52 protein-coding genes and 1 pseudogene (2 of these 53 only partly in view) are annotated in these 56,174 nt (G+C 67.5%); 33 read left to right on the forward strand and 20 right to left on the reverse strand.

The genetic code is table 11. From position 1 onward, the window contains the following. The 9 genes from AC3WQY_RS09120 to AC3WQY_RS09160 form a co-directional block, all read left to right on the forward strand. Positions 1-145, forward strand: the end of a protein-coding gene (locus AC3WQY_RS09120) for an alpha/beta hydrolase (protein ID WP_492707637.1). The gene continues 704 nt to the left of window position 1, outside the view; the window shows 145 of its 849 coding nt (coding positions 705-849); its start codon lies beyond the left edge, outside the window; its stop codon occupies positions 143-145. 45 nt (positions 146-190) lie between these two features. After that, positions 191-1,834: a CTP synthase gene (pyrG, locus tag AC3WQY_RS09125; RefSeq protein WP_492707640.1), complete on the forward strand. Its 1,644-nt coding sequence runs from the start codon at positions 191-193 to the stop codon at positions 1,832-1,834. 8 nt (positions 1,835-1,842) lie between these two features. Continuing rightward, positions 1,843-2,700, forward strand: coding sequence for a 3-deoxy-8-phosphooctulonate synthase (gene kdsA / locus AC3WQY_RS09130; RefSeq protein WP_285235659.1), 858 nt, complete (start codon positions 1,843-1,845; stop codon positions 2,698-2,700). 4 nt (positions 2,701-2,704) lie between these two features. Further along, complete coding sequence (locus AC3WQY_RS09135) at positions 2,705-2,995, forward strand: DUF1330 domain-containing protein (RefSeq protein WP_492707642.1); 291 nt, start codon at positions 2,705-2,707, stop codon at positions 2,993-2,995. A 73-nt stretch (positions 2,996-3,068) separates the two neighbouring features. Continuing rightward, entirely contained in the window at positions 3,069-4,352 is a 1,284-nt protein-coding gene (gene eno / locus AC3WQY_RS09140; protein WP_285232351.1) for a phosphopyruvate hydratase, read from the forward strand. A 43-nt stretch (positions 4,353-4,395) separates the two neighbouring features. Continuing rightward, positions 4,396-4,674, forward strand: coding sequence for a septum formation initiator family protein (locus AC3WQY_RS09145; protein WP_492707645.1), 279 nt, complete (start codon positions 4,396-4,398; stop codon positions 4,672-4,674). Between the two features lie 15 nt (positions 4,675-4,689). After that, a complete protein-coding gene (pnuC, locus tag AC3WQY_RS09150) occupies positions 4,690-5,325 on the forward strand; it encodes a nicotinamide riboside transporter PnuC (RefSeq protein ID WP_492707647.1) in 636 nt (211 codons plus the stop codon). A 15-nt stretch (positions 5,326-5,340) separates the two neighbouring features. Beyond that, the gene (locus AC3WQY_RS09155) at positions 5,341-6,018 is read left to right on the forward strand and encodes an AAA family ATPase (protein WP_492707649.1); all 678 of its coding nucleotides are present in this window, start codon (positions 5,341-5,343) and stop codon (positions 6,016-6,018) included. After that, complete coding sequence (locus AC3WQY_RS09160; protein ID WP_492707651.1) at positions 6,015-7,688, forward strand: bifunctional metallophosphatase/5'-nucleotidase; 1,674 nt, start codon at positions 6,015-6,017, stop codon at positions 7,686-7,688. The genes AC3WQY_RS09155 and AC3WQY_RS09160 overlap by 4 nt, the downstream gene beginning before the upstream one ends. Before the next feature lie 6 nt (positions 7,689-7,694). Here AC3WQY_RS09160 and hslO read toward each other — a convergent pair whose 3' ends face one another. Continuing rightward, entirely contained in the window at positions 7,695-8,660 is a 966-nt protein-coding gene (gene hslO / locus AC3WQY_RS09165) for an Hsp33 family molecular chaperone HslO (RefSeq protein WP_492707653.1), read from the reverse strand. Further along, positions 8,660-9,184 carry a gamma carbonic anhydrase family protein gene (locus AC3WQY_RS09170; RefSeq protein WP_285232357.1) on the reverse strand — a complete coding sequence of 175 codons (525 nt, stop codon included), beginning with the start codon at positions 9,182-9,184 and terminating at the stop codon, positions 8,660-8,662. The genes hslO and AC3WQY_RS09170 overlap by 1 nt, the downstream gene beginning before the upstream one ends. 45 nt (positions 9,185-9,229) lie before the next feature. Here AC3WQY_RS09170 and AC3WQY_RS09175 point away from each other — a divergent pair, with 45 nt between their 5' ends. The 5 genes from AC3WQY_RS09175 (at position 9,230) to AC3WQY_RS09195 (ending at position 12,934) form a co-directional block, all read left to right on the forward strand. Continuing rightward, entirely contained in the window at positions 9,230-10,018 is a 789-nt protein-coding gene (locus AC3WQY_RS09175) for a ferritin-like domain-containing protein (RefSeq protein WP_492707655.1), read from the forward strand. A gap of 26 nt (positions 10,019-10,044) precedes the next feature. After that, positions 10,045-10,416, forward strand: a complete 372-nt coding sequence (locus AC3WQY_RS09180; protein WP_492707657.1) for a hypothetical protein — start codon at positions 10,045-10,047, stop codon at positions 10,414-10,416. A gap of 81 nt (positions 10,417-10,497) precedes the next feature. Continuing rightward, positions 10,498-11,250 carry a TerC family protein gene (locus AC3WQY_RS09185; protein ID WP_285232361.1) on the forward strand — a complete coding sequence of 251 codons (753 nt, stop codon included), beginning with the start codon at positions 10,498-10,500 and terminating at the stop codon, positions 11,248-11,250. A gap of 41 nt (positions 11,251-11,291) precedes the next feature. Next, positions 11,292-11,981: a Bax inhibitor-1/YccA family protein gene (locus tag AC3WQY_RS09190; protein ID WP_285232362.1), complete on the forward strand. Its 690-nt coding sequence runs from the start codon at positions 11,292-11,294 to the stop codon at positions 11,979-11,981. A 68-nt stretch (positions 11,982-12,049) separates the two neighbouring features. Next, the gene (locus AC3WQY_RS09195; RefSeq protein ID WP_492707660.1) at positions 12,050-12,934 is read left to right on the forward strand and encodes a DMT family transporter; all 885 of its coding nucleotides are present in this window, start codon (positions 12,050-12,052) and stop codon (positions 12,932-12,934) included. Between the two features lie 15 nt (positions 12,935-12,949). Here AC3WQY_RS09195 and AC3WQY_RS09200 read toward each other — a convergent pair whose 3' ends face one another. Next, on the reverse strand, positions 12,950-13,420 hold the full coding sequence (locus tag AC3WQY_RS09200) for an Lrp/AsnC family transcriptional regulator (RefSeq protein ID WP_492707662.1): 471 nt from the start codon (positions 13,418-13,420) through the stop codon (positions 12,950-12,952). Between the two features lie 146 nt (positions 13,421-13,566). On the opposite strand from AC3WQY_RS09200, the gene aptA reads away from it, so the two are divergent. The 18 genes from aptA to AC3WQY_RS09290 all read left to right on the forward strand — a co-directional run bounded on the left by aptA (position 13,567) and on the right by AC3WQY_RS09290 (position 34,816). Then, positions 13,567-14,874 carry an omega-aminotransferase AptA gene (gene aptA / locus AC3WQY_RS09205; RefSeq protein WP_492707664.1) on the forward strand — a complete coding sequence of 436 codons (1,308 nt, stop codon included), beginning with the start codon at positions 13,567-13,569 and terminating at the stop codon, positions 14,872-14,874. Between the two features lie 50 nt (positions 14,875-14,924). Next, positions 14,925-16,247, forward strand: coding sequence for an NAD(P)/FAD-dependent oxidoreductase (locus AC3WQY_RS09210; RefSeq protein WP_492707666.1), 1,323 nt, complete (start codon positions 14,925-14,927; stop codon positions 16,245-16,247). Further along, positions 16,244-17,056 (forward strand): gamma-glutamyl-gamma-aminobutyrate hydrolase family protein, encoded by an 813-nt coding sequence (locus AC3WQY_RS09215; RefSeq protein ID WP_492707668.1) that lies wholly within the window; start codon positions 16,244-16,246, stop codon positions 17,054-17,056. The genes AC3WQY_RS09210 and AC3WQY_RS09215 overlap by 4 nt, the downstream gene beginning before the upstream one ends. Positions 17,057-17,140: 84 nt before the next feature. Beyond that, positions 17,141-18,508 carry a glutamine synthetase family protein gene (locus AC3WQY_RS09220; protein WP_492707671.1) on the forward strand — a complete coding sequence of 456 codons (1,368 nt, stop codon included), beginning with the start codon at positions 17,141-17,143 and terminating at the stop codon, positions 18,506-18,508. Positions 18,509-18,534: 26 nt separating this feature from the next. Next, complete coding sequence (locus AC3WQY_RS09225) at positions 18,535-19,938, forward strand: aspartate aminotransferase family protein (RefSeq protein WP_492707673.1); 1,404 nt, start codon at positions 18,535-18,537, stop codon at positions 19,936-19,938. A gap of 115 nt (positions 19,939-20,053) precedes the next feature. After that, positions 20,054-21,178 carry a polyamine ABC transporter substrate-binding protein gene (locus tag AC3WQY_RS09230; protein ID WP_492707675.1) on the forward strand — a complete coding sequence of 375 codons (1,125 nt, stop codon included), beginning with the start codon at positions 20,054-20,056 and terminating at the stop codon, positions 21,176-21,178. 8 nt (positions 21,179-21,186) lie between these two features. After that, entirely contained in the window at positions 21,187-22,293 is a 1,107-nt protein-coding gene (locus AC3WQY_RS09235; protein ID WP_492707678.1) for an ABC transporter ATP-binding protein, read from the forward strand. Further along, positions 22,290-23,234, forward strand: coding sequence for an ABC transporter permease subunit (locus AC3WQY_RS09240; RefSeq protein WP_285232373.1), 945 nt, complete (start codon positions 22,290-22,292; stop codon positions 23,232-23,234). The genes AC3WQY_RS09235 and AC3WQY_RS09240 overlap by 4 nt, the downstream gene beginning before the upstream one ends. Then, positions 23,231-24,109, forward strand: coding sequence for an ABC transporter permease (locus AC3WQY_RS09245; RefSeq protein WP_492707681.1), 879 nt, complete (start codon positions 23,231-23,233; stop codon positions 24,107-24,109). The genes AC3WQY_RS09240 and AC3WQY_RS09245 overlap by 4 nt, the downstream gene beginning before the upstream one ends. A 46-nt stretch (positions 24,110-24,155) precedes the next feature. Then, positions 24,156-25,550: a DUF3138 family protein gene (locus AC3WQY_RS09250; protein WP_492707684.1), complete on the forward strand. Its 1,395-nt coding sequence runs from the start codon at positions 24,156-24,158 to the stop codon at positions 25,548-25,550. A 9-nt stretch (positions 25,551-25,559) separates the two neighbouring features. After that, positions 25,560-27,053, forward strand: coding sequence for an aldehyde dehydrogenase (locus AC3WQY_RS09255; protein ID WP_492707686.1), 1,494 nt, complete (start codon positions 25,560-25,562; stop codon positions 27,051-27,053). A 24-nt stretch (positions 27,054-27,077) separates the two neighbouring features. After that, entirely contained in the window at positions 27,078-28,421 is a 1,344-nt protein-coding gene (locus AC3WQY_RS09260; RefSeq protein WP_492707688.1) for a type III glutamate--ammonia ligase, read from the forward strand. 11 nt (positions 28,422-28,432) lie between these two features. Next, positions 28,433-29,332 (forward strand): DMT family transporter, encoded by a 900-nt coding sequence (locus AC3WQY_RS09265; RefSeq protein ID WP_492707690.1) that lies wholly within the window; start codon positions 28,433-28,435, stop codon positions 29,330-29,332. Positions 29,333-29,386: 54 nt separating this feature from the next. Beyond that, positions 29,387-30,355, forward strand: a complete 969-nt coding sequence (locus AC3WQY_RS09270; protein WP_492707692.1) for a M14 family metallopeptidase — start codon at positions 29,387-29,389, stop codon at positions 30,353-30,355. Between the two features lie 10 nt (positions 30,356-30,365). Beyond that, entirely contained in the window at positions 30,366-31,019 is a 654-nt protein-coding gene (locus AC3WQY_RS09275) for a DsbA family oxidoreductase (protein ID WP_492707694.1), read from the forward strand. A gap of 66 nt (positions 31,020-31,085) precedes the next feature. Then, complete coding sequence (locus AC3WQY_RS09280) at positions 31,086-32,429, forward strand: PEP-CTERM sorting domain-containing protein (RefSeq protein WP_492707697.1); 1,344 nt, start codon at positions 31,086-31,088, stop codon at positions 32,427-32,429. Positions 32,430-32,501: 72 nt separating this feature from the next. Continuing rightward, positions 32,502-33,482, forward strand: a complete 981-nt coding sequence (locus tag AC3WQY_RS09285) for a recombination-associated protein RdgC (RefSeq protein ID WP_492707699.1) — start codon at positions 32,502-32,504, stop codon at positions 33,480-33,482. Positions 33,483-33,553: 71 nt separating this feature from the next. Continuing rightward, positions 33,554-34,816 (forward strand): HD-GYP domain-containing protein, encoded by a 1,263-nt coding sequence (locus AC3WQY_RS09290; RefSeq protein WP_285232383.1) that lies wholly within the window; start codon positions 33,554-33,556, stop codon positions 34,814-34,816. Here AC3WQY_RS09290 and AC3WQY_RS09295 read toward each other — a convergent pair. The 16 genes and pseudogenes from AC3WQY_RS09295 to rimP form a co-directional block, all read right to left on the reverse strand. Beyond that, positions 34,792-36,081 carry a DEAD/DEAH box helicase gene (locus tag AC3WQY_RS09295; RefSeq protein ID WP_492707702.1) on the reverse strand — a complete coding sequence of 430 codons (1,290 nt, stop codon included), beginning with the start codon at positions 36,079-36,081 and terminating at the stop codon, positions 34,792-34,794. The two genes, AC3WQY_RS09290 and AC3WQY_RS09295, sit on opposite strands and share 25 nt — an antisense overlap. A gap of 50 nt (positions 36,082-36,131) precedes the next feature. Continuing rightward, positions 36,132-36,698 carry a methylated-DNA--[protein]-cysteine S-methyltransferase gene (locus tag AC3WQY_RS09300; RefSeq protein ID WP_492707704.1) on the reverse strand — a complete coding sequence of 189 codons (567 nt, stop codon included), beginning with the start codon at positions 36,696-36,698 and terminating at the stop codon, positions 36,132-36,134. Then, positions 36,695-37,666: an MBL fold metallo-hydrolase gene (locus AC3WQY_RS09305; protein ID WP_492707706.1), complete on the reverse strand. Its 972-nt coding sequence runs from the start codon at positions 37,664-37,666 to the stop codon at positions 36,695-36,697. The genes AC3WQY_RS09300 and AC3WQY_RS09305 overlap by 4 nt, the downstream gene beginning before the upstream one ends. A 60-nt stretch (positions 37,667-37,726) precedes the next feature. Next, positions 37,727-38,713: a tRNA dihydrouridine(20/20a) synthase DusA gene (gene dusA / locus AC3WQY_RS09310; protein WP_285235660.1), complete on the reverse strand. Its 987-nt coding sequence runs from the start codon at positions 38,711-38,713 to the stop codon at positions 37,727-37,729. Positions 38,714-38,784: 71 nt separating this feature from the next. After that, positions 38,785-39,327: a hypothetical protein gene (locus AC3WQY_RS09315; RefSeq protein WP_285232387.1), complete on the reverse strand. Its 543-nt coding sequence runs from the start codon at positions 39,325-39,327 to the stop codon at positions 38,785-38,787. Positions 39,328-39,333: 6 nt separating this feature from the next. Beyond that, the gene (locus tag AC3WQY_RS09320) at positions 39,334-40,617 is read right to left on the reverse strand and encodes an MFS transporter (protein WP_492707709.1); all 1,284 of its coding nucleotides are present in this window, start codon (positions 40,615-40,617) and stop codon (positions 39,334-39,336) included. A gap of 55 nt (positions 40,618-40,672) precedes the next feature. Further along, complete coding sequence (locus AC3WQY_RS09325; RefSeq protein ID WP_285232389.1) at positions 40,673-41,041, reverse strand: hypothetical protein; 369 nt, start codon at positions 41,039-41,041, stop codon at positions 40,673-40,675. Positions 41,042-41,141: 100 nt separating this feature from the next. Then, positions 41,142-42,803 (reverse strand): formate--tetrahydrofolate ligase, encoded by a 1,662-nt coding sequence (locus AC3WQY_RS09330; RefSeq protein WP_285232390.1) that lies wholly within the window; start codon positions 42,801-42,803, stop codon positions 41,142-41,144. 52 nt (positions 42,804-42,855) lie between these two features. Continuing rightward, positions 42,856-43,977 carry an enoyl-CoA hydratase/isomerase family protein gene (locus AC3WQY_RS09335; protein ID WP_492707712.1) on the reverse strand — a complete coding sequence of 374 codons (1,122 nt, stop codon included), beginning with the start codon at positions 43,975-43,977 and terminating at the stop codon, positions 42,856-42,858. A gap of 43 nt (positions 43,978-44,020) precedes the next feature. Further along, the gene (locus AC3WQY_RS09340) at positions 44,021-44,923 is read right to left on the reverse strand and encodes a DMT family transporter (protein WP_492707714.1); all 903 of its coding nucleotides are present in this window, start codon (positions 44,921-44,923) and stop codon (positions 44,021-44,023) included. Beyond that, positions 44,923-46,746: a translational GTPase TypA gene (typA, locus tag AC3WQY_RS09345; protein ID WP_285232393.1), complete on the reverse strand. Its 1,824-nt coding sequence runs from the start codon at positions 46,744-46,746 to the stop codon at positions 44,923-44,925. The genes AC3WQY_RS09340 and typA overlap by 1 nt, the downstream gene beginning before the upstream one ends. A gap of 25 nt (positions 46,747-46,771) precedes the next feature. Next, positions 46,772-47,719, reverse strand: coding sequence for a tRNA pseudouridine(55) synthase TruB (truB, locus tag AC3WQY_RS09350; protein ID WP_492707716.1), 948 nt, complete (start codon positions 47,717-47,719; stop codon positions 46,772-46,774). 13 nt (positions 47,720-47,732) lie between these two features. Beyond that, positions 47,733-48,116: a 30S ribosome-binding factor RbfA gene (gene rbfA / locus AC3WQY_RS09355; protein WP_492707718.1), complete on the reverse strand. Its 384-nt coding sequence runs from the start codon at positions 48,114-48,116 to the stop codon at positions 47,733-47,735. Between the two features lie 69 nt (positions 48,117-48,185). Beyond that, a complete protein-coding gene (infB, locus tag AC3WQY_RS09360; RefSeq protein ID WP_285232396.1) occupies positions 48,186-51,227 on the reverse strand; it encodes a translation initiation factor IF-2 in 3,042 nt (1,013 codons plus the stop codon). Between the two features lie 57 nt (positions 51,228-51,284). Further along, positions 51,285-52,763: a transcription termination factor NusA gene (gene nusA / locus AC3WQY_RS09365; protein WP_285232397.1), complete on the reverse strand. Its 1,479-nt coding sequence runs from the start codon at positions 52,761-52,763 to the stop codon at positions 51,285-51,287. 131 nt (positions 52,764-52,894) lie between these two features. Further along, a pseudogene (gene rimP, locus AC3WQY_RS09370) lies at positions 52,895-53,377 on the reverse strand (ribosome maturation factor RimP); the annotation flags it as partial. Between the two features lie 215 nt (positions 53,378-53,592). On the opposite strand from rimP, the gene fabI reads away from it, so the two are divergent. Next, positions 53,593-54,378, forward strand: coding sequence for an enoyl-ACP reductase FabI (gene fabI, locus AC3WQY_RS09375; RefSeq protein ID WP_285232398.1), 786 nt, complete (start codon positions 53,593-53,595; stop codon positions 54,376-54,378). Between the two features lie 74 nt (positions 54,379-54,452). Here the strand turns inward: fabI and AC3WQY_RS09380 are convergent, their stop codons facing one another. Continuing rightward, positions 54,453-56,174 carry the 3' portion of an arginine/lysine/ornithine decarboxylase gene (locus AC3WQY_RS09380; RefSeq protein WP_285232399.1) on the reverse strand. Its footprint extends 534 nt past the window's final position, so 1,722 of the gene's 2,256 nt are visible here — the last part of the coding sequence; the start codon falls outside the window, past its right edge; its stop codon occupies positions 54,453-54,455.

Here is a 56,174-nt window from a genome sequence, read left to right on the forward strand (position 1 = left end):
GGCGCTGGCCCATGGCAACTTCCACTGGCTGGAGGGCTCGCATCTCTATCCCTTCGAGCGCCCCGACGACACGGCGGCCCTGGTACTGCAATTGCTGGACAGCCTGCGCTCGCAGGCCCGGGTGGCTGGCGCGGCATCGCTATAATCGCGCTTTACCACCACAGCGTTCTTGCACGGGACGCTGCAAGACATGACCAAGTACGTCTTCGTCACAGGCGGTGTGGTGTCCTCACTCGGCAAGGGCATCGCATCGGCCTCTCTGGCTGCCATCCTCGAATCGCGCGGCCTCAAAGTCACCCTCATCAAGCTGGATCCCTACATCAACGTGGATCCGGGCACGATGTCTCCCTTCCAGCATGGCGAGGTCTTTGTCACCGATGACGGTGCCGAGACCGACCTGGACCTGGGTCACTACGAGCGCTTCATCACCACCCGCATGAAGCGCAGCAACAACTTCACCACCGGCCAGATCTACAAGTCGGTGCTGGAGAAGGAGCGCCGTGGCGATTACCTGGGCAAGACCGTGCAGGTGATTCCCCATGTCACCAACGAGATCCAGGATTTCATCCGCCGTGGTGCCGGTGCCGGCACGCCCGACGCGGTGGACGTGGCCATCGTCGAGATCGGTGGCACGGTGGGCGATATCGAATCGCTGCCCTTCCTGGAGGCGGTGCGCCAGATGAGCTTGCGCGCCGGCCCCACCAACACCGCCTTCGTGCACCTGACCTATGTGCCCTGGATCGCCGCCGCCGGCGAGCTGAAGACCAAGCCGACCCAGCACACGGTGCAGAAGCTGCGCGAGATCGGCATCCAGCCCGACGCCCTGCTGTGCCGCGCCGACCGCCGCATCCCGGACGACGAGCGCGAGAAGATCTCGCTCTTCACCAATGTGCCCGAGTACGGCGTGATCTCGATGTGGGACGTGAACACCATCTACAAGGTGCCGCGCGTGCTGCATGAGCAGGGCCTGGACCAGCTGATCTGCACCAAGCTGCAGCTCAACACCAAGAGCACCGACCTGAAGCGCTGGGACACCCTGGTGCACGAGGTCGAGAACCCCGCCAAGCATGTCACCATCGCGATGTGCGGCAAGTACACCGACCTGTCGGACTCGTACAAGTCGCTCAACGAGGCGCTGCGCCACGCCGGCATCCACAACCATGCGGGCGTAAAGATCGAATACGTGGACTCGGAGCTGCTGACGGCCGAGAACATCGATCAGCTGGCCCAGTACGACGCCATCCTGGTGCCCGGCGGCTTCGGCAAGCGCGGCGTGGAAGGCAAGATCCTGGCGGCGCAATATGCACGCGAGCACAAGCTGCCCTACCTGGGCATCTGCCTGGGCATGCAGGTCGCCACCATCGAATACGCGCGCCATATGGCCGGCCTCGCCGGCGCCAACTCCACCGAGTTCGAACCGACGACGCCGCACCCGGTGATCGCGCTGATCGACGAGTGGCAGGACGCCGACGGCAGCATCCAGAAGCGCGACGAGAAGAGCGATCTGGGCGGCACCATGCGCTTGGGCGCGCAGAGCTCGGACGTCAAGGCCGGCACGCTGGCGCATGACATCTATGGGCCCGTGGTGACCGAGCGCCACCGCCATCGCTACGAGGCCAACGAGCATTACCTCGACAAGCTGCAGGCCGCTGGCCTGGTGATCTCGGCCATCACGCAGCGCGAGAAGCTCACCGAGATGGTGGAGCTGCCGCGCGAGGTGCACCCCTGGTATGTGGGCGTGCAGTTCCACCCCGAGTTCAAGTCCACGCCCTGGGACGGCCACCCGCTGTTCATCGCCTTCATCAAGGCAGCGCTGGATCACAAGAAGGCGTAAGCATCATGATGAAGCTGTGCGGGTTTGACGTCGGAATCGACAAGCCTTTCTTCCTGATCGCCGGCACCTGCTCGATCGAGAGCCAGGAGCTCTCGATCGAGGTGGCCGGCCAACTCAAGGAAGCCTGTACGGCGCTTGGCATTCCGCTGATCTACAAGGGCTCCTTCGACAAGGCCAACCGCTCGTCGGGCAGCAGCAAGCGCGGCGTGGGGATGGATGCGGGCCTCAAGATCCTGGACGAGGTGCGCCGCCAGCTGCAGCTGCCCATCCTGACCGATGTGCATGACGAAGCCCAGGTGGCGCCGGTGGCCGCCGTGGTCGACGTGCTGCAGACCCCGGCCTTCCTGTGCCGCCAGACCGACTTCATCCGCGCGGTGGCCATGAGCGGCAAGCCGGTGAACATCAAGAAGGGGCAGTTCCTGGCGCCCTGGGACATGAAGAACGTCATCGACAAGGCCCGCGAGGCAGCACGCGAAGCGGGCCTGTCGGAGGACCGCTTCCTGGCCTGCGAACGCGGCGTGAGCTTCGGCTACAACAACCTCGTGGCCGACATGACCAGCCTGGCCGAGATGCGCAAGTCCGGCGCGCCCGTGGTGTTCGACGTGACGCACTCGGTGCAGAAGCCGGGCGGCCAGGGCACCACCAGCGGCGGTGCCCGCGAGATGGTGCCCGTGCTGGCCCGGGCGGGCGTCGGCGCGGGCGTGGCGGGCCTCTTCATGGAAACCCATCCGCGCCCGGCCGAAGCCTGGTCGGACGGACCCAACGCCGTGCCCCTGAACCGCATGCGGGCCCTGCTGGAGCAGCTGGTGGCGCTGGACCGCGTGGTCAAGAGCCAGCCGCTGCTCGAGAACGACTTCTTCTGCTGAACCCATGCCCTCCGCCTACATCCTCGCCAACGTCACCGTCACCAATCCCACGCAGTACGAGGAGTACCGCAGGTTCTCCAGCATCGCGATGCAGGCGCATGGCGCCGAGGTCTGCGTGCGCGGTGGCAAGGTCGAGGTGCTGGAGGGCGACTGGACGCCCGAGCGCGTGGTGCTCCTGAAGTTCCCGAGCCTGGAAGCCGCCAAGGCCTTCAACGACTCGCCGGAATATGGCCAGGCCCGCCAGGCGCGTGCCGGCGCGGCGGTGATGCGCATGGTGTTGATCGAAGGCGTCTGATCTTGTTCAGCGCTGGTAACGAAAACCCGGCACAGTCCCGCCTGAGAATTTTTGACCTTCTGGAGACTTTTGAATGAGTGCAATTGTTGACATCGTCGGCCGTGAGATCCTGGACAGCCGCGGCAACCCCACTGTCGAATGCGATGTGCTGCTGGAATCCGGCGTGATGGGCCGTGCGGCCGTGCCGAGCGGCGCGTCCACCGGTTCGCGCGAGGCCATCGAGCTGCGCGACGGCGACAAGGCCCGCTACCTGGGCAAGGGCGTGCTGAAGGCGGTCGAGCACATCAACACCGAGATCTCCGAGGCCGTGCTGGGCCTGGACGCCTCCGAGCAGGCCTTCCTGGACAAGACCCTGATCGACCTGGACGGCACCGAGAACAAGAGCCGCCTGGGCGCCAACGCGATGCTGGCGGTCTCGATGGCGGTGGCGCGTGCCGCAGCCGAGGAGTCGGGCCTGCCCCTGTACCGCTATTTCGGCGGCATGGGCGGCAACCAGCTGCCGGTGCCGATGATGAACGTCATCAACGGTGGCGCGCACGCCAACAACACGCTGGACCTGCAAGAGCTGATGATCATCCCGGTGGGCGCCCCGACCTTCCGCGAAGCCATCCGCTGGGGCGCCGAGGTGTTCCACGCGCTCAAGAAGATCCTGCACGACAAGGGCATCAGCACCGCGGTGGGCGACGAGGGCGGCTTTGCCCCCAGCGTCGAGAGCCATGAGGCCGCCATCCAGCTGATCCTGCAGGCGATCGACAAGGCCGGCTACACCGCCGGCGAGCAGATCGCCCTGGGCCTGGACTGCGCCGCCAGCGAGTTCTACAAGGACGGCAAGTATGTGCTGGAAGGTGAAGGCCTGAGCCTGACCGCCCAGGAATGGACCAGCATGCTGGCCACCTGGGTCGACAAGTACCCCATCATCTCGATCGAAGACGGCATGGCCGAGGGCGACTGGGACGGCTGGAAGCACATCACCGAGGTGCTGGGCCAGAAGGTGCAGCTGGTGGGCGACGACCTGTTCGTCACCAACACCAAGATCCTGAAGGAAGGCATCGACAAGGGCATCGCCAACTCGATCCTCATCAAGATCAACCAGATCGGCACGCTCACCGAGACCTTCGCCGCCATCGAGATGGCCAAGCGCGCCGGCTACACCGCCGTGATCTCGCACCGCTCGGGCGAAACCGAGGACTCGACCATTGCCGACATCGCCGTGGGCCTGAACGCCGGCCAGATCAAGACCGGCTCGCTGTCGCGCTCGGACCGCATGGCCAAGTACAACCAGCTGCTGCGCATCGAGGAAGACCTGGGCGACGTGGCGGTGTATCCCGGCCGCGCTGCTTTTTATAACCTGCGCTAAGTCCTGAGGCGCGGCTCCGAAGAGCCGCGCTAAACTGCGGCGCGTGAAGACCATCGCCCTCATCCTGGCCGCTTTTTTACTGGCCATCCAAGCCCAACTCTGGTTCGGCAAGGGCGGTCTTGCGCGCGGCGTGCAGCTGCGCGCCCAGCTCAAGACCCAGGAAGAAGCCAACGACCAGGCACGTGCGCGCAACGCGCAGATGCTGGCCGAGTTGCGCGACCTGCGCGAAGGCCTGGAAATGGTCGAGGAGAAGGCGCGCCTGGAGCTGGGCATGGTGCGCCCCGACGAGATCTACGTGCAGTTTCAGCAGCAGCGCCACTGAGGCGGGGCCACTCCGATGGACGCCCTGCTGCTCTGGCTGCAACCCCTGTTCCTGTCCGCCTTCGAGGCCTTCGGCAGCCCCATCACCTGGCTGGAGGTGCTGGCCTTCGTGCTGGCGATCTGGATGGTCTTGTGCAATATGCGTGTGCATGTGCTGGCCTGGCCGCTGGCGCTGATCAGCTCGCTGCTCTATTTCCTGTTGTTCTGGAGCGGCAAGCTCTATGGCGAGGCCACGCTGCAGCTGGTGTTCGCCGCGCTGGCCCTATGGGGCTGGTGGCAATGGCTGTATGGCCGCACCGACGAGGGTCAGGTCTTGCGGGTGCGGCGCCTGAGCCCGCGCGGGCGCTGGGTGGCGATTGCCGCCACCGCGCTGGCCTGGCCGCTCTTGGGCCTGTGGCTGCAGCGCCATACCGATTCCACCCTGCCCTTCTGGGACGCCTTCCCCACCGTGGCCAGCCTGCTGGGCCAATGGCTGCTGGGGCGCAAATACCATGAGAACTGGAGCGTCTGGGTGCTGGTGAACGCCGTCAGCGTCACGCTGTTCGCCTACAAGGGCTATTGGCTCACCGTGCTGCTGTATGCCGTCTTCATCCCCATGTCGGTGGCCGGCTGGCGCGCCTGGCAGCGCCAGATCGAACCGGCGGCGGCCTAAGGCATGGCAGGCGCCATGCTGATCGCCATCGTCGGCGCCGAGAGCACCGGCAAGAGCGCCCTCGCCGCCGAACTGCAGCAGGCCCTGCTCGCCCGCACGGGGCTGCGCTGCGCGCGCGTGGACGAGCATTTGCGCACCTGGTGCGAGCAGGCCGGCCGCACGCCGCAAGCCCATGAGCAGGCCGCCATCGCCGCGGCCCAGCGTGAGCAGATCGAAGCCGCCGCACGGACGCATGATCTGGTGATCTGCGACACCACGCCGCTGATGACCGCGATCTACAGCGAGCTGCTGTTCGGCGACGCGGGCCTGCACGCGGACGCGCTGGCCTTTCAGGCGCGTTGCGCGCTCACTCTGCTGACCGGCCTAGACCTGCCCTGGGTGGCCGACGGCCTGCAGCGAGACGGTGCGCATGTGCGTGCCCCCGTCGACGCCGCGCTGCGCCGTGCGCTGCGCCAGGCATCACTGGGCTGGAGCGTCGTGCATGGCCAGGGCCCCCAGCGCCTGGACAGCGCGCTCAACGCCATCACGCCGCTGCTGATGCAGCACGCACCGCAGCAGGCCGCGGGCCTTTTCAGCCGCCTGCTGGACCGCGAAGCCGGATTGCCCGCGGCGACGCGCTGGACCTGCGAACATTGCGACCAACCCGAGTGCGAGCATGCCAGCCTCGCCCTGACCAGCAAGCCCCTGCCATGACACCTATCGCACGTCTCCCCTTTGCTATTGCCTGCGCCGCGCTGCTGCTGAGCGCCTGCGTCAGCACGCCGCCAAGCGCGCCTCTCAGTGTCAAGCTGCTGGCCATCAACGACTTCCATGGCAATCTGAAGCCCCCGGCCGGCGGCATCCGCGTGGCCGATCCGGCCCAGCCCGGCGCCAGCATGGAGCTGGCCGCGGGCGGCGCCGAATACCTGGCCAGCGCCGTGCAGCAGCTGCGTGCCAAGAACCCCAACCACATCTTCGTGGCGGCCGGCGATCTGGTGGGCGCCAGCCCGCTGCTCTCGGCCCTGTTCCACGACGAGCCCACCATCGAGTCGCTGGGCCTGATGGGCCTGGAAGTGACGGCGGTGGGCAACCATGAATTCGACAATGGCGCGGCCGAGCTGCTGCGCAAGCAGCATGGCGGCTGCCACCCGGTGGACGGCTGCAAGGGGCCTGAGCCCTTCCGCGGCGCACGCTACCAATACCTGGCCGCCAGCACCTGGGACCTGGGCAGCGGCAAGACCCTGTTCCCGGCCACCTACATCAAGCGCTTCGAGGGCGTGCCGGTGGGCTTCATCGGCCTCACGCTGAAGGGCACGCCGGGCATCGTCAGCCCCAAGGCCGCCGAGGGCCTGCGCTTCGACGACGAGGTGCAGACCATCAACCGCCTGGTGCCCGAGTTGCAGCAGCAGGGCGTCGAGGCGATCGTGGTGCTGATCCACGAGGGCGGCTTCCCGAGCGGCGACTACAACGAATGCCCGGGCATCTCGGGGCCCATCGTCGACATCGTGCAGCGCCTGGACAAGGCGGTGGACCTGGTGGTCAGCGGCCACACGCACAAGGCCTACAACTGCCGCATCGGCGGGCGCCTGGTCACCAGCGGCGACAAGTACGGCACCATCGTCAGCGAGATCGATCTGCAGATCGACCGCCGCACGCGCGACATCGTCAGCGCCCAGGCCAGCAATGTGCTGGTGCGCAACGACCGCTTCGCCAAGGCGCCCGAGCAGAGCGCGCTGATCGCCGCCTACGAGGAACGTTCGGGCCCGCTGGCCAAGCGCGTGGTGGGCCGCATCCCGGTCTCGTTCACGCGCGACGAGGGCGCCCATCCCGCCGGCGAGACCCTGATGGGCGAGCTGATCGCCGATGCGCAGCTGGAGGCCACCGCCGCGCCCGAGAACGGCGGCGCGGTGCTGGCGCTGACCAATATCGGCGGTGTGCGTGCCGGCCTGGTGATGAAGGGCCAGGGCGAGGTCAGCTACGAGGACGTGTTCAGCGTGCAACCCTTCTACAACACCCTGGTCACCCTCGATCTGAGCGGTGCCGCGCTGTACGAGGCGCTGGAGCAGCAATGGCTGAACCAGCCCAAGTTCAGGCCGCTGCAGGTGTCCAGCGGTTTTCGCTACCGCTGGGACGCCAGCCGGCCGCCGGGCCAGCGTGTGCTGGCCGGCAGCCTCAGCCTGCACGGCAAACCGATCGAGCCCCAGGCCCGCTACCGCGTGACCATCAACAGCTTCATGGCCGCCGGCGGCGACGGCTTCCCGGCCTTCACCCAGGGGCTGGCGGCGCGCACCGGCATGATGGACGTGGACGCCCTGGTGCAATACCTGGAGCGCCACAGCCCCGTGCAGCCCAGCGCGCTGGACCGCGTGCAGCGGCTCAACTAAGCCTGCTTATTGCAGGCTGGCGTCGCCCGCGCCGGCCTGCTGCGTCTGGCCGGTGGCGAACAGGCCGCCCACGTCCACCGCATCGAAGCTGTACTGCAGGCCGCAGAAGTCGCAGCCGATCTCGACATGGCCGCGCTCCGCGAGGATGCTGTCCACCTCGTCGCGGCCCAGGCCCATCAGCATCTTGCCGACGCGCTGGCGCGAGCAGGAGCAGGCGAAGCTGGGCGTCAGCGGCTCGAAGCGGCGCAGGTCCTCTTCCCAGAACAGGCGGCGCAGAATCGTGTCGGCGTCCAGGGTCAGCAACTCCTCGGCGCTGAGCGTCCCGGCCAGCATGCTGATGCGGTTGAAGGCATCGGCAAAGCCGACATCGCTGGCCGCGCGCGCCTGACGCTCCAGATTGCCCTCGCCCTCGATCGGCATGTGCTGGATCAGCAGGCCGGTGGCCACCTCGTCGTTGGCCGCCAGCACCAGCTTGGTGTCGAGCTGCTCGGACTGCAGCATGTAATGCTCCAGCACCTCGGCCACCTTTTGCAGCGGCTCGCGCTGGTCGCCATGCAGGGGCACCACGCCCTGGTAGGGCTGCTGGCCGGGCATGCGGTCCTTGGGGTCGAGGGTGATGGCGCAGCGCCCCTGGCCGTGCACATTCAGCATGGCCTCGAGCTGGGCGCCCGCCGGCACCTCGCCCACCACCTTGGCGGTGGCGCGGAAGCTCAGGTCGGGCTGCACCTCGGCCACCGCCAGCTTCACCGGCCCGTCGCCCAGCACCTGCAGCACCAGCGCGCCGTTGAACTTGATATTGGACTGCATCAGCACGCCCGCCGCCGCCATCTCGCCCAGCAGCACCCGCACCTCGGGCGGGAACTGGCCCACCGCTTCACGGCGCTTCAGCACCTCGCGCCAGGCGCCGGTCAGGCGCACCAGCATGCCGCGCACCGGCAGGCCCTCGAACAGGAATTTGTGCAACTCGCTCATCAGGAAATCTTCTTCAGGTCGGCGGCGTAACGCTGGCCGTTGTGGATGTAATGCGCCGCGCTGGCCGCCAGGCCCTGGATGGCCTCGGGTGTGAGTTCACGCACCAGCTTGGCCGGGCTGCCCATGATCAGGCTGCCGTCCGGGAACACCTTGCCCTCGGTCACCAGCGAGCCGGCGCCCACCAGCGAGTTCTTGCCGATGCGCGCGCCGTTCAGCACCACGGCGCCGATGCCGATCAGGCTGTTGTCGCCCACCGTGCAGCCATGCAGCATGACCTGGTGCCCCACGGTGACGTTCTCGCCCAGCACCAGCGGGAAGCCGGTGTCGGCATGCAGCACCGAGCCGTCCTGGATATTGCTGCCGCGGCCGATGCTGAGGCTGTCGCTGTCGCCGCGCAGCACGGCGTTGAACCAGATGCTCACGTCCTCGCCCAGCGTCACCCGGCCTATCACCTGGGCGCTGTCGGCCACCCAGGCGCTGTCTGCAACTTCGGGCCTGAGCTCGCCCAACTGGTAAATCGCCATCGCCGTACTCCTGGGCCGTCTGGGCAAAAGGGGATAATTTTACGGATGGAAACCCGTCACCGCGCGCTCGAGGTCTTGCGCATCGTCGATCCAGCGGCCAAGGCCGCCGCCGCCCGCGCGCTTTATGCGGCCGCGCAGGACGGTCTCATATTGGCCTGCGAGGCGCAGATTCAAGCCCCGCCCGACCTGCCGGGCCGCCCCGACAGGCCCCGCCTGGTGGCCGCCATCAAGGTGGCGAACCGCTCGCCCTTCACCCTGGCCGGCCGCGCCGGCCTGATCCATGCCATCTGCCATATCGAGTTCAATGCCATCAATCTGGCGCTGGATGCGGTGTGGCGCTTTGCCGGCATGCCCGCGCCCTACTACCTGGACTGGCTGCGCGTGGCCAGCGAGGAGGCCCTGCATTTCGGCCTGCTGCACGAGCATCTGCAGAGCCTGGGCCATGGCTACGGCGACTTCGATGCGCACGACGGGCTCTGGTCCATGGCCGAGCGCACCCGCGCGGACGTGCTGGCGCGCATGGCCCTGGTACCGCGCACGCTGGAGGCGCGCGGCCTGGATGCCACCCCGCCGCTGCAGGACAAGCTGCGGCGCGCCGGCGACCTGCGCGCGGTGGAGATCCTCGATGTGATCCTGCGCGACGAGATCGGCCATGTGGAGATCGGCAACCGCTGGTACCGCCTGCTGTGCCGCGAGCGCGGGCTGGACCCGATCGCCCTCTACCCCGAGTTGGTGGCGCGCTACGAGGCGCCGCGCCTGCGCCCGCCCTTCAACCTGCCGGCACGCTCGGCAGCCGGTTTCAGCGCGGAAGAACTGGCCTATCTGCAAGGCTGAGGGCGACACGGTAAACTGTGCGCCACATGTTCCGCTGCATCGTCATCTTCGCGACCGTCATCCATGCCCTGCTGCTGCTCTGCGCCGCCCTGCCGGCCGCAGCGCAAGTGCCGGGCGACGCCGCGCAGCCGGAACTGATGGTGGCTTGCGCGGATCTTGCCAACGAGGCCGATGCAGCCGATACGGGCGATACGGGCGATACGGGCATCGAGCCCGAAACGAGCGACGATGCGCTGGAAGCGCCCGAGCTGTTTGCCCAATGGCAGCCGTCCAGGCTCGCATCGATGCCCGCGGCATGCCCCGCCGGGCTCAGCATGGCGCTGGCGCCGGCGCCCTACTTGAAGGGGCCGCAGCGCCCCCCCAAGGCCCAGGCCCTAGCGCTGACCTTTAGCGCCTGAAGCCTCTGGCGTGGCCTGGTTCCACGCCCATCCCGGGATGGTCGGCCTGCGCGCCACCCCCTTTGCCTCCAAGTAGCCATCATGGACTTTCTGCTCGACCCCAATATCTGGCTCGCCTTCGCGATGCTGACCGCCCTGGAAATCGTCCTGGGCATCGACAACATCATCTTCATCTCCATCCTGGTGGGCCGGCTGCCGGCCGCCCAGCGCGACCAGGCGCGGCGCCTGGGCCTGGGCTTCGCGATGGTCTCGCGCCTCTTGCTGCTGCTGAGCCTGAGCTGGGTGATGGGCCTCACCGCCGATCTCTTCAGCCTGATGGGCCAGGGCATCAGCGGGCGCGACCTGGTGCTGCTGCTGGGCGGCCTGTTCCTGCTCTACAAGGCCTCGCACGAGATCTTTGTGGAGGTGGAGGCGCGCGAGCAGGATGGCCCGCCGGCCACCGACAGCGCCGCGGTGAAGGCCGCCGGCCAGCGCCTGTTCTGGATGATCATCGGCCAGATCGCCGTGATCGACATCGTGTTCTCGCTCGACTCGGTGATCACCGCGGTGGGCATGGTGGACCAGATCGGCGTGATGATCGCCGCGGTGGTGGCCTCGGTGGGCGTGATGCTGGTGGCCGCCAAGCCGATCGGCGAGTTCGTCGACCGCCATCCCTCGGTGAAGGTGCTGGCGCTGGCCTTTCTGGTGATGGTGGGCATGGCGCTCACCGCCGAAGCCTTCGACCAGCATGTGCCCAAGGGCTATCTCTATGCCGCGATGTGCTTCTCGCTCGCGGTCGAGTCGCTCAACATCCGCGCCCGCGGCAAGCGCCAAGCGCTGCGGGCCCAGTCCTGAACATCCGAACCCGTTTTCCTTCACTCCAAGGAGTCCTTGTCATGAACCAAAACGTCTACGCCTATTCCACCGGCGGCCTGGTCTCCAGTGCCGAGCGCAACCGCGTGCTGCGCAACACCTACTGGCTGCTGGCCCTCTCGATGATCCCCACGGTGCTGGGCGCCTGGATCGGCGTCAGCACCGGGCTGGCACGCGCCATGTCGCCGGGCATCAGCATGATCGTCTTCATGGTCGGCGCCTTCGGCCTGATGTTCGCGATCGAGAAGACCAAGAACTCGGCCGCCGGCGTGCCCGTGCTGTTGGGCTTCACCTTCTTCATGGGGCTGATGCTGTCGCGCCTGATCGGTGCGGTGCTGGGCCTGGCCAATGGCGCCGGGCTCATCATGACGGCCTTTGCCGGCACCGGCCTGATCTTCTTCGGCATGGCCGCGCTGTCCAGCGTGATCAAGCGCGACCTCGGCAATATGGGCAAGTTCCTCTTCATCGGCATGATCATGTTGCTGGTGGCCGGCGTCGCCAACATCTTCCTGCAGTCCAGCGCGCTGATGATCACGCTCTCGGTGCTGGCGATCGGCATCTTCTCGGCCTTCATCCTGCATGACCTCAAGCGCGTGCAGGACGGCCTGGAAACCAACTACATCACCGCCACCCTGGGCGTCTACCTGAGCCTGTACAACGTGTTCCAGTCGCTGCTCTCGTTGCTGGGCATCTTTGGCGGCCGCGACGAGTAAAATCTCACCTGCTCCCGCCGGGCGGAACCCATGGTTCCGCCCTTTGTCTTTCTTAGGCCCCCAACACCGTGTCCCGTGTCCAAGCGAATCTGCTGCTGATCGTCATCGCCCTGATCTGGGGCTCGGCCTTTGTGGCGCAAAGCCATGGCATGGCGGACGTGGGGCCGATGATGTTCACGGGCGTGCGCTTTCTCGTCGGCGCGCTGGTGGTGACGCCGCTGATGTGGCGCGAATGGCGTGGCCTGCAGGCCGCCGGCAAGCCCCTGGTGCGCCGCGACGCCGGCAAGATCGCTGGCCTGGGCTGCCTGCTGCTGATGGGCGCGGCGATGCAGCAGATCGGCATCGTCAGCACCACGGTCACGAATGCCGGTTTTCTCACCGCCCTCTACGTGCCGCTGGTGCCGGTGCTGGGCTATCTGCTGCTGCGCCATCTGCCGCATTGGTCGGTCTGGCCGGGCGCGCTGTCCTGCCTGGTCGGCGCCTTCCTGCTCTCGGGCGCACACCGGCTCGAGATCAGCCTGGGCGACAGCTGGGTGATCGCCTCTTCGCTGCCCTGGGCCCTGCATGTGCTGATGGTCGGCCGCGTGGCCGACCGCATGTCCGCGCCCTTTCTGGTGGCCGGCGGCCAGTTCCTGGTCTGCGGCCTGCTGGCGCTGGGCTACGCGCTGGTGGCCGAGCCCAGCAGCTGGGCGGGCCTGCGGGCAGCCGCCTGGCCCATTCTCTACACCGGCGTGCTCTCGGTGGGCGTGGCCTTCACCGCCCAGGTGGTGGCACAGCGCTATGCCCATGCGGCGGACGCCGCCATCATCCTCTCCTCGGAAACCGTGTTCGCCGCCATGTTCGGCTACTGGCTGATGGGCGACCGGCTCAACAGCAGCGGCCTGGCCGGTTGCGCGCTGATCTTCCTGAGCATGATGGCGGTGCAACTGCTGCCCATGCTGCGGCGCCGCTGAGGGGCCGGGCCCCGCTCAGAGCTCGAAGGCGGTGGTCTTCTTGATGGTGCGCAGCACCAGCATCGAATTGGAACGCGCCACCTCGGGCAGCTGCATCAGCACATGGGTGTGGAAGCGCTCCAGGTCCTCGGCGTCCTTGTAGGCGAAGCGGATCACATAGTCGTTGGTGCCCGCCACATAGAAGCAGTCCAGGATGTCGGGGCAGGTCATCACCGCCTGCTCGAAGGCGGCCAGCGCCGCCGTCGTCATGCGCTCCAGATTGATGATGGTGTAGCTGGTGCCCTGCTTGCCCACCGCCTTGGGGTTCACCAGCGCCACATACTGGGCAATCACCCCCTGGTCCTCCAGATGCTTGACCCGCCTCAGGCAGGCCGAGGGCGAGAGATGCACGCGCTGGGCCAGCTCCACATTGGAGATCCGGCCGTCCCGCTGCAACTCGTTCAGGATGCCGCGGTCGATCGCATCCAGTTGCACTTCTGAGCTCATGTTTCGAATAATCTGCGAACAGGCAGCCATGTTATCGCAGCATATTGCGAAACCAGGGGTTTAACCTGCGCCAGAGCGCTCACACATTGCGCGTGCCCTTGCCTAGACTTCGAGGCAGTACAAGAAACGCAAGGACGGTGAACGACATGGCCAAGAATCTCGACGCTTACTGGATGCCTTTCACGGCAAACCGCCAGTTCAAGAAGTCGCCCCGACTCCTGACGCGCGCCGATGGCATGTACTTCACCGACGACAAGGGCCGCCAGATCCTGGACGGCATTGCCGGCCTGTGGTGCGTGAACGCCGGCCACAACCGCCCGCGCATCGTGCAGGCGATCCAGCAGCAGGCGGCCGAGCTGGACTTCGCACCGCCCTTCCAGATGGCCCACCCCAAGGCCTTCGAGTTGGCCGAACGCCTGGTCGAGCTGACGCCGCCGGGCCTCAACAAGGTCTTCTATACCAACTCGGGTTCCGAGTCGGTGGAGACGGCGCTGAAGATGGCGATCGCCTACCACCGCGTGCGCGGCGAAGGCGCGCGCACCCGGCTGATCGGCCGCGAGCGCGGCTACCATGGCGTGAACTTCGGCGGTATCTCGGTGGGCGGCATGGTCGCCAACCGCAAGATGTTCGGCACCATGCTGGGCGGCGTGGACCATATCCGCCACACCCATGATCCGGTGCGCAATGCCTTCTCCGTGGGCCAGCCCGCGCATGGCGCCGAGTTCGCCGACGATCTGGAGAAGCTCATCGCCCTGCACGATGCCTCGACCATCGCCGCGGTGATCGTCGAGCCGGTGGCCGGGTCCACCGGCGTGCTGGTACCGCCGCAGGGCTATCTGCAACGCCTGCGCGAGATCTGCGACAAGCACGGCATCCTCTTGATCTTCGACGAGGTCATCACCGGCTTCGGCCGCACCGGCAACCCCTTCGGTGCGCAGACCTTCGGCGTCACGCCCGACCTGATGACGGTGGCCAAGGGCCTCACCAACGGCTGCGTGCCGATGGGCGCGGTGTTCGCCAAGCAAGGCATCTACGACACCTTCATGAACGGGCCCGAGCACCTGATCGAGTTCTTCCACGGCTATACCTACTCGGCCCACCCGCTCGCCTGTGCCGCCGCGCTGGGCACACTGGATACCTATGCGGAGGAAGGCCTGCTGACGCGCGCCACCGAATTGCAAGGTTATTTTGCTGAGGCTGTGCATTCGCTGAAGGGCGAGCCCAACGTCATCGACGTGCGCAATATCGGCCTGGTGGGCGGCATCGAGCTAAGCCCCCTGCCCGGCGAACCCGCCAAGCGCGCCTTCAACGTCTTCCTCGATTGCTACGAGCAGGGCGTGCTGGTGCGCACCACCGGCGACACCGTGGCCCTGAGCCCGCCGCTGATCATCGAGCGCAGCCATATCGACCGCCTGATCGAAACCGTGCGCGCCGCGCTGCGCCGCGCGGCCTGACGAGAGCCCCCGGCGTCAACCCGAACGAGGACCTGCCTAGCGCCTACCTTATGAGCCTCCTGAGCACCGACCGCGAACTCACGCGCGACTCCTACTACCTGGCCACCGCGCCACGTACCCAGGGCTATGCGCCACTGCGAGAGAGCATCGAAGCCGATGTGGCCATCGTGGGCGGTGGGCTGGCGGGTCTGTCGGCCGCCATCGAGCTGGCCGAGCGCGGCATGGAGGTGGTGCTGCTGGAGGCCAACGAGGTGGGCTCGGGCGCCTCGGGACGCAACGGTGGGCAGGCCATCCACGGCCTCGCCTGCGATCAGGAAACCATCGAGGCGCAGCTGGGCCTGGCCGAATCCAGGCGCATCTGGGCGATGGGCATCGAGGCCCTGGACCTGATACGGGCGCGCTGCGAGCGCCACCGCATCGACGCCGAATGGCAGAGCGGCTACCTGGGCCTGGCCACCAGCGCGCGCAAGGCCGCGGACTTGCGCGCCTGGGCCGAACGCATGGCCGAGCTCTACGACTACCCGCTGCAGTGGATCGACCCCGGTGTCATGCGGCAATGGATAGCCAGCCCGCGCTTTCATGCCGGCGTGTACGACGCGCGCTCGGGCCATCTGCACCCGCTCAAATACTGCCTGGGCCTGGCCGCGGCGGCCGTGCGTGCGGGCGTGCGCATCTACGAGCAGACGCCCGTCACCCGCATGAAAGAAGGCGAAGGCGCGGGCGAGCAAATCACGCTGGCCGGGCCCCAAGGCCAGGTGCGCGCGCGCCAGGTGCTGCTGGCCGGCAACGTCTACCTCAACGAGATATCGCCGGCACTGGCGCCCAGGCTTGGTGCGCGCATCATGCCGGTGGGCACCTATATCGTGTGCTCCGAGCCGATCGCGCCGGAGCGCCTGCAGGCCCTGATCCCGAGCAGGTCGGCGGTGTGCGACACCAATTTCGTGCTGGACTACTTCCGCCCCACCGCCGATCATCGCCTGCTCTATGGCGGGCGGGTGAGCTACAGCACCGTCACGCCGCCGGGCCTGAAGCACAGCATGCGCGCGCGCCTGCTGGAAAGCTTTCCGCAGCTGCAGGACGTGGGCATGCAATATGCGTGGGGTGGTTTCGTGGACATCTCCATGAACCGTGCCCCTGATTTCGGGCGCTTAGGCGAGCGCCGCAACATCTACTATCTGCAAGGCTTCTCGGGCCATGGCCTGGCGCTGACCGGCCTGGCCGGCCGCATCGTCGCCGAGGCCATGCATGGCGACGCCAGCCGCTTCGACACCTTTGCCAAACTGCGCCACCATCCCTTCCCGGGTGGCAAACTGATGCGTACGCCCGCCCTGGTACTGGGCATGGCGTACTACCGATTGAAGGACATGCTGTGAGTACCGGCCCTTCCAAATCCCTGCCCCGGCGCAAGCCCGTGGTGCTGGTGCCCGCCTGCAACCGCCAGGTCGGCGACCACCCCTTCCACATCGCCGGCAAGAAGTACATCGACGCGGTGCGCCTGGCCGGCTGCCTGCCCCTGGTGGTGCCGGCCTCCAGCCCCGCGGAAATCGACGAGCTGCTGGCGCTGGCCGACGGCGTGCTGCTGACCGGCTCGCCCTCGAACGTGCACCCCAGCCATTTCGACGAGGCCGTGCACAACCCCGAGCTGCCGCTGGACCCGGATCGCGATGCCTGGACCCTGCCGCTGATCCCCAAGGCCTTGCGGCTGGGCATGCCGCTGTTCGCGATCTGCCGCGGTTTCCAGGAGGCCAATGTGGCGCTGGGCGGCTCGCTGCACCAGGCGGTGCAGGAGCAACCCGGCCTGCGCGACCACCGCGCCCCGCCCGGCCAGCCGCCCGAGATCGCCTATGCCGAGCAGCATGAGGTCCAGGTCTTGCCCGGCGGGCGCCTGGAGGCCTTGCTGGGCCATCGCAGCATCAGCGTCAACTCCCTGCATGGCCAGGGCGTCAACGAACTGGCCCCGGGCCTGCGCATCGAAGCGGTGGCGCCCGACGGCCTGGTGGAAGCCTTCAGCGTGGCGGCCGCGCATGGCTTCTCGATGTGCTTGCAATGGCACCCCGAATGGCAGGCCGAGCGCAACCCGGTCTCGATGAAGCTCTTCGAGGCCTTTGGCCAGGCCTGCCGCGATTACCGCGACCAGGTGCGCGAGCCGCGCCACGACTACATCCGCGACCCCGAGACCTAGCGCCGCTGACCCCAGCCCGATTCAAGCAATCCGCAGCGCCCCGGCATCCCGCCACGGCGCCAAGACCAGAAGATGAGGTGAAACATGGTGGTCAGAACAGAACGTAGCTTTGCCGAGCTGGAACAGTGGTTCCGCGAGCATCGCGTCACCGAGATCGAGTGCCTGGTGCCCGACCTCACCGGTGTGGCGCGTGGCAAGATCCTGCCGCGCGAGAAATTTACCGAAGACCGCGGCATGCGCCTGCCCGAGGCCGTGGTGGCAATGGGCGTGACGGGCGAGTTCCCCGAGGAGGGGCCTTACTACGACGTCATCAGCCCGAATGACATGGACATGCACTTGCGCGCCGACCCAACCACGGCCCGCCTGGTGCCCTGGGCGGTGGACCCCACCGCGCAAATCATCCACGACTGCTTCGACCGCGACGGCCAGCTCGTGCCCTTTGCGCCACGCTCGGTGCTGCGCCGCGTCTGCGACCTGTTCGCGGCCGAGGGCTGGGACCCGGTGGTGGCGCCCGAGCTGGAGTTCTACCTGGTGGCGCGCAACACCGATCCCGACATGCCGCTCAAGCCCCCGGTGGGCCGCAGCGGCCGCGCCGAGACCTCGCGCCAGGCCTATTCGATCGACGCGGTGAACGAGTTCGATCCGCTCTTCGAGGATGTCTACGACTACTGCGAGAAGATGGAGCTCAATGTCGACACCCTGATCCACGAGGTGGGCGCCGGCCAGATGGAGATCAACTTCTTCCACGCCCACCCGATGGGCCTGGCGGACGAGGTGTTCTTCTTCAAGCGCACCGTGCGCGAGGCGGCGCTGCGCCACGACATGTTCGCCACCTTCATGGCCAAGCCCATCGCCGGCGAGCCCGGCAGCGCCATGCATGTGCACCAGAGCGTGATCAACAAGGCCACCGGTCGCAATCTCTTCAGCAACGAGGATGGCAGCCCGAGCCAGGAGTTCTTCTGGTACATCGGCGGCTTGCAGAAATACATCCCCGCCGCGATGGCGCTGTTCGCGCCCTATGTGAACAGCTACCGCCGCCTGGCACGCTTCACCGCCGCGCCCATCAACATCCAGTGGGGCACCGACAACCGCACCGTGGGCATACGCTCGCCGCTGGCGCCACCGCAGGCGCGCCGCATCGAGAACCGCGTCATCGGTGCTGATGCCAACCCCTATGTGGCACTGGCCGCCACCCTGGCCTGCGGCTACCTGGGCATCAAGAACCGCATCGAGCCCACGCCCGAGTGCAAGGGGGATGCCTATCTGGGCGACTTCCAGCTGCCGCGCAGCCTGGGCGAGGCGCTGGAGCTGCTGCGCAACGAGAAGGACCTGGCCAGCGTGCTGGGTGAATCCTTCATCACGGTCTACACCGAGATCAAAGAGATCGAGTATGCGGAGTTCATGAAAGTGATCTCCCCCTGGGAACGCGAGCACCTGCTGCTGCACGTCTGACCCCAACCTCTTCCGGAGCATCCACCATGAGCCATGTTGTTCAGGCGGCGCAGCGCGCCGCGAGTCGCAGTACCAAGGAATGGCAGGACGCCGATTCCAAGCATTTCTTCCACCCCTTCACCGACCACGGTGGCCTGGCCAAGAAGGGCGCGCGCATCATCACGCGCGCCGAGAACATCTACATCTGGGACAGCGAGGGCCACAAGATCCTCGACGGCATGAGCGGCCTGTGGTGCGTCAACACCGGCTATGGCCAGCAGGCCCTGGTCGACGCCGCGGCCAAGCAGATGAAGGAGCTGCCCTTCTACAACGCCTTCTTCCAGACCTCCACCCCGCCCGCCATCGAGCTGGCCGAGCTGCTGGCCGAGGTGACGCCGCCGCAGTTCAAGCATGTGTTCTTCACCAGCTCCGGCTCGGAGGGCAATGACACTGTGGTGCGCATGGTGCGGCGCTACTGGGACATCAAGGGCCAGCCCGAGCGCAAGACCATCATCGGACGCATCAACGGCTACCACGGCTCCACCATGGCCGGTGCCTCGCTGGGCGGCATGAGCGGCATGCATGCCCAGGGCGGCCTGCCCATCCCCGACATCGTGCACATCCAGCAGCCGCATTGGTTCGAGCTGGGCCAGGGCATGAGCCGCGAGGCCTTCGGCCTCAAGGCCGCGGGCTGGCTGGAAGAGAAGATCCTCGAGGTGGGCCCCGAGCGCGTGGCCGCCTTCATCGGCGAGCCGGTGCAGGGCGCCGGTGGCGTGATCGTGCCGCCCAGCACCTACTGGCCCGAGATCCAGCGAATCTGCGACAAGTACGGCATCCTGCTCGTCAGCGACGAGGTGATCTGCGGTTTCGGCCGCACCGGCAACTGGTTTGGCTGCGAGACCATGGGCACCCGGCCCGACCTGATGACCTTTGCCAAGGGCGTGACCTCGGGCTATGTGCCGCTGGGCGGCGTGATGGTCGGCGACCGCGTGGCGCAGGCCCTGATCGACGATGGCGGCGAGTTCAACCACGGCTTCACCTACTCGGGCCACCCGGTGGCCTGCGCCGTGGCCCTGGCCAATATCAAGCTGATCCAGCAGCTCAACCTGGTCAGCCATGTGAAGAACAATATCGGCCCCTATCTGGCCGAGCGCTTTGCCGAGCTCAACGATCACCCGCTGGTGGGCGAGACCCAGACCTGCGGAATGATGGGCGCGGTGCAGCTGGTCAAGGCCAAGCCCGGCACGACCTTTGCGAGTGAATTGGAGGTCGGCATGGTCTGCCGCGCCCATTGCTTCGGCAACGGACTCATCATGCGCGCCGTCGGCGATCGCATGATCGTCGCCCCGCCCCTGGTGATGACACGGCCCCAGATCGACGAAATGATGGTGCTGATACGCCGCTGTCTAGACCTGACCCTCGCCGAAGTACGCGAGCGGGGCTGGCTCTGAAGCGGGTAGCCGACACCCCAGGGTTTTGAGGTATGGGGTGGCTCACGGGGCCGCCCTAGACTGAGCCGATCCATCCCCATCCAGCGTTTGCTCTCAATCGATACGGAGTCCCCCGATGAAACCGAATCTGCCCCGCCTTGCCACCTCGCTGAGCCTCTTGCTTGCCGCCACCGCCACGCTGTGGGCCGGTGCGGCGCGCGCGCAGGACGAAGAGAAAGTTCTCAATGTCTACAACTGGTCCGACTACATCGCCGAAGACACCCTGAAGAACTTCGAGAAGGAAACCGGCATCAAGGTGCGCTACGACAATTTCGACAACAACGAAATCGTCCACGCCAAGCTGGTGGCGGGCAAGACCGGCTACGACGTGGTGGTGCCCTCGTCCTACTGGGCCAAGCTGCAGGCCGATGGCGGCCTGCTGCGCAAGATCGACAAGAGCCAGATCCCCAACTACAAGAACCTGGACCCGGATGTGCAGGCCCAGCTTGCCAAGCTGGACCCGGGCAACGAGTACATGGTGAACTGGCTGTGGGGCTTCACCACCGTGGGCATCAATGTCGACAAGGTGAAGGCAGCGCTGGGCGCCACGCCGATGCCCGACAACACCTGGGATCTGGTGTTCAAGCCCGAGTACATCAGCAAGCTCAAGAGCTGCGGCGTCAGCTTCCTCGATTCCGCCACCGAGATCATCCCCGCCGCCCTGCACTACCTGGGCAAGCCGGCCTACAGCAAGAGCCAGGGCGACTATGCCGGCGTGCCGGCACTCTTGAAGTCGATCCGCTCCTCGGTCACCCTGTTCAGCTCCTCGGGCTATATCAACGACATGGCCAACGGCTCGATCTGCCTGGCGCTGGGCTGGTCGGGTGACATCAATATCGCGCGCCAGCGCGCCATCGACGGCAAGACCGGCCAGAACATCCAGGCGCTGATCCCCAAGACCGGCGGCATCATCTTCATGGACACCATGGTGATTCCGGCCGATGCGCCCCACCCCGGCAACGCGCACAAGTTCATCAACTACATCCTGCGCCCCGAGGTGCATGCCGGCCTGACCAACAAGGTCTTCTACGCCAACCCCAACAAGGAAGCGAAGAAGTTCGTCAAGCCCGAGGTGGCCAACAACCCCAGCGTGTTCCTGAGCGATGCCGACATGAAGAAGATGGCCGCGCCCGATGCCATCAACAACGACATCCGCCGCACCATGACGCGCATGTACACCTCCTTCAAGACCGGACTCTGAGGACAGCGATGAGTAGCAGCAGCAGCGCGAGCCCGGCCTATTTGCAGATCCAGAACGTCGTGAAGGATTTCGGCGGCGGTGCCGTCGCCGTCAACCATGTCTCGATCGACATCCAGAAGGGCGAGATCTTCGCCCTGCTGGGCTCGTCCGGCTGCGGCAAGACCACGCTGCTGCGCATGCTGGCGGGCTTCGAAACGCCCACCAGCGGCCGCATCATCCTGAACGGCCAGGACCTGGCCGGCATGCCGCCCTATGCCCGGCCCATCAACATGATGTTCCAGAGCTATGCGCTGTTTCCGCACCTCACCGTGTGGGACAACATCGCCTTCGGCCTGCGCCGCGACGGCTGCCCCAAGGACGAGGTGACCAGCCGCGTCGAGGCCATGCTCAAGCTGGTGCAGCTGGGCAAGTACGCCAAGCGCAAGCCGCACCAGCTCTCGGGCGGCCAGCAGCAGCGCGTGGCGCTGGCGCGCAGCCTGGCCAAGAAGCCGCAGCTGCTCTTGCTGGACGAGCCGCTCGGCGCGCTCGACAAGAAGCTGCGCGAGGAAACCCAGATCGAGCTGGTCAACATCATCGAGGAGGTGGGCGTGACCTGCGTGATGGTCACGCACGACCAGGAAGAGGCCATGACGATGGCCTCGCGCATCGCGGTGATGAGCGAGGGTCAGGTCTTGCAGGTGGGCGCGCCGGTGGACATCTACGAGACCCCCGCCACCCGCTTCGTGGCCGACTTCATCGGCAACGTCAACATGATGGACGGCACCCTCTCGGTGGACGAGCCCGACCATGTGGTGATCGACTGCCAGGACTGCCGGCATCTGGTCGGCCATGGCATCACCGGCGTGCCCGGCATGGCGGTGGGCGTGGCGCTGCGGCCCGAGAAGATCCAGCTCAGCGCCGACAAGCCCGAGGGCGAGTTCAACCAGGTGCTCGGCAAGGTGCGCGACCTGGCCTACTTCGGTGCCTTCACGGTCTACCACCTGCAGCTGCCCAGCGGCCAGGTCATCAAGGTCAGCGAGAGCAACCACACCCGCTACCGCAACGAGCCGCTGACGTGGGATCAGGAGGTCTGGGCCTCCTGGTCGCCCACGGCCCAGGTGGTGCTGACGCAATGAAGGCAAGGACGATGGCCAAGCCCAGCTTCATCCAAGGCCTGCTGCGCGGGCGCACGGCGGTGATCGGCCTGCCCTATGCATGGCTGCTGATTTTCTTTGCCCTGCCCTTCGTGATCGTCGCCAAGATCAGCGTCTCTGAGATGGAGACCGTCCATTTCAAGGACCTGATCAGCTATGCCGACGGCATGCTCAGGCTCTCGATCAAGCTGGGCAACTACCTCTTCATCACCCAGGACGACCTCTACTTCCTGTCCTATGTGGCCAGCCTCAAGTACGCGGCGGTCACCACCGTGGGTTGCCTGCTGATCGGCTACCCCTTCGCCTACTTCATGGCGCGCGCCCGCGGCACCCTGCAGCCGGCGCTCTTGATGCTGGTGATGCTGCCGTTCTGGACCTCCTTCCTCCTGCGCGTCTATGCCTGGAAGGGCCTGCTGGGCGAGCATGGCTGGGTGGCCGAGGCGATCGAGGCGGTGGGGCTGGACCAGCTGCTGCTGGCCGCCGGCCTGATCCCGGCGCTGGGCAAGCTGATGAACACGCCCTTCTCCCTGGTGGTGGGCATGATCTATACCTACCTGCCCTTCATGATCCTGCCGCTCTATGCCAGCCTGGCCAAGATGGACCTGCGCCTGCTGGAGGCCGCGGCCGACCTGGGCGCCACGCCCTGGGTGGGCTTCTGGCGCATCACCGTGCCGCTCTCCAAGGCCGGCATCATCGCGGGCTCGATGCTGGTGTTCATTCCCTGCGTCGGCGAGTTCGTCATCCCCGAACTGCTGGGCGGGCCCCAGACCCTGATGATCGGCCGCGTGCTGTGGGACGAGTTCTTCAGCAACAACGACTGGCCGATGGCCTCGGCGGTGGCGGTGGTGATGATCCTGCTGATCATCGTGCCGCTGGCGATCTTCAACAAATACCAGGCCGAGAGCCAGGAGGCCAAGCGATGAGCAGCGGCGCCACCATCAAGGCCAAGCGTGCCATCCTGGGCCCGCAGGCCACGCGCTGGTTCGGCCGCGGCTGGCTGGGCCTGGGCTATGTGTTCCTCTACCTGCCGATCCTGGCGCTCATCATCTACTCCTTCAACGACTCGAACATCGCCTCGGTCTGGGGCGGTTTCACGCTGAAGTGGTATGGCCAGCTGCTGCAGGACCGCGAGGTCGTCACCGGCCTGTGGCTGTCGATGCAGATCGCCTTCGTGACCGCCTGCAGCTCGGTACTGCTGGGCATCTTCGCGGCCTTCGCGCTGGTCAAGTACAAGCGCTTCAAGGGCCGCACCCTGTTCGCCGGCATGGTCAACGCACCGCTGGTGATGCCCGAGGTGATCGTGGGCCTGTCGCTGCTGCTGATGCTGGTGTCGATGCAGCGCGCCCTGGGCTTCCCCGAGCGCGGCATGCTCACCATCTGGCTGGGCCATCTGCTGCTGGGCCTGGCCTATGCCACGGTGGTGATCGGCGCGCGCCTGCAAGACCTGCCCCCGCAGCTGGAAGAGGCCGCCATGGACCTGGGTGCCAAGCCCTTCCAGGTCTTCATGCTGGTGACGCTGCCGATGATTGCGCAATCGCTGCTGTCGGCCTGGCTGCTCACCTTCACGCTCTCGCTCGACGACGTCGTGCTCTCGGCCTTTCTCTCCGGCCCGGGCGCCACCACCCTGCCCCTGGTGATCTTCTCGCGCGCCCGGCTCGGCGTCTCGCCCAGCATCAATGCGGTGGCCACCGTGATCATCCTGGTGGTCTCGGTGGGGGTGATCCTGGCCAGCGTGCTGATCGCGCGCCAGGAACGTCGCCGCGCCCAGGAAATGGCCGCCGCCCAACGCGGCGGCTGAACAGATTCGCCACAGTCCGCACCACATACCCACAGAGGAGTACTCGATGAAAGCCCCACAGCTCGCCTCCCTCACGCTCGCTCTTGCCGCAGCCTTCTCAGGAAGCGCACAGGCGCAGAGCAACGAGGACCTGCTCAAGGAATTGCGCGCCCTGCGCGATCGCGTCAACCAGCTGGAAGAGCGCCTCAAGGCCGCCGAGTCCAAGCCCGCGCCAGCGCCCAGTCAGGCGCCGACCCAAGCTCAATGGGGCATGACCCCGCAGCAGGTGCAGGACTTCAACCGCATCGCCGTCAAGACCGAGGCGCTGGAAGACGCCTCCGAGGCGCTGGGCTACAAGCAGCTGAAGATCAGCGGCTATGTGGAACCCGCCTATATCGCCAACCGCGCGCAGAACCGTGCCGGCTTCCAGTTCCTCAACAATGTGGCCAGCGACGGCTACAACTACGACAACTCCTACCTGGGCACGATGGCCCTGGACTTCCTGAAGGAGACCGAGAGCGGCACGCGCTGGCACCTGACGCTCTCGCCCAACCGCGGCACCGACAGCGTGATCGGCAACGGCGGCATCATCCATGAGGCCACCGTCTCGATCCCGCTGGGCGATCTGCAGACCCGCTTCATCGCCGGCCACACCCCCGACTGGTCGGGCTACGAGTACCTGCCGCCCACGCAGAACAAGCTGATCAGCCACAACCTGCTGTTCGACTTCACCCTGCCCACCGCCTACACCGGCGCCGGCCTGGAGCTGACGCGTGGCAAATGGATCATGAAGGGCATGCTCGCGAACATGAACGCGTCCATGCAGTCGGCCGGCGAGAAGGCGCCGGTGCTGGCCTACCGCGTCGACTACGCCAAGGGCGAGTTCCAGGGCTTCGGCTTTGCCGGCGTGCATGGCAAGGCCGCCAATCTGGTGGGCGGCACCAAGAACACGGCGCTCAATCTGTTCGAGGCCGATGCCTACTTCATCCGCGGCGACTGGACCCTGCAGGGCCAGCTGAGCTATGGCATGCAGAAGCAGGCCGCCATCACGCCCGACCCCGATACCGGCGAGCTGCGCACGGCCAAGTGGCTGGGGCTCTCGGCCCTGGCGGCCTACAAGTTCACGCCGCGCCTGGAAGGCGTGGCAAGGCTGGACTACATCAAGAACAACCAGAACGGCGGCGGCCTGCTGGGCTATGGCTCGGACGTGCGCAACGGCATCGGCCCGGCGGTGCTGGGCCGCGATGTCGACAGCGGCGAGCTGCTCTATGGCGATACCGAACGCGGCGCCAACCGCACGGCGCTGGCGATCGGCATGAACTACGCCTACGACCTCGCCACCACCTTCAAGCTCGAATACCGCTACGACCGCGCCAACCAGTCGGTGTTCGAGTTCGTCAAGGACGGCAGCTTCCGCAAGAGCAACAGCCTGCTCGGCGCCTCCGTGGTGGTGAAGTTCTGAGGATTGCGTATGAGCAGCAGCATCAACTGGCATGAGCGCGCGGCCGCGCTGACGATAGACGGCCGCCCGGTCATCAACGGGCGGCGCGTCGAGACCGAGGCGGGCCAGCAGTTCGACTGCATCTCGCCCATCCATGGCCGCAGCCTGGGCAAGGTGTCGCGCGGCCTGGCCGCCGACATCGATGCCGCGGTGGCGGCGGCGCGCCGCGCCTTCGACGACGGCCGCTGGGCTCAGCGGCCGCCGGCCGCACGCAAGAAGGTGCTGCTCGCCTTTGCCGACAAGATCCTCGCCGCCAAGGACGAGCTGGCCCTGCTGGAGACCCTGGACATGGGCAAGCCCATCCAGTACGCGCGCGCCGTCGACGTGCCGGCGGCGGCGCGCTGCATCGCCTGGTACGCCGAGGCGGTGGACAAGATCTACGACGAGATCGCACCCACCGGCCCGAACGCGCTGGCGCTGATACAGCGCGAGGCGATGGGCGTGGTGGGGGCCATCGTGCCCTGGAACTACCCGATGATCATGGCGGCCTGGAAGCTCGGGCCGGCGCTGGCGGCGGGCAATTCGGTGGTGCTCAAGCCCAGCGAGAAATCCCCGCTCACGGCGCTGCGCCTGGCCGAACTGGCGCTGGAGGCCGGCCTGCCCGAGGGCGTGTTCAACGTCGTGCCGGGCTTTGGCCACGAGGCCGGCGAGGCCCTGGCCCTGCACCCGGACGTGGATGCGATCGGCTTCACCGGTTCCACCCGGGTAGGCCGCAAGATGCTGGAGTACGCGGGTCGCTCCAACCTCAAGCGCGTCTACAACGAGCTGGGCGGCAAGTCGGCCTTCCTGGTGTTCCCGGATTTCGACGATCTCAAGCGCGCCGCCCAGACCGTCGCCGGCAGCATGTTCTTCAACCAGGGCGAGAGCTGCAATGCGCCGTCGCGTGTGCTGGTGCACGAAAGCATTGCCGACGAGTTCGTCGCCCTGGTGGCCGCCGAGGCCCCGGCCTACCAGCCGGGCGATCCGCTCGACCCCGAGACCGTGATGGGCGCCCTGGTCGACGACGGCCAGCTGCGCACCGTGATGAGCTATATCGAGGCCGGCCATGGCGAGGGCGCCACGGCGGTGGTGGGTGGCAAACAGGCGCGCAGCGAGAGCGGCGGCTTCTATGTCGAGCCCACCGTGTTCGCCGGCGTCAGCAACCAGATGAAGATCGCCCGCGAGGAGATCTTCGGCCCGGTGATGAGCGTGCTGCGCTTCAAGGACGAGGCCGACGCGATTGCGCAGGCCAATGATTCGAGTTACGGTCTGCAGGCCAGCGTCTGGAGCAGCCATGTGGACCGTGCGCACCGCGTGGCCCGAGCGCTACGCGCCGGCACCGTGCATGTGAACCAGTACGACGAGGACGACATCACCGTGCCCTTCGGCGGCTACAAGCAGAGCGGCAACGGGCGCGACAAGTCCCTGCATGCCTTCGACAAGTACACCGAGCTCAAGACCACCTGGCTGCGCATCAACACCTGACCCCCGCGGGTCGGCGAGGACCACATGAAAGACCTGCTGCAGCAACTCCGTTCCGCCCAGGTCCACACCCTGCTGGCGCAGTTCACCGACATCCACGGCGTCGCCAAGGGAAAATACCTGCCGATCGAGCAGCTCGACCAGCTGCTCACCGAGGGTGCCGGCTTCTCCGGCCCCTCGATCGCCGGCACCGGCCTGCCGCGCACCGGCCCGCGCAGCGAGTACTGGGGCCGCGGCATCGCCAGCACGGCCCAGGTGCTGCCCTGGATGCCCGGCTATGCGCGCATCGTCTGCGACGGCTATGTGGCCGGTGAGCCCTTTGACGCCTGCCCGCGCCAGGTGCTGCGCCGCGCCGAGGCGCAGCTCGCCAAGCAGGGCTGGTACCTGCGCACCGGCATCGAGCCCGAGTTCTTCCTGCTGCGCCGCGATGCACAGGCCGGCTACCTGCCCTTCGATGCGCGGGACGGGCTGGACAAGCCCTCCTACGACCTCAAGACCCTGCCACGCCAGGCCGGCCTGCTGCGCGAGCTGCACAAGGCCCTGGCCAGCAGCGGGCTGGAGGTGCTGCAGATCGACCATGAGGACGCGCAAGGCCAGTACGAGCTCAACTTCGGCCACGACCTGGCGCTGCGCAGCGCCGACCACCTGATGCTGTTCAAGCTCGCCGCCCAGGCGATCGCCGAGCAGCATGGTGCCGTGTTCTCGATGATGCCCAAGCCCTTCGCCAACCAGCCCGGCAGCGGCATGCATTTCCATGTCTCGATGTGGCGCGGCGAGGGCGAGGAAGCACAGTGCATGTTCGAGGACCATCCGGGCCAGCCGGCGCCGGGCGGCGCGGCGCTGATGCAGCATTTCATCGCCGGCGTGCTGGCCCATGCGGGCGCGCTGTGCGCGCTGGCAGCGCCCACCGTCAACTCCTACAAGCGCCTGGTGGTGGGCGAATCGCTCTCCGGCACCAGCTGGGCCCCCGCCTATGTGGCCCATGGCCCCAACAACCGCACGGCCCTGGTGCGCACGCTCAAGGGCCGCTTCGAGTGGCGCCTGCCGGATGCCTCGGCCAATCCCTATCTGGCCACCGCGGGCCTGATCGCCGCCGGGCTGGACGGCATCCAGCGCCGCCTGGCCCCGCCCCCGGCCTGCCAGGACGATCTGTTCGAGCTCACGCTGCCGGCATTGCGCCAGCGCGGCATCGCCCTGCTGCCGCAATCGCTGGACCAGGCGCTGGACGCGCTGGAGGCCGATGCGGTGATCGGTGCGGCGCTGGGCGAGGAGCTGCGCACGCAGTTCCTGCGGCTCAAGCGTGCCGAGGCGCTCAGCCATGCGCGCCATGTGAGCGACTGGGAACTGCGCCAGTACGCCGAACGCTACTGAAGCCCCGGCGATTGAGCTCCGCCCGCATACCCTGGCTGGCCTATGCCAGCCTGGCCCTCAGCACCGGCCTGGTCGGCAGCTATGTGGGCCTGTCCAAGCTGCTGGTGCTGGTGTTCCCGGTGTTCCTGCTGGCCTGGCTGCGCTTCGGCTTTGCGGCCGTGCTGATGCTGAGCTGGCTGCGGCGCGCGCCGCACGAGCCCCGGCTGGACCGCCGCACGCGCGGCCTGCTGTTCCTGGAGTCCTTCATCGGCAACTTCCTGTTCTCGATCTGCCTGCTCTATGGCCTGCGCAGCACCTCGGCGGTGGTGGCCGGCGTGCTGTTGGCGGGCATACCGGCGGCGGTGGCGGCCTTAAGCTGGCTGTTCCTGCGCGAGCACATCGCCCCGCGCGTGCTGATGGGGGTGGCGCTGAGCGTGGCCGGCATCGCCGTGGTGGCGCTCACGCGCGCTGACGGCGGCGGCGGCGCGGGCACCACCTGGGGCCCGCTGCTGGTGCTGGCCGCGGTGCTGTGCGAGGCCTGCTATGTGGTGATCGGCAAACGCCTCACGCAAGACCTGCCCCCGCGCCGCATCAGCGCCCTGATCAACCTCTGGGGCCTGGTGCTGGTGACGCCCTTGGGCCTGTGGCAGGCCTGGCGCTTCGACTTCGCTGCCGTGTCCATGGCCAGCTGGGGCTTGCTGGCCTTCTACGCCACCGCCGCCAGCATGGTGACGGTGTGGCTGTGGATGCACGGCCTGCAGCAGGTGCCGGCGGCGCGTGCCGGCGTCTTCATGGTTTTTTTACCCATCGCCACCGCCCTGGTCGGGCTGTTGGCGCTGGGCGAGGCAATCGGCAGCATGCAGGCCCTGGCCTACGGCCTGGCGCTGACCGGCGTGCTGCTGGCGACCTGGCCCGAGCGGATCAGGGCATAGGGCCGCGATGAAAAGCGATGGCCTGCCGCCGCGCGCCTACCCTACCATCGCGCCATGACGAGTACCGACACCCCCACCCATCTGCGCATCCACCAGTTTGCCGGCCTGGCCAAGGGCCCGCGCCTGCTCATCACCGGCGCCGTGCACGGCAACGAGATCTGCGGCAGCCTGGCGATCACGCGCCTGCTGGAGCAACTCGACCGCGGCGCGCTGCGCCTGCTGCGCGGCACCCTCACCTGCGTGCCGGTGGTCAACCCGCTGGCCTACCAGCGCGGCCAGCGCGAGGGCGAACGCAACCTAAACCGCAATCTGCGCGAGTGCCCGATCCCGCAGGATGTCGAAGACCGCATCGCCAACCAGCTCTGCCCCCTGCTGGCCGCGCACGAGGTGCTGCTGGACCTGCATTCCTTCCAGGGCCAGGGCCAGGCCTTCGTGATGCTGGGCCCGCGCGACAACCAGGGCGAGCTGGAGCCGTTTGCCCATGCCGCCGCCGAGGCCGCGCTAGCCGCGGCGCTGGGCCCCACGCGCATCGTCGAGGGCTGGCTCTCCACCTACGAGCTGGGCCTGCGCCGCCGCGCCGAGCAGGGCGCGCCCCTGCAGGACCCGCATTACGGCATGGGCACCACCGAGTACATGCGCGCCCGCGGCGGCTATGGCGTGACGCTGGAATGCGGCCAGCATGCCGACCCGCAGGCCCCCGAGGTGGCGTACCTGGCCATCCTGCGCACCCTGGTGCTGCTGGGCATGCTGGCGCCCGCCAGCGTCGACGCGCACCGCCCCGCCAGCCCACCCGAGCTGCTCAAGCTCTACGAGGTGGTGGACCGCCAGCACGAGGGCGACCGCTTCGAGCGCGAATGGGCCAGCTTCGATGCGCTCACGCAGGGCCAGCGCATCGGCACGCGCCACGACGGCACGCCGGTGCTGGCGCCGGCCGACGGCCGCATCGTCTTCCCGAACTCGAAAGCCCTGGCCGGCCATGAGTGGTTTTACCTGGCGCGAGCAAGCGATCGGCGGCTTGGCTAAAGTGCCGGCCATGAAAATCGATTTCGTCTCCGACATCTCCTGCCCCTGGTGCGCCATCGGGCTCAAATCGCTGCAGCAGGCGCTGGCGCGCATGCCCGATCTGCCGGTGGAGATGCATTTCCAGCCCTTCGAGCTCAACCCCCAGATGGGCGCCGAGGGCCAGAACATCGACGAGCACCTGCAGCAGAAGTACGGCGCCAGCACCGAGCAGGCCGCCGGCGTGCGCGAAGCGATCCGCAAGCGCGGTGCCGAGCTGGGCTTTGTGTTCGACATGCAGAACCGCAGCCGCATCTACAACACCTTCGATGCCCACCGCCTGCTGCACTGGGCCGGCGAGCAGAGCCCGGAGGCGCAGCGCGAGCTCAAGCTGGCGCTGTTCGGCGCCTATTTCACCGACGGCAAGAACCCCGGCGACCATGGCGTGATGCTGGACGCGGTGCGCGCGCTGAGCCCGGCGCTGGGGCTGGATGTGGAGGCCGCGCGCGCGGTGCTCGCCTCCGGGCGCTACGCCGCCGAGGTGCGCGAGCGCGAGGCCTTCTACCAGGCCCAGGGCATCCATTCGGTGCCCTCCATCATCATCAACGACCGCCACCTGATCCAGGGCGGCCAGGAGCCGGCGGTGTTCGAGGAAGTGCTGCGGCGGCTGGCGGCCGAGGCCGGCTAGTCAAATCTATGGACGCGGCGCCAGCGGGGCGGCCCTATCCTGGGCCACGCCTCGATGGAGATCGCCATGACCCGCCTGCCCCGCACGATCGCTGCCACGGCCCTGCTGGCCGTCATCGCCACCGCCCAGGCCGACCTGCCCAGCGCCGGCGCGAGCTTCGCGATGCGCTTGCAGAACAGCGCCAACAGCACCAACCGCGGCAGCGGCGACCTGTTGTTCTGGGGTCTGTTCAACCCCGAAGCGCCCCCCTCGCAGGCCGGCGCCACCGTCTGGAGTTTTGCCGCGCAATGCCCTCTAGGCATCAGCTGCGCGGCCAGCGTCAGCGGCGCCGGCTGGGTGCGCCAGCGCATCCTGGCGCGCGATTTCTCGACCCAGCCGCTGCAGTACTACGGCGCGCGCGCCTATGACCCGAACCTGACCGGGGCCTGGAACATCTGGCTGTCGACCGACAGCAGCTTCGCCAGCGGCACCCGCACCATCGTCGCCGCGCCACCGGTCGGCGCGGTGGCCGCCATGCCCTTTGTGCAGAGCATGTCGCTGCAATCGGCCGGGCTGACGCCCACCGTCAGCTGGACCCTGCCGGCCTCGGCCACCTCGATCGACCAGGTGCAGGTACGCGTCTTCGACAACAGCCACCAGATCCCCTCGATCTCGATGACACCGACCTCGCCGGGATCGACGCAGCAGAGCGACGTGATCTACACGCAGACGGTCGCCTCGGGCCAGTCGCTGACCCTGCCTGCGGGCCTGCTGCAATACGGCACCTCGTACTCGCTGGCCATCTCCCTGGACCATTTGCGGCCGGACCACAGCGTGCAGTCGCGCTCGCAATCCTTCTTCGACTACACGCCGATCGATCCAGGCAGCCTGGTCGGCGCGCCGACGAATATCGCGCTGCCGACGCTGAGCCCGGTGGCCAATGTGGTCGGAGCCGAGCAGGGCCCGGTCTACCAGTTCCATGTCGACTCGGTCTCGGCCGATGCGGTGACCTTCATCGACCCGGCCATCGCCAGCGGCTTCGACTACCGCACCGGCATCGGCGACCCGAACTTCAAGAGCGTGCAGATTGCCAGCCAGGTCGGCGACGGGCTCTACGAGGTCTATCTGTGGGACGGCAGCGCCTGGACCCTGGCGCAGGCCGGCCTGGCCGCCGGCGCCGGCTTCGACTTCGTGGCGGCCGGCCATGCCGGCGGCGTCGACCGCTTCCAGATCCGCGGCATCGAGCCCTCCGCCGGCCTCAGCGCCTTCGATCCCACCGCCTTCGTCACCGGGCTCACCTTCACCGGCACCGGCAGCTTCACCGGCACCATGCAGGCCATCGTCGCCGTGCCCGAGCCGGCGACGCTGGCCCTGTGGCTGGCCGGGTTCGGGCTGCTGGGCCTGACGCGGCGCAAGGCCCTCCGGTCCTGAGACAATAGCGGCTTTCATGCCAGGGGCGCCCGGCTCGGCCGGGCGCCCTTTTTTCTCCCCGAGGATTTTGCAGTGTTCAAGAACCTGATCGTGTACCGGATCGCCCCCGACTGGCAGCCCACCATCGAACAGTTCGAGGATGCCCTGGCCCAGGGCGCCTTCGTCGAATGTGGCGCCTCGCAGGCGCTTTCGATGGGCTGGGTGGAGCCGCGCGGCGTCAAGCACGCCCCGCTGGTAGAAAACGTGGGCGGCCATCTGCTGCTCAAGCTGATGATCGAGCAGCGCGTGCTGCCGGGCTCGGTGGTGAAGCGCCGGGTCGAGGAGCTGGCCGAGCGCATGGAGCAGGAAACCGGCCGCAAGCCGGGCAAAAAGGCCAAGAACGAGCTGAAGGAGCAGGTCACGCACGAGCTGCTGCCTCAGGCCTTCACCAAGCAATCGTCGATCCGCATCTGGATCAACCCGCGCCAGGGCCTCTTGATGATCGATGCCAGCTCGCCGGCCAAGGCCGACGAGGTGGTGACGCTGCTGGTCAAGCAGCTCGACGGGCTCTCGCTGCAGCTGGTGCAGACGGCCGAGTCGCCCGCCGCCTGCATGACGGCCTGGCTGCTGGACGGCGTGCCGCCCGCCGGCTTCACGATCGACCGCGAGTGCGAGCTCAAGAGCGAGGACGAGATGAAGTCGGTGGTGCGCTATGCCCGCCATGCGCTGGACATCGAGGAGGTGCGCCAGCACCTCACCGGCGGCAAGGCACCCACCAAGCTGGCGATGAGCTGGCGCGACCGCGTCTCCTTCATGCTCAGCGACACCTTGCAGATCAAGAAGATCGCCTTCCTGGATCTGGTCTTCGAGGGTCGCGACAAGCCCACCAAGGACGAGGCCTTCGACGCCGATGCGGCGCTGGCCACGCTGGAGCTGGGCCAGCTGATCCCCGAGCTGATCGAGGGCCTGGGCGGCGAGCACGACTTTGCCGCTGGCGGCAGCCTGCCGGCGGCGCTGCCGCAAGACCTGGCCCCGGCCAGTGCGCCGACGCTCGAGACCGCGCCCTGGGATTGATCTGACGCCTTGCGCGCCGGCGCGGCCAGCGCGCATGATGCAGGCAGATCTACCTCCCCAGTCAGCGCGTCATGGCAACAGGCCCCGATTACATCCACCCGAGCCAGCTCTGCATCGGCCTGCATGTGATGCTCGATCTGCCCTGGACCGAGCATCCCTTCACCTTCTCCAGCTTCAAGATCAAGGATCTGAACCAGATCCTGACCCTGCAATCCCTGGGGCTCAAGCGCATCCGCTACCTGCCCGGCAAGAGCGACGGTGAGCCTCTGGCCCTGCCGGCGGTGGACGCCGGCCGCGAGGCACCGCCCGCGGCCAGCAGCGATCTGGACAGCGAGGCCTACCGCGCCAAGCGCGAGCGCGTCGCGCGGCTGGCCGCGCAGCGCGCCCGCGTGGAGGCCTGCGAGCGCGAATTCCTCTCCGCGGCCAAGGCGCTCAAGAGCGTCAACCAGAACCTGTTCTCCCAGCCCGAGCAGGCCCGCGAGGAAGCGCTCAAGCTGGTGGCCACCATGGCCGAGTCCATGCTCACCGACGCCGAGGTGGCCATCAATCTGATGAAGGACAAGATCGGCGCCGACGAGACCTACCACCACGCCCTCAACGTGACGGTGCTGGCGATGATGCTGGCCAAGGAGCTGAAGGCGCCGCCCGAGGCCATCAAGCTGCTGGGCCTGGCCGCCCTGCTGCACGACATCGGCAAGTTCGACGTGCCCGAGCGCATCGTGCGCAAGCAGGAGCCGCTCACCAAGCCCGAGGCCGATCTGCTGCGCCAGCATTGCCAGTACGGCCTGGTGACGGGGCGCAAGCTGGGGCTCTCGCCCGAGGTGCTGAACGTGATCGTCCAGCACCATGAGCGCGTCGACGGCGGCGGTTATCCGGAGGGGCTGAAGGGCCCGCAGATCTCGATGCTGGCGCGCATCGTGGCGGTGGCCAACAGCTTCGACAATCTCTGCAACCCGGCCAATCCGGCGCGCGCGATGACGCCGCACGAGGCGCTCTCGGTGATGTATGGCCAGCAACGCGGCCAGTTCGAGGCCCTGCCGCTGAGCACCTTCATCCGCTGCATGGGCATCTACCCACCCGGCACGGTGGTGGTGCTGTCCAACGACAGCATGGCCATGGTGGTCTCGGTCAACAGCGCCCGGCCGCTCAAGCCCATGGTGCTGGTCTACGACGCCGGCGTGCCGCGGGACCAGGCCATCCTGGTGGACCTGGAGCAGGAGGCCGATGTGAGCATCGTGCGCACCCTCAAGCCCCAGCAACTGCCCGAGGCGGTGTTCGACTACCTCTCGCCGCGCAAGCGCCTGGCCTATTACTTCGACGCCAACAAGGGCTGAAGCCCATCGGCCGCGGCCGCCGCCGCTGCTGCTGCTGCTGCTTCACGCAGCTTGTCCTTCTTGCTCTTGCGCCGGCCCTTGATGCCGCCGGGGCCGGGCTCGGCGCTGAGCGCGGCGGCCGGCTCGAAGCCGGCGATCTGCTCGCGCGCCACGCGCTGGCCCTGGCGCTTCTCGATCAGGCGGAAATGCGCTTCGGAGTTCGTCACGGTCTCGCCGCTGATGAAGCTCAGCGCCTGACCGCTGGCGCCGGCGCGGCCGGTGCGGCCGATGCGGTGCAGGTAGTCGGCCGCCGAACGCGGCAGGTCGTAGTTGAGCACCACCGGCAGCTCCGGGATGTCCAGGCCGCGGGCCGCTACATCGGTGGCCACCAGCACCTGCAGCTCGCCGTCCTTGAGCGCCTGCAGCACGCGCGTGCGCGCCCCCTGGCTCAGCTCGCCATGCAGGGCGGCGGCCTTGACGCCATGGGCCCAGAGCTTGTCGGAGACATGCTCGGTAGCGTATTTGGTGGCCACGAACACCAGCGCGCGCGGCCAGGCCTCCTGCTGCAGCAGGTGGCGCAGCAGCGGCGTGCGCTTGGCGGCGTCGACGACGATGGCGCGCTGCTGGATCGCTTCGGTGCGCAGCGGCTCGGGCGCGATGGCGATGCGCGCCGGCGCCCGCAGCAAGCCGTTCGCCAGCGCCTCGACGGCGGGCGCGAAGGTGGCCGAGAAGAACAGGTTCTGGCGCCGCTGCGGCAGCAGCGCCAGCAGCCGGTTCAGCTCATCGGCAAAGCCCAGGTCGAGCAGGCGGTCCGCCTCGTCCAGCACCAGGGTGTGCACGGCGCCTAGGCGCAGGGCATTGTGTTCGATCAGGTCCAGCAGGCGACCGGGCGTGGCCACCATCACATCGCAACCGCCGCGCAAGCTCATCAACTGCGGGTTGATCGAGACGCCGCCGAAGGCCAGCGCGATGCGCAGCCTGGCCGGCAGCGCCTGCGCGAACTCGCGCAGCGCCTCGCCCACCTGGCTCACCAGCTCGCGCGTGGGCACCAGCACCAGCGCGCGCGGCTGGCGCGCCGCATCGGCGCCCTGCTCCCAGACGCGCTGCAACAGCGGCAGCGCGTAGGCGGCGGTCTTGCCCGAGCCGGTCTGGGCCAGGCCCAGCACATCACCGCCGCCGAGGATGGCGGGAATGGCGGCCGTCTGTATCGCCGTGGGTGCGTGGTAGCCCTGCTCGCGCACCGCGTGCACGAGGGCGGGCATCAGGCCCAGGGAGGCGAAGGACATGGGCGGGTCCCGGTGATCGGGAAGGCTGGGAGGGGGGCCAATTGTATGAGTCAGCCGAACAAGCCCGACTGCTCGCCGGCCATTTGCCCGGTGGCGCGCGCCTCGATGGCCAGCAGCCGCAGCTTGGTGGCCACCCCGCCATGGGCCGAGAAGCCTGTGCCCACGCCACCCGCACCCATCACGCGGTGGCAGGGCACGATGGGGGCGAAGGGGTTGTGGCCCTCGGCCTGGCCCACCGCGCGCGCCGCGCCGGGCAGGCCCAGGGCCTGGGCCAGCTCGCCATAGGTGCGCGTCTGGCCCACCGGGATGCGGCGCGTCAGCGCATGCACGCGCTGGTTGAACGCGGGGATGCCGGTCTCGTCGAGGCGGAACTCCAGCAGGTCGCGCGGCTCGCCGCGCAGCAGGGCTTGCACGCCCTCGACGGCGGCCCATACCTCGGCCGGCGGCGCGGCAGATTCGCGCGCCGTCGGGAAGCGCACGCGCATGCGGTCGCGCGTGGCCGCCGCGCTTTCCTCCGGCAGCTGCGCGCCAACGATGCCGCGCTCGCCCCAGGCGATGCCGCAGCAGCCGAGGGCGGTGTCGTAGCAGTGGAAGAACAAGAGAATCCGGTCGTTCATGGCGGGGCGCTGCAGAAGCGGTCGCGCGTGGCGGCGCGCAGATGCTGCTGGAAATAGTAGCCCAGCATGGCGCGGGCGCGCGGCTGTTCGGCGGGCGCGATCCAGGCCGCGGCATCCTGCAGCCATTGATCGGCGCATGCCCCCGGCCCCTGCGCGGAGGCGGCGCATTGCAGCAGCCTCCCATAGGATTCGCGATAGTGCTCGAACTCCTGCCGGCTCAGCACCGGCCCATGACCGGGCACCAGGCGGGTGAAGGGCTGGGCCGCCAGCGTCGCCAGCGCGGCCTGCCAGCCGCCCGCGCAGGCGGTATCGAGAAACGGCACGGGCAGGGTCACCAGATCGCCCGCCACCAGGGTCTGGCTGGCCAGGTCCAGCAGCCAGACATCGCCACCGCTCACCGCCCCCTTGATCACGCCCAGGCGCAGCTTGCGCCCGGCCAGGGTCAGGTCTTGCTGGGGCGCGCTGAGCCGCTCGTCGGGGCGCAGGCGCTCGGCCTGCTGCAGCAGGGCCAGGTCGATGCGCGCCGAACTCAGGCTGCTTTCATCAAGGTCTTGCGGCTTCTCGATCAAGCCCTCGAGCTGCCGGCGGTAAGCGGCGAGCCAGCCCTGCAGGGCGCCGTCGACGGCCGCGCTGGCGTAGACGCGCAGCCCCGGCCATTGCTGCCGGATGAGCGCATTGCCGCCCAGATGGTCGAGATGCCAATGGCTGTTGACGAGGGCCAGCGCGGCGCCGCCCTGCCCCTCGGCGCGCATGAAATCCAGCAGCGCCTGGGTCTGCGCGGCGTGGCGGCCGCTGTCCAGCAACACCCAGCCCTGCGCACCGCGCAGCAGCACGCTGTTGCCGTCGGGCTGGGCGCCCGGGGCATGACTGCCGGGCAGCCAGAAGACGCCATCATCCAGCGTTTGTGGGGCGGCAGCGTGGGCCGCGGTGCACAGCATGAGGCTCAACACAAGCAGGTGGCGCAACATGGGGTCTCCTTGATGCTGCCAGCATGCCAGGCTTGTGGGCCCGGGCGCCCGTGCCAGCCGTCAGGCCGCGCGCGCGCCCTGCGCTACATGCGCCGCCACACCCAGGCGTGCCGCGCTCGCCTGGCCCTGCACCACCGCCGGCGGCAGGCCCTTCAGATGATGGTCGGACCAGACCTGGCGCCAGCGCCTTGCGCCGGCGGCGCCGTTCCACAGGCCCAGCGCGTGGCGCATCGCCTGCGACCAGGGCCGGCCCTGCGCCACCTGCTGTTGCAGATAGGCGATCCAGGCCTCTTCCACCTGCTCGCGCCCGCCCGGGCCAAGCTCGGCCGGGCCGCTGCGGCCGAAGAAGCGTTCGTCCCAGGCCGCCATCTGCCAGGGCTCGTGATAGGCCTGGCGGCCCACCATCACGCCATCGACATATTGCAGCTGCTCGGCGATCTCGGCGTCGGTCTTGATGCCGCCGTTGAGCACGATGGTGAGCGCCGGGAACTCGCGCTTGAGCCGGTGCACCAGCTCGTAGCGCAGCGGCGGCACCTCGCGGTTCTCCTTGGGCGAGAGGCCTTGCAGCCAGGCATTGCGCGCATGCACGATGAAGACCTCGCAGCCGGCCTCGGCGATGCGGCCGACGAAGTCGCGCACGAAGTCGTAGCTCTCGATGCGGTCGATGCCGATGCGGTGCTTCACGGTGACGGGAATGTGCGAGACGGCATCGCGCATCGCCTTCACGCCATCGGCCACCAGGCCGGGCTCGGCCATCAGGCAGGCGCCGAAGGCACCGCGCTGCACCCGCTCGCTGGGGCAGCCGCAGTTCAGGTTCACCTCGTCGTAGCCCCAGCGCTCGGCCAGCCTGGCGCAGGCGGCCAGGTCCGCGGGCTCGGAGCCGCCCAGCTGCAGGGCCACCGGATGTTCCTCCGGGTTGAAGTCCAGATGCCGTGGCTGGTCGCCATGCAGCAGCGCACCGGTGGTGACCATCTCGGTGTAGAGCCGGGTCTGCTTGGTGAGCAGGCGGTGGAAAAAGCGGCAGTGGCGGTCGGTCCAGTCCAGCATGGGCGCAACCGAGAGGCGCCAGGGGCTGGGCGATGAGTTCGGGGTGGGGTCTTGCACCCCGGCATTATCCCTTAGGGTGTTTGCGGCGCTGGCGGCGGGGCCGGCACAAACTCACAAGCCTGCGGCTGACCCATGCCCTTGAGATAGGAGCGCCGCGCCATGCCGGCGGCCACCGCCGCCGCCACCTGGCGCGAATAGCGCTCCGCCCCGGTGAGCTTGCGCACCCAGCCGCGGAAGGGCAGCAGCCCCTCGGTGGCGCCGCGCAGGCCGCCGATGGCGGCGTCGCCCAGGGCTTCGCCGCCCCGCTCGCTGGCGCTGCCCTGCTTGTGGCGCGGCGCATCCACGTCGGGGCCCAGCACCTCGTCCAGCGCCCTCACCTCGGCCTGCAACGCGGCGCAGCTGCGCTCGGCCGGGGCCTGGTAGGGCTGCTCCTGGGCGCGCAGCAGCAGCTCGGGAATCTTGGCCTTGACCAGATTCAGGTCGGCCAGCGGCGCGGTGGCGGCATCGGCAATGCGCTCCTCGGTGGGCGGCTTGCCGCCCTGGCCCTGTGGCCCTGAGGCGCAGGCGCTCAGGCCCAGCAACAGCACAGCGGTATAGAGAACTCGTGTTGTCATGTTTGCTCAGGAAGTTGGCGAGGATTGTGCATGGAAGAGTTCGGGGTGCTGATGTGCGTACCAGTCGCGCACCTGCTCATGTTCAAGGCTCAGCATCTCGCGCAGGCCCGGCACGAGCAGAAAGCCCAGCGCCGACAAGGCCCCGATCGCGCCCATCGCCACATAGACGGTGCTCACCTCGGCATGCAGCAGGGCCCAACCGACCAGCGCCGGCCCCAGCGCGGCCGACACCTGCAGCTGCATCATGCTGACGGCATTGAGGCGGGCGCGGAAATGCGCGGGGATGGCCAGCATGCGATGCGTCTGGCCGGCGAGCACGCCACAGGAATTGGCAAAGCCGACGCCGAACAGGGCCAGCACCAGCAGCAGGCCCTGGGAGGTGGCGCCCGCCAGGCACAGGCCCAGCCCCTGCAGCAGGGTGCCGCCGACGCGGGTGTGGAAGCGACCCAGCCTCGCAGCCACCCAGTTGGAGCCGCCCAGCGCGCCACCCAGCATGCCCAGCGACAGGCCCGCCTCGGCCGCGCCCAGCCAGCCGCCCGAGAGCCCCAGCGATTGCAGCTTCAGCGGCACCAGCAGGCCGAAGCCCGGCAGCAGGCAGGTGGTGCCAACAAAGCTCACCAGGGTCCAGCCGCGCTCGATCTTGACCGACCAGCTGGCCTTCAGGCCCTGACGCAATTCATCGCGCCAGGCACCGCGCGGAGCGGCCGCCGCCGCGGCATGACGCGGGATCGCGCGCACCGCCAGCGCGGCGGCGAGCAGCAGCCCGCATTGCGCCCACACGGCCACGCCGGTGGACGCACTCACCAGCAAGCCTCCCACGGCCGGCCCCAGCACGCGCCCGAGCGATTGGGCGCTGCGCTGCAGGCGCAGCGCTTCGGGCAGCTGGGCCGAGGGCACCAGCTCGGCCGCGATCGACAGCGAGGCCGGCGCCATCAGGCCCCAGGCCAGCGCGCCGAGGGCGCCGATCGCCAGCACCCAGCCCAGGCTGTAGGCCTGCGCGCTAATCATGCCGGCCATGCCCGCCGCGCCCAGGGCGCTCAGCAGCAGGCCGGCCATCATCAGGCGTTGCTTGGGCCAGGCGTCGCCCAGCGGCGCCAGCAAGGGCATGAAGAGAAAGGCCGCCACCGAGGTCAGCGTGCCGTTCAGCGCCAGCGCCTGCGCCCCGCCTTGCTGTGCCACCCACCAGGGTGTGGCCACGCCGCCCACCATCAGGGCCAGCACGGTCAGCACCTCGCTGTACAGAAACCCCTGCATGGGTCGGCCCAGGGCCGCGACGCGCTGACTCGGCATGACTCTCGTTCCTACCTTTGGAATGGGGTGGCTGCGGGCTCAGCCTAGCACGGCTTCACTGGATCAGATGCCAAGCTTCCATCCAGCGCTCGAGCTCGCCGCTCTGCGCCTGCTTGCCGGCGAAGGCGATCACGCGGGCGCGGCCGCGCTCGACCTTCAGGGCCTCGGCGCTGGCGCCCGAGAGCAGGTACACGAGCGGGTAGCTGCGCGCCTCCTCGAAGCGCTTGTAGTTGAGCAGCACATAGACGCGCTCGGCCAGTTCGGCCTCGTTCTGGCTGTTCACCACCCAGCGGCCGTTGTCGGCCACGCCGCGCACCATCACCTCGTAGCGCCGGCCGCTGCGGCTCTTCACCAGCAGCTCCACCTCGCCCATGCCGCCCAGCGTGGGCACGACCTCATGGCCCTGGCGCAGCAACTGGCTCATCACAAAAAATTCCGCCGCCCGGGCGGCGGCGGCTGAACGCTGTTTGGCACTCGCAATCATTCACGCACTTGAAGACAAAAAGGGCGCGAACTTTACCCCATCAGAACAGGCCGCTGATGCGTCCCGCATCGTCGACGCTGATGCGTTCGGCGGCCGGTGCCTTGGGCAGGCCCGGCATGGTCATGATGTCGCCGCAGATGGCGGTGACGAACTCGGCGCCGGCGTTCAGGCGCAGCTCGCGCACCGGCAAGACATGGCCCTCGGGCGCGCCGAGGCGGCCGGGGTCGGTGCTGAAGGAATACTGGGTCTTGGCAATGCACACCGGCAGCCCGCCCCAGCCCTGAGCCTGCAGCTCGGCCAGCTGCTGGCGCGCCTTGGGCTCGAAGCGCACACCGTCGGCGCGGTAGATCTTGCGGGCCACCGCCTCGATCTTCTGGTCCAGCGTGAGCTCGTCGGCATAGACCTCGGCGCGGCGCGGCGGCGCGGCCTCGCACAGCTGCACCACCGCATGGGCCAGCTCGGTGGCGCCGGCACCGCCATGGGCCCAGTGGTTGGCGAGCACGCAGCGCACGCCCAGGTCCGCGCAGGCCTGGGCGATCGCCGCCAGCTCCTGCGGCGTGTCTTGCGTGAACTGGTTGATCGCCACCACGGTGGGCAAGCCCAGATGCTGCTGCACGTTCTCCACATGGCGGCGCAGATTGGCCATGCCGGCCTCCAGCGCGGCCACGCCCTCGAGGCCGCTGCCGCCATGGTGCTTGATGGCGCGCACGGTAGCCACCAGCACCGCGCAGGCGGGCTTGAGCCCGCCCTTGCGGCACTTGATGTCGATGAACTTCTCGGCCCCCAGGTCGGCGCCGAAGCCCGCCTCGGTGACCACATAGTCGGCCAGCTTGAGCGCGGTGCGGGTGGCGATCAGCGAGTTGCAGCCATGCGCGATATTGGCGAAGGGGCCGCCATGCACGAAGGCCGGCGTGCCCTCCATGGTCTGCACGAGATTCGGCGCCAGCGCATCCTTGAGCAGGGCCGCCATCGCGCCATCGGCCTTCAGATCGCGCGCGCGCACCGGCTGCTTGGCGGCGGTATAGCCCACCACGATATTGCCCAGGCGGCGCTTCAGATCGGCCAGCGACGTGGCGAGGCACAGGATCGCCATCACCTCCGAGGCCACCACGATGTCGTAGCCGTCCTCGCGCGGGTAGCCATTGCCCGGCCCGCCCAGCGCCACGGTGATCTGGCGCAGCGCGCGGTCGTTCATGTCGACCACGCGCCGCCATGTGATGCGGCGCACGTCCAGCCCGAGCGCATTGCCGTGGTGGACATGGTTGTCGATCAGCGCCGAGAGCAGGTTGTGCGCCAGGCCGATGGCGTGGAAGTCGCCGGTGAAGTGGAGGTTGATGTCCTCCATCGGCACCACCTGGGCGTGGCCGCCGCCCGCGGCGCCGCCCTTCATGCCGAAGCAGGGGCCCAGCGAGGGCTCGCGCAGGCACACCATGGCGTGCTTGCCGATCTGGCCGAGCGCATCGCCCAGGCCCACCGTGGTGGTGGTCTTGCCCTCGCCGGGCGGCGTGGGGGTGATGGCGGTGACCAGCACCAGATGGCCGTCGGGCCGGTCCTGCAGGCCGGCGATATGCGCCAGGCTCAGCTTGGCCTTGTAATGGCCATAGGGGACCAGGCTGTCCTCGGGCAGGCCCAGGCGCTCGTGGGCCAGGGGCAGGATCTTGCGCAGCGTCGCCGCTTGGGCGATCTCGATATCGGAGGGCATCAATGCTCCTTGTGGGAGGGTGATGCGATTATGGTCCGCCGCGGGGGTCAGGTCATGCCAGCTGGCGCAAGGGATGCTGATCGGCCGCCCAGGGGCTTTCGAAATAGGCCTGCACCATGGCCGGCGTGACTTCGGCGATGCTGGCCGGGTTCCAGCGCGGCGCGTGGTCCTTGTCGACTGCCAGGGCGCGCACGCCCTCCACCGTCTCGCTGGCGGCGCCGGGACGCAGATGGAAACAGCGGTGCACCAGATCGCGCTCCATGCGCAGGTCCTCAGCCAGGCTGGCCATGCGGCGCGCGCGGCGCAGCTGCTCCAGCGTCACCGCCAGCATCAGCGGCGAGCGCTTCAGCAGGGTGGCATGGGTGTGCTGGGCCCAGGCATCGTCGGCGGCGGCCAGCGAGGCCATGATCGCGGCCACCGTGGGCTTGGAGAAATGCTCGTCGATGCGCGGGCGCAGTTCCAGATGGTCGGGCGCGGGCGCGAGGTCGGCACGCTCCATCACCGTGGCCACCACATGCTCGGCGCTGTGCTGCTCGCCCTGGCGGTAGGCCTGGATGATGGCGGGCAGGTCGCTGCTCTGCACGAACACGTCGCCCAGGCCCAGCTCGATGGCATCGCCGGCGGCGATCGGCTGGCCGGTCAGGGCCAGCCATTCGCCCACATGGCCGGGGCATTGCGAGAGGAACCAGCCGCCGCCGACATCGGGGAACAGGCCGATATTGGTCTCGGGCATGGCCAGCTTGGAATGCTCGGTCAGCACGCGCAGCTTGGCGCCCTGGCTGATGCCCATGCCGCCGCCCATCACCACCCCGTCCATCAGGGCGATATAGGGCTTGGGGTAATGGTGGATCAGGTGGTTGAGCGCGTATTCCTCGGTGAAGAAGTCTTCCAGCGCGCTGTCACCCGCGAGCGCGGCCTGGTGGAAGAAGCGGATGTCGCCGCCGGCGCAGAAGGCTGCGGGCTTGCCCTCGCGCCCCGCCCCCAGCACCACCACCGCCTGGATCGCCGGCGTCTCCGCCCAGGCCTTCAGCAAGGCGGTGATGTCGCGGATCATCGCCAGCGACAGCGCGTTCAGCGCCGGCGCGCGGTTCAGCGTGATGAGACCCAGGCAACCGTTCACTTCGGCCAGGATCTGGCCATCGGATTGCAGCGGGGGAAGAGCAGCGGCGGGCATGCGGGACAACTCCAACAACGGAAAGCTTGTTTGCTAATGATTGTTAATGGGTCAGTGGCGTGGCCAACGGGCGCTCACGCCAGCCCAGCAGTTCATTGCCTGCCAGGGCTGCCAGCACCATAGCACCGCCCACCAGGGCGGCGGAAGACGGGGCTTCCCCAGCACCCAGCCAGGCCCACAGCACGCCGAAGATCACTTCCAGCAGGCCCAACAGGGCCAGCTCCGGCCCCGAGAGCACGCGCGCGAGGCGCACCACCAGCAGGCAAGGCAGGGCCAGCTGGAACACGCCGAGGCCGGCCAGCAGGGTCAGGTCATGCGGGGAGGCCAGCAGGGGCCAGGCCAGCGGCAAGGTGCAGGCGGCCGAAATCAGCGCGCCCAGCAGCACCGCCAGCAGCATGTCGCTGCGCTCCTCACCGTCTTTTTGCTTGCTGTCGTGCTGCAACAGGGTCCAGTTGGTCGCCGCGGCCAGCGGCACGCCAAGGGCCACGCCCATGCCGGCCAGGCTGGCGAGGCCGCCCTGCAGCCCGTGGCCGAACATCCAGGCGATGCCGGCGCTGCCCAGCAGGATGGCGGCCCAGGTGCGCGCCGGCAGGCGGTGGTGCAGGAACAGGCGCGCGAACAGCGCCGTCAGCAGCGGGCCCAGCGCCATGGTGACCAGCACATTGGCCACGCTGGTCATGGTGAGCGCCAGCATGAAGGCGGTGTACATCACCGCCCAGCACAACGCCGAGGCCCAGACCTTGCGCGGCGCGCGCAAGACCTGTCCCCAGAGCGCGCGGCCGCGCATCAGCCCCAGGGCCAGCAGCAGCGCCAGCGCGTTGAAGCCGCTGCGCCAGAAGGTGACCTCGAAGCTGCGCGCCGCTTCCAGATGGCGAGAGACCACCCCTGCCGTGCTCCACAGCAGGGTGATCAGCAGCATCAGGAGAACGGCGCGCCGGTGGCTCATCAGGCCCCGGAGTTTTCGCGCGCGAACTTCTTGCGCTCGTGCTCGATCAGGTGGCGCTTGCGCAGGCGGATGCTCTTGGGCGTGATCTCGACCAGCTCGTCGTCCTCGATGAACTCCACCGCGTACTCGAGCGAGAGCTCGATCGGCGGGGTGATCTTGATCGCATCTTCCTTGCCCGAGACGCGGAAGTTGGTGAGCTGCTTGGCGCGCACCGCGTTGACGATCAGGTCGTTGTCGCGGTTGTGCATGCCCACGATCATGCCTTCGTAGACCGGGTCGCCGGCCTTCACGAACATGCGGCCGCGGTCGTCCAGCTTGCCGAGCGCATAGGTGACGATTTCGCCGTTGTCCTGGCTGATCAGCACGCCGTTCTTGCGGCTTTCGATCTCACCCTTGTGGGCTTCGTAGCCGTCGAAGATGTTGGAGATCAGGCCGGTGCCGCGCGTCAGGTTCAGGAATTCGTTCTGGAAGCCGATCAGGCCACGCGCCGGGATGCGGTACTCGAGGCGCACGCGGCCACGGCCGTCCGGCTCCATGTTCACCAGCTCGCCCTTGCGCAGACCCAGGGCCTGCATCACGCCACCCTGGTGGGCTTCCTCGACGTCGGCGGTGACCATTTCGATCGGCTCGTGACGCTCGCCACCGACATCGTGGAACACCACGCGCGGCTTCGAGACGGCCAGCTCGTAGCCCTCGCGGCGCATGTTTTCCAACAGGATGGTGAGGTGCAGTTCGCCGCGGCCCGAGACCTCGAAGATGCCGTCTTCGTCGGTTTCCTTGACGCGCAGCGCCACATTGGCCTGCAATTCCTTCTGCAGGCGGTCCCAGATCTGGCGGCTGGTGACGAACTTGCCTTCGCGGCCGGCCAGCGGGCTGTTGTTGACGCAGAAGTTCATGGTCAGGGTCGGCTCGTCGACCTTGAGCATGGGCAGGGGCACGGGGTTGTCGATGGCGGTCAGCGTCACGCCGATGCCGATCTCCTCGATGCCGTTCACCAGCACGATGTCACCGGCCAGGGCCAGCTCGGCCTGACGGCGCTCCAGGCCTTCGAACTTCAGCACCTGGTTGACGCGGCACTTCTTGGGGGTGCTGTCGGGGCCGGCGTACATCAGCACGTCCTGCATGGGCTTGAGGCTGCCGCTGGTGATGCGGCCGATGCCGATGCGGCCCACGAAGGTGGAGTAGTCCAGCGAGCAGATCTGCAGCTGCAGCGGGCCGCCGATATCACCCTCGTGCGGCGGCACATGGCGCAGCACGGTGTCGAACAGCGGCGCCATGTCGGTGCCGGTCTCGCCCTCTGTCAGTGTGGCCCAGCCGTTCAGGCCGGAGGCGTAGACGACCGGGAAGTCGAGCTGCTCTTCGGTGGCGCCGAGCTTGTCGAACAGGTCGAAGGTGGCGTTGATGACGTAGTCGGGGCGCGCGCCGGGGCGGTCCACCTTGTTCACCACCACGATGGGCTTCAGGCCCAGGGCCAGCGCCTTCTTGGTGACGAAGCGGGTCTGCGGCATCGGGCCTTCGACGGCATCCACCAGCAGCAGCACCGAGTCCACCATCGAGAGCACGCGCTCCACTTCACCGCCGAAGTCGGCGTGGCCGGGGGTGTCGACGATGTTGACGTGGGTGCCCTTCCAGGACACCGCGCAATTCTTCGACAGGATCGTGATGCCACGTTCCTTTTCGATGTCGTTGTTGTCCATCACGCGCTCGGCGACCTTCTCGTTCTCACGGAAGGTGCCCGACTGGCGCAGCAGCTGATCCACCAGGGTGGTCTTGCCATGGTCCACGTGGGCGATGATGGCGATGTTACGGATTTGGATGCTCATAAAAACTCACTTCAGAACTGGTACATCAGGCCGCGGTGCCAAGCAGGGCCTGGACTTCCTGCGGGCTGAGCAGGCGGTCGGCGATCAACTCGCCGCCCTTGATATGTGCGCTGCCCAGAAAGGCCTGCGGTTCGGGCCCGTAGACCTTCACCTGACTCACATCTGCAACGGCAACGCGACGCCGCAGACCGGATAGAAAGCGGGCCGCCTCGGCAGCATCCAGACGCTGCTCGGGCCAGTCCGCCAGCAAGGCGTCCGGCGGGCGCAGCAGGTCTTCGCGCTCGGCCTCGGTCATCGCGGCGAGCGCATCCAGGCTGATGGCGCCGTCCAGCGTCACCGGGCCGCTGGCGGTGCGGCGCAGCGCGCTGAGGTGCGCACCACAGCCCAACACGCGGCCGATGTCCTCGCCCAGGGTGCGGATGTAGGTGCCCTTGGAGCAGCGCACCGCGATCGTCAGCTGCTCAGCTTGCCAGTCGAGGATGTCAATGCTGTGTATGGTGACCTGGCGCGCCGGGCGCTCGATCTCGATGCCCTGACGGGCATAGTCGTACAGCGCCTTGCCTTCGTGCTTGAGCGCCGAGTACATCGGCGGCACTTGCGAGATCAGGCCGGTGAACTGGGCACAGGCCGCCTCGATCTGAGCGCGGGTGGCTGCCACCTCGTGCGTCTCCAGCACCTCGCCCTCGCCGTCGCCGGTGGTGGTGGTCTGGCCCAGCCTGAGCGTGGCCTCGTAGGCCTTGTCGGCATCCAGGCTGACCTGGCTGAATTTGGTGGCGGCCCCAAAGCACAGCGGCAGCAGCCCCGTGGCCAGCGGGTCCAGCGTGCCGGTATGGCCGGCCTTTTCCGCCCGCAGCAGCCATTTGGCTTTCTGCAGCGCATCGTTGCTGGACAGGCCCAGCGGCTTGTCGAGAAGCAGCACACCGTGCAGGGCACGGCGCTGGATTCTCTGGCGCTGGGGTTTGGGGGCGTTCACGGCGGCTTGGTCTTCAGTCGTTGGTCTGGTCTTCGTCGTCCAGGGCGCGCGTGGCGTTGGCCTTGGAAATCAGCGAGCTCAGCTCGGCCGCACGTTCGATGGTGCGGTCGTAATGGAAATGCAGGGTCGGCACGGTGTGGATCTGCAGGCGCTTGAAGAGGCCGTTGCGCAGAAAACCTGCCGCCTCGTTGAGCGCCAGCTCGGATTCGGCCGGGTCGCCGATCAGCACCGAGAAGAACACCTTGGCATGGGCGTAATCAGGCGTGACTTCCACGGCGTTGATCGTGGCCATGCCCACGCGCGGGTCCTTGAGCTCGCGGATCAGCTCGGCCAGATCGCGCTGGATCTGGTCCGAGATCCGGAAGGACCGGTTGGGTATCGCTCGTTTATGTCGCATCTGCTACTCCAAATACAAACCCCGCCTTCTGTTTCGAAGGCGGGGTTTGGGGATGAGGCCAACTCCGCCTTACAGCGTTCGGGCGACTTCCTTGATCTCGAAGAATTCCAGCTGGTCGCCCTCGGCGATGTCGCTGTAGTTCTTGAGCTTGATACCGCACTCGAAGCCTTCCTTGACTTCCTTGACGTCGTCCTTCTCGCGGCGGACCGAGTCGACCTCGCCGGTGTAGATGACGATGTTGTCGCGCAGCAGGCGGAACTTGGCACCACGGCGCACCAGGCCCGAGGTGACCATGGAACCGGCCACCGTGCCGATCTTGGAAGCCACGAAGACCACGCGGATCTCGGCCGTACCCAGCGCTTCTTCGCGCTGCTCGGGAGCCAGCATGCCGGCCATCGCTGCCTTCACCTCATCCACCGCGTCGTAGATGATGTTGTAGTAGCGGATGTCGACCGCATTGCCCTCGGCCAGCTTGCGAGCCAGCACGTCGGCGCGGGTGTTGAAGCCGATGATGACGGCCTTGGAGGCGATCGCCAGGTTGACGTCCGACTCGCTGATGCCACCCACCGCGGCGTGCACGATCTGCACCTTGACCTCGTCGGTCGAGAGCTTGAGCAGCGAGGAGGCCAGCGCTTCCTGCGAGCCTTGCACGTCGGCCTTGATGATCAGCGGCAGGGTCTGCACATCGCCCGAGCCCATGTTCTCGAACATGTTCTCCAGCTTGGCGGCCTGCTGCTTGGCCAGCTTGACGTCACGGTACTTGCCGGAACGGAAGGTGGCGATTTCACGGGCGCGGCGCTCATCGCTCAGCACCATGAATTCGTCACCGGCCTGCGGCACTTCGGTCAGACCCTGGATTTCCACCGGGATTGACGGGCCGGCCTCGGTACAGGTCTTGCCGTCTTCGTCCAGCATGGCGCGCACGCGGCCATACGTCGAACCGGCCAGCACCACGTCGCCGCGCTTGAGCGTGCCGCTCTGCACCAGCACCGTGGCCACCGGGCCGCGGCCCTTGTCCAGCTTGGCCTCGATCACCAGGCCCTTGGCCATGGATTCCACCGGCGCGGTGAGCTCCAGCACCTCGGCCTGCAAGAGCACCTGCTCCAGCAGCGCGTCGATGCCCTCGCCCGTCTTGGCCGAGACCGGCACGAAGGGCGAATCGCCACCGAATTCTTCCGGCACGACTTCCTCGGCCACCAGCTCGCTCTTCAGGCGTTCCAGGTTGGCACCGGGCTTGTCGATCTTGTTCATCGCCACGACCAGGGGCACGCCGGCCGCCTTGGCATGGTGGATGGCTTCCTTGGTCTGGGGCATCACACCGTCGTCCGCCGCCACCACCAGGATCACCAGGTCGGTGGCCTTGGCGCCGCGGGCACGCATCTGCGTAAAGGCCGCGTGGCCGGGGGTGTCGAGGAAGGTGATCATGCCGCGCGGCGTGTCGACGTGATAGGCGCCGATGTGCTGCGTGATGCCGCCCGCCTCACCCGCGGCAACGCGGGCACGGCGGATGTAGTCCAGCAGCGAGGTCTTGCCGTGGTCGACGTGACCCATGACGGTGACCACCGGTGCGCGCGGCAGCATCTCGTGCTGCTGCTCGGCGGCAGCGCCCTCTTCTTCCAGGAAGGCATCGGGATCGTCCAGCTTGGCGGCAAAGGCCTTGTGGCCCATTTCCTCCACCAGGATCATGGCGGTTTCCTGGTCCAGCTGCTGGTTGATGGTGACCATCTGACCCAGCTTCATCAACTGCTTGATGAGCTCGGACGCCTTGATCGACATCTTGTGGGCGAGGTCGGCCACCGAGATGGTCTCGGGCACATGCACCTCTTGCACCACCGGTTCGCTCGGCGCCACGTAGTTGGACGGCTGGCCACCGCGGTCATTGCGGTCGCCACGGCGGCCCGACGCGCCACCCTTGGGCGCGCGCCAGCCGGCGGCCGGGCGAGCACCCGTGGGAGCACCCGCACCAATGGTCTTGAGGCCGCGCTTCTTGGCGGCATCATCGGCCCAGGAGGACGAGAGCTTCTCGCTCTTGACCGACTTCTTGTCGCCGGGCTTGGCACCGGCACCCGCGGTCGCGGCAGTAGCCGGCGCGCCAGGCGTGCCGGGCTTCTTGTGGATGGTGCCCTTGATTTCCTTGGCGGGCTCGGGCTTGGGCTCTTCCTTCTTCGCGACCAGCACCTTCTTCGGTGCATTCATCATCGCGCGGATGGCAGCGGCCTCGGCCTCGGCGGCCTTGCGGCGGCGCTCCAGGTCGACCTGCTTCTGCTTTTCCTCGGCGCCCACATCGACGGCCTTGATGACACGCAGCTGCGGCTTGGGCGGCTCCACCGGCGCGGCCGGCGCCACGGGCGCTGCGGCCACGGGGGCGGGTGCAGGCTCGGCAACCGGTGCCGGTGCCGGCGCAGCGGCCACCACGGGGGCGGGCGCGGGTGCGGGCTCAGCAGCCGGCGCGGGCGCGCGGCGGCCACCGGCGGCCAGCGCCTTGTTGGTGGCGGCAGCGGCGGCACGTGCAGCGGCCTGGGCATCCTGCTTGGCGGCAACCTTGGCAGCGGCTTCGGCGGCGGCCTTGTCGGCGGCATCCTTCTCGGCCTGCTCGGCGGCGCGGGCCTCGGCCTGCAGACGCTCCTGGCGGCGCTGCTCCTCGGCCTCGCGAGCCAGGCGTTCCTGCTCTTCGCGTTCACGCACGCGGGCAGCCAGCTCTTCTTCCTGGGCGCGCAGGGCCTCGGCATGCGCCTGGGCCTCTTCCTGGCGACGCTGCAGCTCGGCTTCCTCGGCCGCTTGCGCGCTGGCCTCGTCCATGCCGCTGGCATCGTCACGCTTGACGAAGGTGCGCTTCTTGCGCACCTCGACCTGGATGGTGCGGGCCTTGCCGCTGGCATCGGCCTGCTTGATCTCGCTGGTCGACTTGCGCGTCAGCGTGATCTTCTTGCGGTCGGCACCGGTCGTACCGTGCGCGGTGCGCAGGTAGTCCAGCAACCGTTCCTTGTCGGTCTCGTTGAGGGCGTCCTCGGTGGACGCCTTCTTGACGCCCGCAGCTTGCAGCTGCTCAAGCAGCGTGCTTGCAGGCCTTTGTAGCTCTGCAGCGAACTGGGCGACGGTGGTCACAGCCATTGTGGAATCCTTAAGCTTGCTAATCTGCTGTGCGTACAGTTGTGTTCATGGCGCCCATCAGGCGGTGAACCAATGTTCGCGGGCCTTCATGATCATGGCGCGGGCCTCAGCCTCGTCCATGCCGGCCAGTTCAACGAGTTCGTCGACGGCCAGATCGGCCAGGTCGTCGCGTGTATGGATATTGCCGTCGGCGAGCTTGGCGACCAGTTCGGGCGTCACACCCTCCAGGTCGCGCAGGTCTTGGGAGACTTCCTCGACACTTTCCTCACGGGCAATTTCCATGGTCAGGAGCGCATCCTTGGCGCGGGTGCGCAACTCGTTGACCGTGTCCTCGTCGAAGGCCTCGATCTCCAGCATCTCCTGCATGGGCACATAGGCCACTTCTTCCAGGCTGGTGAACCCTTCGGCGATCAGGATGTCGGCCACTTCGGCATCGACGTCGAGTTTCTCGACGAAGAGCTTGCGGACCGACTCAGACTCCTGAGCCTGTTTGACGGCCGATTCCTCGGCCGACATGATGTTGATGCGCCAGCCGGTGAGCTCGGAGGCCAGGCGCACGTTCTGACCACCACGGCCGATCGCGATGGCGAGATTTTCCTCGTCCACCACCACGTCCATGGCATGGCGTTCTTCGTCCACCACGATGGACTGCACATTCGCCGGCGCCAGCGCGCCGATGACGAACTGGGCCGGGTCTTCCGACCACAGCACGATATCCACGCGCTCGCCGGCGAGCTCGTTGGTGACGCCGTTCACACGCGAACCGCGCACACCCACACAGGTGCCGATCGGGTCGACGCGCTTGTCGTGCGAGAGCACGGCAATCTTGGCGCGGCTGCCGGCGTCGCGGGCGCAGCTCTTGATCTCCAGGAGGCCCTGCTCGATCTCGGGCACTTCCTGCGCGAACAGCTCCTTCATGAACTCGGGCGAAGAGCGCGAGAGCATGATTTGCGGGCCGCGCTGGGTCGGGTCCACGCCCAGGATCACGGCACGCACGCGGTCGCCGGTGCGCAGGTTTTCCTTGGCGATCATCTCGGTGCGCTTCAGGCGACCTTCGACGCGGCCCGACTCGGCAATGATGTCGCCCTTGTCCAGACGCTTCACGGTGCCCATGAAGATCTTCTCGCCGCGCGACATGAAGTCGTTCAGCAGCTGCTCGCGCTCGGCGTCGCGGATCTTCTGCAGGATCACTTGCTTGGCAGCCTGGGCGCCGATACGGCCGATCGGCACCGACTCCACCGATTCCTCGATATGGTCTTCGACCTCGATGTCGGCGATCTGCTCCTGCGCTTCAAACAGCAGGATCTCGGAGTCGGGGTTTTGCAGGCCGGCCTCGTTGGGCACCACATGCCAGCGGCGGAAGGTCTCGTACTCGCCAGAATCGCGGTCAATCGAGACGCGAATGTCCACCTCGCCGCCATACAGCTTCTTCGTGGCCGAGGCCAGTGCAGCTTCCACTGCGCCGAACACGACATCGCGCTCCACGCTCTTTTCGCGAGAGATGGCATCCACCAACATCAACAGTTCGCGGTTCATTGATCGAGACCTCCGTCAACCTTGTCATCCTTGTCCGCAGCCGCTGGGTCATCCAGCTGCTGCCTGGCCTTGGCATTGCTCTGCTTCTTGGGCTTCGCAGCTTTGCCCGCCTTCGGTGCAGCCGCGCCATCCGGCTTGGCTGCACGCCCCTTGAAATTGACCGCGGGCACCAAGCGGGCCTCGCGCACTTCCTCAAGGGAAAAATCCAATGCCTGGTCGCCCTTGCCGTCGTTGAAGACGAGGCGCCAGCCTTCGCCCTCGGCCGAGAGCTCACCCTTGTATTTCTTGCGCCCCTGGAACGCCACGCGCAGGGTGACCTGCACCTCCTGGCCCGCGAAACGCGCATAGTCGGCGGGTTTCTTCAGCGGGCGGTCGAGGCCGGGGGAAGACACTTCCAGGCGTTCGTAGCTGGCGTTCTCGACTTCCAGCACATACTGCAGTTGGCGCGTCACGCGCTCGCAGTCATCCACGTTGATCAGTTCGCCCTGGGCCGCCTGCTCGGGCAGCTTGTCGATGTACACGCGCAGCAAGCCCCCGGCACTGCGCTCGCAGTCCACCAGGTCGTAACCGAGGCCGGTCACGGTTTTTTCTACAGCAGCTTGCCAATTTGTCATGCGCGGCGTGTCTATGCTCTCTCGGGGCGTATCTAGAAGTTAACGGGAACGCTCAAGCAAAAAAAATGGGCTGGATGAATCCGCCCACCGTTCACTTTTCAGCGAAGCCAGGATTGTACTATGCAAGCACCGTGCCCGCAAGAACCCGGCTTGCCCAAAACGCATGGCATGCGAGAATCCCGCGCTGATTTGAACATTGATACCAAGGAGCAGACATGGGATTTCTCGCAGGCAAGCGACTGCTGATCACGGGCGTGCTGTCCAACCGATCCATCGCTTACGGCATTGCCAAGGCTTGCCACCGCGAGGGCGCCGAACTGGCCTTCAGCTACGTCGGCGAACGCTTCAAGGACCGCATCACCGAATTCGCGGCCGAATTTGATTCCAAACTCATTTTCGATTGCGATGTTTCCAGCGACGAGCAGATCGATGCCATGTTCGCCCAACTCGGCGAAACCTGGCCCGAGTTTGACGGCTTCGTGCATTCCATCGGTTTCGCGCCGCGCGAAGCGATTGCCGGCGACTTCCTGGAAGGCTTGTCGCGCGAAAACTATCGCATCGCCCACGACATCTCGGCCTACAGCTTCCCGGCCATGGCCAAGGCGGCGGTCTCGCGCCTGCGCCCTGGCGCCTCGCTGCTGACGCTCTCCTACCTGGGCGCCGAGCGCTATGTGCCCAACTACAACACCATGGGCCTGGCCAAGGCCTCGCTGGAAGCCAGCGTGCGCTACCTGGCCTACTCGATGGGTAAGCGCCAGGTGCGGGTGAATGGCCTCTCCGCCGGCCCGATCAAGACCCTGGCCGCCTCGGGCATCAAGGACTTCGGCAAGCTGCTCACCCACTTCGCCGCTAACACCCCGATCCGCCGCAACATCACCATCGATGATGTCGGCAACGTCGCGGCCTTCCTGCTCTCGGACCTGGCCGCGGGCGTCAGCTCCGAGATCATGTACGTGGATGGTGGCTTCAGCCATGTGGCGCTGACGGACGAGGCGGTCTGAGCAAGCTCGCAGCGCGCTAGCCGCAACGAAAACGGGACCCGCGGGTCCCGTTTTTTATTTGCCAGACACGTGCCTCAGGCAACGCAGTCCACGAAGTAGCTCGACTTGCCATCGTCGCCCTTCTCCTCCACCAGCCCATGCACATCGGTGGCGAAGCCGGGGAACTTGGCGTTGAACTCACGCGTGAACTTGAGGTAGTCCACGATCTTCTTGTTGAAGCGCTCGCCCGGGATCAGCAGCGGGATGCCCGGCGGGTAAGGCGTCAGCAGCGAGGTGGTGACGCGCCCTTCCAGCTTGTCGATCGCTACCCGTTCGGTACGGCGATGCGCGATATGGGCATAGGCGTCGCTGGGCTTCATGGCCGGCTCGAGCTCGGACAAATAGACCTCGGTGGTCAGACGCGCGATATCGCCCTTGGCATAGGCCTCGTGGATGCTCTGGCAAAGGTCGCGCAGGCCCATGCGCTCGTAGCGCGGCTGGGCGGCACAGAACTCCGGCAGGATGCGCCACAGCGGCGCGTTCTTGTCGTAGTCGTCCTTGAACTGCTGCAGCGCGGTCAGCAAGGTGTTCCAGCGGCCCTTGGTAATGCCGATGGTGAACAGGATGAAGAAGGAGTACAGGCCCGTCTTCTCCACCACCACGCCGTGCTCGGCCAGGAATTTGGTAACGATGCTGGCCGGAATGCCGGTCTTGGCGAACTTGCCGCTCATGTCCAGGCCGGGCGTGATGATGGTGGACTTGATCGGGTCCAGCATATTGAAGCCGGCGGCGATATTGCCGAAGCCATGCCACTTGGCATTCGCCTTCAGCGTCCAATCGGCCGGCTTGCCATAGCCCTCCTCCACCAGCTTGTCCGGGCCCCAGACCTTGAACCACCAGTCCTGGCCGTACTCCGCGTCCACCTTGCGCATGGCACGGCGGAAGTCCAGTGCCTCGCTGATGCTCTCTTCCACCAGGGCGGTACCGCCGGGTGGCTCCATCATGGCCGCCGCCACATCGCAGCTGGCGATGATGGAGTATTGCGGGCTGGTGGAGGTGTGCATCAGATAGGCCTCGTTGAACAGATGCTTGTCCAGCTTGACGTTCTGCGAGTCCTGCACCAGCACCTGGGACGCCTGTGAAAGGCCGGCCAGCAGCTTGTGGGTCGACTGGGTGGCGTAGACCATCGCCGTCTTGGGGCGCGGCCGGTTCTTGCCCATCGAGTGATAGGAACCGTAGAAGTTGTGGAAGGCCGCATGCGGCAGCCAGGCTTCGTCGAAATGCAGGGTGTCGATCCAGCCGTCCAGCTTGCTCTTGATGGTCTCGGTGTTGTAGAGCACGCCGTCATAGGTGCTCTGCGTCAGCGTCATGATGCGCGGCTTGACCTTCTTGGCGTCCACACCCTTGAGCAACGGGTTCTTGGCAATCTTCTTGCGGATGTTCTCGGGCGAGAACTCGCTCTCGGGGATCGGACCGATGATGCCGTAGTGGTTGCGTGTGGGCGTCATGAAGACCGGCACGGCGCCGGTCATGATGATGCTGTGCAGGATGCTCTTGTGGCAGTTGCGGTCCACCACCACCACGTCACCGGGCGCCACCGTGTGGTGCCAGACCATCTTGTTCGAGGTGGAGGTGCCGTTGGTGACGAAGAAGCAATGGTCGGCATTGAAGATGCGCGCGGCATTCTTCTCCGAGGCGGCCACCGGGCCGGTGTGGTCCAGCAGCTGGCCCAGCTCTTCCACGGCATTGCAGACGTCGGCGCGCAGCATGTTCTCGCCGAAGAACTGGTGGAACATCTGGCCCACCGGGCTCTTCAG

Source organism: Roseateles sp. FW301-B2, assembly GCF_058788955.1.

Excerpts from the sequence above, each read along its gene's own strand:
- pyrG (WP_492707640.1), top strand. The coding sequence starts at position 191 with ATGACCAAGTACGTCTTCGTCACAGGCGGTGTGGTGTCCTCACTCGGC.
- kdsA (WP_285235659.1), top strand. The coding sequence starts at position 1,843 with ATGAAGCTGTGCGGGTTTGACGTCGGAATCGACAAGCCTTTCTTCCTG.
- AC3WQY_RS09135 (WP_492707642.1), top strand. The coding sequence starts at position 2,705 with ATGCCCTCCGCCTACATCCTCGCCAACGTCACCGTCACCAATCCCACG.
- eno (WP_285232351.1), top strand. The coding sequence starts at position 3,069 with ATGAGTGCAATTGTTGACATCGTCGGCCGTGAGATCCTGGACAGCCGC.
- pnuC (WP_492707647.1), top strand. The coding sequence starts at position 4,690 with ATGGACGCCCTGCTGCTCTGGCTGCAACCCCTGTTCCTGTCCGCCTTC.
- AC3WQY_RS09155 (WP_492707649.1), top strand. The coding sequence starts at position 5,341 with ATGCTGATCGCCATCGTCGGCGCCGAGAGCACCGGCAAGAGCGCCCTC.
- AC3WQY_RS09160 (WP_492707651.1), top strand. The coding sequence starts at position 6,015 with ATGACACCTATCGCACGTCTCCCCTTTGCTATTGCCTGCGCCGCGCTG.
- hslO (WP_492707653.1), bottom strand. The coding sequence starts at position 8,660 with ATGAGCGAGTTGCACAAATTCCTGTTCGAGGGCCTGCCGGTGCGCGGC.
- AC3WQY_RS09170 (WP_285232357.1), bottom strand. The coding sequence starts at position 9,184 with ATGGCGATTTACCAGTTGGGCGAGCTCAGGCCCGAAGTTGCAGACAGC.
- AC3WQY_RS09175 (WP_492707655.1), top strand. The coding sequence starts at position 9,230 with ATGGAAACCCGTCACCGCGCGCTCGAGGTCTTGCGCATCGTCGATCCA.
- AC3WQY_RS09180 (WP_492707657.1), top strand. The coding sequence starts at position 10,045 with ATGTTCCGCTGCATCGTCATCTTCGCGACCGTCATCCATGCCCTGCTG.
- AC3WQY_RS09185 (WP_285232361.1), top strand. The coding sequence starts at position 10,498 with ATGGACTTTCTGCTCGACCCCAATATCTGGCTCGCCTTCGCGATGCTG.
- AC3WQY_RS09190 (WP_285232362.1), top strand. The coding sequence starts at position 11,292 with ATGAACCAAAACGTCTACGCCTATTCCACCGGCGGCCTGGTCTCCAGT.
- AC3WQY_RS09200 (WP_492707662.1), bottom strand. The coding sequence starts at position 13,420 with ATGAGCTCAGAAGTGCAACTGGATGCGATCGACCGCGGCATCCTGAAC.
- aptA (WP_492707664.1), top strand. The coding sequence starts at position 13,567 with ATGGCCAAGAATCTCGACGCTTACTGGATGCCTTTCACGGCAAACCGC.
- AC3WQY_RS09210 (WP_492707666.1), top strand. The coding sequence starts at position 14,925 with ATGAGCCTCCTGAGCACCGACCGCGAACTCACGCGCGACTCCTACTAC.
- AC3WQY_RS09220 (WP_492707671.1), top strand. The coding sequence starts at position 17,141 with ATGGTGGTCAGAACAGAACGTAGCTTTGCCGAGCTGGAACAGTGGTTC.
- AC3WQY_RS09225 (WP_492707673.1), top strand. The coding sequence starts at position 18,535 with ATGAGCCATGTTGTTCAGGCGGCGCAGCGCGCCGCGAGTCGCAGTACC.
- AC3WQY_RS09230 (WP_492707675.1), top strand. The coding sequence starts at position 20,054 with ATGAAACCGAATCTGCCCCGCCTTGCCACCTCGCTGAGCCTCTTGCTT.
- AC3WQY_RS09235 (WP_492707678.1), top strand. The coding sequence starts at position 21,187 with ATGAGTAGCAGCAGCAGCGCGAGCCCGGCCTATTTGCAGATCCAGAAC.
- AC3WQY_RS09240 (WP_285232373.1), top strand. The coding sequence starts at position 22,290 with ATGAAGGCAAGGACGATGGCCAAGCCCAGCTTCATCCAAGGCCTGCTG.
- AC3WQY_RS09245 (WP_492707681.1), top strand. The coding sequence starts at position 23,231 with ATGAGCAGCGGCGCCACCATCAAGGCCAAGCGTGCCATCCTGGGCCCG.
- AC3WQY_RS09250 (WP_492707684.1), top strand. The coding sequence starts at position 24,156 with ATGAAAGCCCCACAGCTCGCCTCCCTCACGCTCGCTCTTGCCGCAGCC.
- AC3WQY_RS09255 (WP_492707686.1), top strand. The coding sequence starts at position 25,560 with ATGAGCAGCAGCATCAACTGGCATGAGCGCGCGGCCGCGCTGACGATA.
- AC3WQY_RS09260 (WP_492707688.1), top strand. The coding sequence starts at position 27,078 with ATGAAAGACCTGCTGCAGCAACTCCGTTCCGCCCAGGTCCACACCCTG.
- AC3WQY_RS09270 (WP_492707692.1), top strand. The coding sequence starts at position 29,387 with ATGACGAGTACCGACACCCCCACCCATCTGCGCATCCACCAGTTTGCC.
- AC3WQY_RS09275 (WP_492707694.1), top strand. The coding sequence starts at position 30,366 with ATGAAAATCGATTTCGTCTCCGACATCTCCTGCCCCTGGTGCGCCATC.
- AC3WQY_RS09280 (WP_492707697.1), top strand. The coding sequence starts at position 31,086 with ATGACCCGCCTGCCCCGCACGATCGCTGCCACGGCCCTGCTGGCCGTC.
- AC3WQY_RS09290 (WP_285232383.1), top strand. The coding sequence starts at position 33,554 with ATGGCAACAGGCCCCGATTACATCCACCCGAGCCAGCTCTGCATCGGC.
- AC3WQY_RS09295 (WP_492707702.1), bottom strand. The coding sequence starts at position 36,081 with ATGTCCTTCGCCTCCCTGGGCCTGATGCCCGCCCTCGTGCACGCGGTG.
- AC3WQY_RS09300 (WP_492707704.1), bottom strand. The coding sequence starts at position 36,698 with ATGAACGACCGGATTCTCTTGTTCTTCCACTGCTACGACACCGCCCTC.
- AC3WQY_RS09305 (WP_492707706.1), bottom strand. The coding sequence starts at position 37,666 with ATGTTGCGCCACCTGCTTGTGTTGAGCCTCATGCTGTGCACCGCGGCC.
- dusA (WP_285235660.1), bottom strand. The coding sequence starts at position 38,713 with ATGCTGGACTGGACCGACCGCCACTGCCGCTTTTTCCACCGCCTGCTC.
- AC3WQY_RS09315 (WP_285232387.1), bottom strand. The coding sequence starts at position 39,327 with ATGACAACACGAGTTCTCTATACCGCTGTGCTGTTGCTGGGCCTGAGC.
- AC3WQY_RS09320 (WP_492707709.1), bottom strand. The coding sequence starts at position 40,617 with ATGCCGAGTCAGCGCGTCGCGGCCCTGGGCCGACCCATGCAGGGGTTT.
- AC3WQY_RS09325 (WP_285232389.1), bottom strand. The coding sequence starts at position 41,041 with ATGAGCCAGTTGCTGCGCCAGGGCCATGAGGTCGTGCCCACGCTGGGC.
- AC3WQY_RS09330 (WP_285232390.1), bottom strand. The coding sequence starts at position 42,803 with ATGCCCTCCGATATCGAGATCGCCCAAGCGGCGACGCTGCGCAAGATC.
- AC3WQY_RS09335 (WP_492707712.1), bottom strand. The coding sequence starts at position 43,977 with ATGCCCGCCGCTGCTCTTCCCCCGCTGCAATCCGATGGCCAGATCCTG.
- AC3WQY_RS09340 (WP_492707714.1), bottom strand. The coding sequence starts at position 44,923 with ATGAGCCACCGGCGCGCCGTTCTCCTGATGCTGCTGATCACCCTGCTG.
- typA (WP_285232393.1), bottom strand. The coding sequence starts at position 46,746 with ATGAGCATCCAAATCCGTAACATCGCCATCATCGCCCACGTGGACCAT.
- rbfA (WP_492707718.1), bottom strand. The coding sequence starts at position 48,116 with ATGCGACATAAACGAGCGATACCCAACCGGTCCTTCCGGATCTCGGAC.
- infB (WP_285232396.1), bottom strand. The coding sequence starts at position 51,227 with ATGGCTGTGACCACCGTCGCCCAGTTCGCTGCAGAGCTACAAAGGCCT.
- nusA (WP_285232397.1), bottom strand. The coding sequence starts at position 52,763 with ATGAACCGCGAACTGTTGATGTTGGTGGATGCCATCTCTCGCGAAAAG.
- fabI (WP_285232398.1), top strand. The coding sequence starts at position 53,593 with ATGGGATTTCTCGCAGGCAAGCGACTGCTGATCACGGGCGTGCTGTCC.